Genomic DNA, 57,109 nt, shown 5'->3' with positions numbered 1-57,109 from the left:
TCGATTAGCATCGAGAATATGCCTATTTCCTACGTGGTTACTGGTGGTGGACGAGGCATCGGCAGAGCGGTGGTGGAGCGGCTGCTACGCGACGATCGGGTCACCGTGGTCGCCCTTGAACGCGACAAGGAGGCTCTGTCCTGGGCGGACGGCCACCGGGTGGTGCCGTTCGTCGGGGACGCCTCCGACGAGGGGGTCGCCGACAGGGCCGCCCGCCTGGCCGGGGAGTCGGGCCGGCTGGCGGGCTGGGTGAACAACGCGGCCGTCTTCCGTGACGCCTCCGTGCACTCCTCGCCGATCGGCGAGGTCAGGGAGCTGATCGCGGCCAACCTCGACCTCGCGCTGGTGGGCTGCGCCACCGCCGTACGTCACTTCCTGGCCGCCGGAAACCCCGGCGCCATCGTGAACGTCACCTCGCACCAGGCCGCGAGGCCCGTGCCCGGCAGCCTGCCGTACGCGACGGCCAAGGCCGCCACGGAGGGTCTGACCAGGGCGTTGGCCGTGGAGTACGGCAAGCGCGGCATCCGGGTCAACGCGGTGGCGCCCGGCTCGGTGGCGACCGAACGGTACGAGCGGTTCCTGGCCGAGCAGAGCCCCGAGGGCGCGGCGGCCGTCGAGGCCGAGCTGGCCAAGCTGCATCCCCTGGGCCGCGTGGCCACGCCGGCGGAGGTGGCGTCCGTCGTGGCGTATCTCCTCTCGGATGAGGCGTCCTTCGTCAACGGGGTCACGGTGCCGGTGGACGGGGGCCGTGCGGTGCTGGGGCTCGACCCCGAAGCGCCGGCGTAAAGGCTCCCGAAAGCTCGGGAATGAAAACCGTTGTCATCCGGTTGCAGGGGGCATGAAGAAGAACCTGCACCCCGCCTACCGTCCCGTCGTCTTCCGCGACCCGAGCGTCGGCTACGCCTTCCTCACCCGCTCCACGCTGACCAGCGACAAGACCGTCGAGTGGGAGGACGGCAAGACGTACCCGGTCATCGATGTGGACGTGTCGTCCGCGAGCCACCCGTTCTACACCGGCAAGGGCCGCATCCTCGACACGGCCGGCCGCGTCGAGCGCTTCATGGAGCGCTACGGCCGCACCGCCTCCTGACGCCCGCCGCCGGTGTCGCCCTAGGCGTCTGACGGACGCGCCGCGTGTTCCAAGGAGGCGGTACGCGTCCGGCAAGCGGTAAGCGGTGCGCGCCCGACGAGCAGTGCGCGCCCGGCAATCGGCGTGCGCCCGACGAGCGGTGCGCGTCCGGCAAGCAGTGCGCGCCCGGCAATCGGCGTGCGCCCGGCAAGCGGACGGTGCGCCCAGCACGACAACGCAGCGTCCACGCGTTCAGCGTCGCCGCCGGCCCTCCACCTCGCCAGAGGCCCGGCGGTGCCGCAGCACCAGCAGATCGACGGCGGCGACGACGGCCACCACCGCCGCGATCACCGCCTCCCAGATCCACACCTGCTCGCCGGTGTTCATGGCCTGGACGACGAAGAACACCGCCGCCGCCACGGCGAGCACCAGCGCGATGATCGACAGCACCCGCCGCACGCTGAGCGCGCTGCGGGCGGTGACCGGCTCGGTGCCCGAGCGGTCGCGCAACCACATGGAGTCCTCCTCAGGCCAGGCAGCGCAGAGCCGCCGCCAGGCGCGTATCGAGGTCGTACGAGGCGGGCAGCCGCCCCACGGTGGCCGTCACGAAGTCGGGGGCGGGCAGCGTCGCGCTGACCCCGTCCACTGAGGCGAAGATCTGCTCGCCCATCGGCTCGACCTGCACCTTCGCGCCCTGCTCGGCCAGCACGAACCGGCCGACGGCCACCCGCCACGCGGTCCTGCCCTCGGCCTCCTCGTCGGAGACCGGTGCGCCCACGTCGTCGGCATGGGTGGCGTACTCGGAGTCGTAGTGGAACGTCTGCTGCCCCACCGGGTAGGGCCCGGCCAGGGTCTGGAGCGCGGCGTCGTAGCCGAGCGCCCGCATGCGCGCCCTGGTCTCGCCGTTCTTGGTGCGCCACTCGTCGAGCACCTGGCCGATCGGCAGGTCCCTGCGCTGCCGCACGCACAGCTCGTTGAAGTCGTTGTAGTCGCTCACGCCCTCGGCGGCCAGCCGCGCCATGAGGTCGGGGACGGTCTCGTCGAGGCAGGCGTGGTTGTAGATCTCCTCGCCCGCGAGGTGCGCGAGCACGTCGCGGACCGACCAGCCCGCGCACCGGGACGGCCGCTGCCAGCCGGCCTCGTCGAGCCCGGAGAAGAACCGGTCGAGCCGCGCGGCCTCGGCGTCGAAGATGTCGAACGGGTTGAAGTCTTTGAGCAGGTCCTCGGCCATACCGGGGACGCTACCCGTCAGGTCCGACGAATCACGGCCCGGTGCGCACGGCTCCGCCGATCATCGACTTGACCCGCGCGTACTCGGCGGGGCAGGAGGGCGCCCGCTCCGGCGGCACCCAGCCGCCCTTGGCGATGCGGGCGTACTTGCCGGGGTCGGAGCCGTACAGCAGGCAGGCGAAGGAGGCCGACTCCTTCATGCCGTCCAGGTGGTCGGGGCCGTCGTGGCCGGCGAGCAGGTGGCGGGCCTCGGCGGCGGCCACGACGTGCTCGGGGTCGTCGGCGAGCAGCGTCAGGGCCGCGAACTGGTCGGCCTGCACGGGGCTGTCGGGCATGCCGTTGAGCCTGGTCAGCGCATGGCCGAGCTGGCGGTGGAAGAGCACGGCGAGCGCGCCGTCGGTGCGGGCGCCGGTGGTCTTCTCGTCGGCCTCCTCGGTCTGCGAGATGCCTTTGATCGTGCGGTGCACCTGATCGACGAGCGAGTAGCAGATCGTGATGCGCCGCTTGCCGTCGTTCCAGGTCGCCTTGGGGGAGTCGCAGTCGCGTGCGACGACCTCGACGGGCCGCGGCGTGCGGATGTCGGTCTTCAGCGCGCCGCTCTTCTTCAGCAGTTTCTCCGCCTGCTCGGCGCGCGCGGAGGAGGGCTGCTCGTAGCGTACGGACACCTCGGATGAGGGGGCCGCTCCCAACGTGCTCGTGATGCTCAGGACGAGGGCGATCACGGGGTGCGGCATCCGGAAGCTCCTTCACGGGGGTCGGTTTTCGCGATGGGGGTTCCCATGCGACGATCCCAAGATCACTAAACCTGTCCGAGCTGAAAAAGCCGGAAGCCCGGCCCCGAGGAGGGACCGGGCCGCCGGACTATGGCCTCACATGTGCGGGACCCTCACCGGGCCCTGCTCACGTGTTCAGTGACGGTGGTGCCAGGAGTAGACCCGCACGTAGTCGGTACGGCTCTTGGTGTCCTCGAGCCGCCGGTCACCGTCGAAGACGGCGCGGAAGGTGCCGCTCTTGTAGGCACGGGTCTTGGCGTAGAACACGCCGCTCCGCGACGTGCGGTCGGAGGCGACCCGCTTCCAGACGCTGGAGCCGGTGGCCCGGTAGTAGATGTCCACCCGCTCGTTGCGGACGCCCTCCCAGTGGCGGCCGTCGCGGGCCTCGAGACGACCGGTGAAGGTGATCGTCTTGCCCTTGCGGACCTTGGACGGGCCGGCGTTGAACCGCGTGATGCGGGTGTCGTCCTTGCCCTTGATCTGCTTCACGTAGAAGAACGCCGAGTCGGTGGCGAGCTTCCGGCCGTGACGGTCGAAGGCCACGGCGGTGGCCTTCCACTTGCCCGCGGGGTCGTTCTCGTTGAAAGCGACGGCGAAGCGCCAGCTCTCGAGGCCCTTGACGCTCTTGGCGGCCAGCGTGCGGACGCCTTCGGGCGCCACGCTCAGCTCGACGCGCTGCACGTTGCGGCTGGCGCCGACGTTGAAGTACGTCGTGGTCTCAGCGCCCCGCTTGACCAGGACCGGGTTCGGGCTGATGTCGCGGATGTAAAGCTTGGTGCCGGGCTTGTGAGGGGTGGTCGCGGTCGCCGCCGAAGCGACGCCCGCGCCCGACACCAGCATGGTGCCGCCGACCATGGCGGTCAGAATGCCTACTGCGATCTTTCTCATGAGGGTGCTGATTCCTCTCCCCGTATTGACTTCAGAGCTCGGCCTCGGGGTTGCCGGCTCCCTCTACTACTTTGAGGCACCGGATCGGGAAAAGGTTGTGTCAAAGTTCTGAAAAAAATTTGATCATGCTTCGACCAGGACTTATGTCGCAAAAATGCGATTTAGGACACGTGATCCACTACGCTCTGGGCCCATGACGGACGTCTACACCCTCGGCGAGCCGCTGGGCGTCGTCTCCAGCGGCAGGGTCCGCCACGAGAGCGAGGCCAGGCTGGACGTCTGCGGCCCCGAGTTCACCCTCGCCGTCGCGCTCGCCAGGCTCGGGCACCGCTGTGCGTACCTGGGCAAGGTCGGCGACGACGAGCTGGGCGCCAGAGCGCTCACCGTGCTGCGCGGTGAGGGCGTGGACGTCACCGACATCCGGGTGGTGGACGGCGTGCAGACCGGCCTGCTCCTTCGCGACACCCGGGTGGCCAGGCAGGTCCGCGTCTCGCACTACCGGACCTGCTCGGCGGGCTCGCTGCTCTCGCCGGGCAACGTGCCGATCGACCGGATCGGCGCCGCCAAGATGCTGCACGTGACCGGCATCACGGCGGGACTCAGCAGGGACGCGCGCGAAGCCGTCCGCGTCGCCGTCAACGCGGCGAGGAACGCCGACGTGATGATCTCGTTCGCCGTCGAGTACGTCCCCGAGCTGTGGTCCTCCGTACGCGAGGCCGAAGAGGTGCTGGGCGAGCTGGCCCGCGCCGCCCACCTGCTCTTCCTCCGCCAGGACGAGCTGGACCTGGTCAAGCCCGCCCTCACCCCGGAGCGCGAGGTCATCGTGGACAGGGGCGCGAAAGGCGCGAGCGTGCGCGCCGACCGGATGCGTTACGACGTCCAGGGCTGGCAGGTGCCGATCGTGGACACCTGCGGCGCGTTCGAGGCGTTCGCCGCCGGCTACATCAGCGCCGCGCTCGACGGCCTCACCCCGCAGGAACGCCTGCACCGCGGGGCGCTGCTGAGCGCCGCCGCGGTGACCAGCGTGAGCGACTGGCAGGGGCTCCCCACCAGGGCCGAGATCTAGTCGGCGGGATCTAGTTGATGGTCAGCGTGAACGTCGAGGTCGTGTTCCTGATGTCCTCGTGGTTGCCGCTGAAGCGCAGGTTGGTGAACGTGGCCGACCCGACGGCCGGTCCCTGACCGGGCTCGGGCAGCTCGTTCACCCAGATCCCGAAGCCGGACTTGGCGTCGAAGGCGTCACCGCTCTTCTCGGCCCCGCTGATCGACACGTTCGTGAAGACCGTGTCCGTGATCGGGTTCAGCGGCGTGCTCGGGTTCTGGTAGCCGGTCTGGAACATGATCCCGCTGTACGTCGGGTCCACGATGTCCAGATCGCTGATCCTGATGCCCTGGAACACCTTCGACGAGGAGAACAGCCACATCGCCGGGAACGTCTGCTGCCCCCAGAAATGCCCGCCCGCTCTGACCAGCGAGATGTCGTCGAACGTCGTGGGCGGGTCGGCGCCGAAGCCGTGCATCGGATAGCCGAAGTCCAGCGAGGAGATCGTGACTCCCGAGTACACCAGCGTGTCCGCCACGTAGATGTTGCGGAAGGTGTTGCCGTAGCCGCCGTAGACCGCAAGGCCGGCGGCCCGCCAGGTCAGCAGCGAGGTCAGGTTCTCGTAGACGTTGCCGAACTGCTGGCCGGAGTTCTTGTCGGTGGCCGAGAACAGCGCGAAGCTGTCGTCGCCCGTGGACCTGGTCTCGATGTCGGTCACGCGGTTGCCGGTGCTGCCGTTGGTGAGGTTGAGCCCGTCGGCGAACACGTTCCTGATCCGCGCGTTCCTGATGGTGGAGTCGTCCACGTTCGTGCCCCACAGCATGCAGACCTGGTGCTCGACCCACACGTCGTCGATGGTGAGGTTCGCCACGTCGGTGAGGTCGAACACCTTGCCGGGGCCGTCGATGCGTTCGACGTAGTTGCCGAAGTAGGCGAAGCCGGAGAACGACGAGCCGCCCGCGGTGCCGTCCACGCGGAAGCCGACGTCGGTGTTGCGCCGGTCGGCGGGCGCGTGGAAGCGGGTGAACCAGGGGCCCGCGCCGACCACCTTGATCGCCTTGCCGTAGACCTGGAACTTGCCGTCGGTCTGATAGTCGCCCGCCGGCAGGTAGACGCCGGTCAGCGCGGGGTCCATGCGGGCCTTATCGAGCGCGTTCTGCACGTCCTGGTGGGTGGATCCGGCCGGTACGGCGTACGCCGCCGGGTCCGGGTTCTCCTTCGGAGCGACCTGCTCGAAGTCCACGAAGTCGATCGCGTACGTCGAGGTGTTGGCCGCGTCCTTCTGCAGCCGGATCTTGCCGCCCGCCGGGACGGTCTCACCGAGCAGCACGTGCGCCTCGTCGTAGATGTGCCGGGGCGGTCCCGCGTTCGGGTCGTTGACCGGGCTCGACTCGGGGCCGTACAGCCAGGCGTAGCGCGAGGTCAGCTCGATCGCCTTGCGGAACGTGCCGTTCACGTAGACGTTGAGCGTCGCGTCGATGCCGCCGCCGCCCGGCGCGTCGGGGATCGAGAACCGGGTGACCAGGGTGTTGGTCGGCGCCTTCGCGGTGAACTCGACGTACGCGCCGGTCTGGTTCAGCGTCACCGCGCGCCGGCCCGACGCCTCGCCGGCGATCGTGCCGATCTCCCTGCTGGGGCCGACGCGGGTCGCGCCGCCGCCGATGACGGCGTCCTCGGCCTCGTACGTGTCGTACGGCATGTTCGCGCCCCTGCCGACGAACAGCGGCAGCGTGCTGGTGTTGTTCTCGCGCTTGACCGGCAGCTCGTTGTCGTCGGCGGCGAGCACGGTCCTCACTGTGTACTTGCCGTTCGCGGCCGTCCACGTGCCGAGCGTGACCGGGCTCGTGGTGGCGCCGGGGGCGATCGAGCCGCTCACCGCGCCGGTCAGCGTCCTGACCACGTCGCCCGACGCGTCGGTGACGGTGAGCGTGATGCCGTGGGAGCCGCCGGCGGAGGCCACCGTGCCCTGGTTCTTGACGGCGACGGTGAACGTCACCGTCTCGCCCGCGGCCGGGTTGCCGGGCGTCCAGGAGACGGGGGAGGCGACCAGGTCGGCCGTCTCTGCGGGCCTGACGGTCAGGGTCGCGGTCGCGGTGTTGTCGGACTCGTCCTGCTCGGGGATCTCGCCGTCCTCGTCCACCGTGGCCGAGAGCCGGTACGTCCCCGCCTCGCGCGCGCCGATGTCCGCCGACACAGTCGTGCTCGCGCCCGCGGCCAGCGCGCCGACGGCGGCGGTGCCGAGCCTGTCGTCGCCCGCGTAGAAGGTCACGGACGTCGCGGGCGCGCCTTCGCTGCCCGCGTTCTTGACCGTCGCCGACAGCGTGACCTCGTCGGTCTCGGTGGGTGAGGCAGGGGAGTAGGTCAGGTCCGTGATGGTGAGGTCGGGGTTGGGGGCTGGGGTGCCGAAGATCTGGAACTCGGCGACCTGCCCGCCGGGCGCGCCGGTGTTGGCGGTGAAGCGGAGCCGCACGTCCGCCGCCCGGCCGGTGACGGGGATCGTCACGCTGTTGCCGGTGGCGGGGTCGAAGGTGTACGTGGCCTCGGGGACGAGCGTCGTGTAGTCGCCGCCGTCCCCGCCGTCCTGGGTGCGGCCCTGCACGGCGAGCGTCTGGGTGCGGCGGCCCCAGATGGGGTCGGGGTTGAGCCTGAGCGTGATGGAACTGAGCGTGACGTCCGCGCCGAGCTCGGCGGTGAGCGTGGCGGGATATCCGGCGCTCTCCCAGTACGTGGCGACGTCGCCGTCGTTGGCGTTGGCGGCGACGTAGACGTGGGTGTGCGAGGACGCGGTGATCGGCTTGCCGAGCGCGAGGTTCTCCTCGGCGGCGGCATGGGCGGCCTGATGCGGTACGGCGAGGAGTGGGACGAGTAACGAGAGGGCGGCTAACAGAGCTCTCATGGGGGTGGCCCTTCGAGGGTGAAGCGGATGGCCGCACCATAAGATGTCGAGCAGATAGCCGCAATATTTCGACGAGATTTCGCAAACGGTGAACTGACTCCTGTTGTCGGAGTTCGCCCAACCCTGCTGGTCAGTGCGGGCGCGACGAGCCCGAACCCCCGTGAGCCCCGCGCAAGGCGCGACGTCAGGTCAGCGTAAGCCGTTGCAAGCGCTTGCGCTGAAGGCCGTATAGTTTGCGCATGACACGACGACTCGCAGAGGTGGCCAAGAAAGTCGGAGTGAGCGAGGCGACCGTGAGCCGCGTGCTCAACGGCAAGCCCGGGGTGTCCGACGCGACCCGCGAGGCGGTGCTGACGGCGCTCGACGTGCTCGGCTACGAACGCCCCACCCAGTTGCGCGGCGACCGGGCCAGGCTCGTCGGCCTGGTGCTCCCCGAGCTGCAGAATCCGATATTCCCCGCCTTCGCCGAGGTCGTCGGCGGCGCGCTGGCCCAGCAGGGCTTCACCTCGGTGCTGTGCACCCGCACCGTCGGCGGCGTCTCCGAGGCCGACTACGTCGACCTCCTGCTCCAGCAGCAGGTCAGCGGGGTGGTCTTCGCCGGCGGCCTGTACGCCCAGGCCGACGCCTCCCACGGGCACTACGAGCTGCTGCACGAGCGCAAGCTGCCCACCGTCCTGGTCAACGCCGCCGTCCAGCACCTCGACTTCCCTCAGGTGTCCTGCGACGACGCGGTGGCCGCTGAGATCGCCATCGCCCACCTGCGGGCGCTCGGCCACGAGCGCATCGGCATGGTGCTCGGACCCAAGGACCACATGCCGTCGCGGCGCAAGCTGGAGACCTTCCTGGCCTCAGGCGGCGACCCCGAGCTGGTCGAGCACACGATGTTCTCGCTCGAAGGCGGCCACGCCGCCGCCACCCGCCTGGTCAGGCGCGGCGTCACCGGCGTCGTCTGCGCCAGCGACCTGCTCGCGCTCGGCACCGTGCGGGCCGCGCGCCGCGCCGGGCTCGCCGTCCCCGCCGACGTCTCGGTCATCGGCTTCGACGACTCCGCGCTGATGAACTGCACCGAGCCCCCGCTCACCACCGTGCGCCAGCCCATCGACGCCATGGGACGCGCGGCCGTGGACCTGCTGGTGGCCCAGATCGATAAGGCCGTCGTCCCCGCCGACGAGCTGCTGTTCGAGCCCGAGCTCGTCGTCCGCGCCTCCACGGCCCGCGCCAAGGTCTGAGAGCCCGCGTGACGGAGTCTCCTCCGCCCCTCCACAAAGCGTGCCAAGCTCGGAGAGCCTGCGTGATGCAGTCGTTATCTTGCAATATGAAGTCGAAATCTTGCGCCTTTCCGTCGAGGAACCTATGGTGTGGGCACCTCGCATCAAGAAGGGTCCAACCATGCAGAGATCCACCGGACTCCTGCTCGTAACCGCGTTGAGCCTCACGGCCACCGCATGCGGCTCGGGTGACGAGCCCGCCTCGTCCGCCGGCGGCGCCTCGGCCGTGTCGATCACGGTGGCCTGCCAGCCGGCCAAGTCCGCGCCCAAGGAACGCAAGGCGTGGGACGACGACGTGGCCACGTTCATGAAGGAACACCCCGGCGTGACGGTCAAGAGCACGGACCAGCAGCCGTGCTTCGACCCCAAGACCTTCGGTCCCAAGCTCGCGGGCGGCCAGATGGAGACCGCGTTCGTCGTGCCGATGACCAACTACGACGACGTGATCTCCAAGGGCCAGGCGCTGGACATCACGCCGTACACGAACCTCATCAAGAACTGGGACGACCTGCGCGCCGACCACAAGGAGCTGCTCACCAAGGACGGCAAGGTCTACGGTGTCCCCAACGTGCACTACAGCGTCGGCCTGGTCTACAACCGCGCGCTCTTCCAGAAGGCCGGGCTCAACCCCGACGCCCCGCCGAAGACCTGGGCCGAGGTGCGCGAGGCCGCGAAGAAGATCGCCGGGCTGGGCCCCGGCTACGTCGGCTACGGCGAGTACTCCGGCGGCAACACCGGCGGCTGGCACTTCACCCAGGCGCTCTACGGCCGCGGCGGCGACGTGCTGACCCCCGACGGCAAGCAGGCCGCCTTCAACTCCCCCGAGGGCAAGGCCGTGCTCCAGACCCTGCACGACATGCGCTGGGTGGACAACAGCATGGGCACCAAGCTCCTGGTCGGCTGGGAGTCGCTGATGATGGCCATGGGCAGCGGCAAGGTCGGCATGATGCTCGGCGCGCCCGACGTGATCACCGACGTGGTCACCAAGTTCAAGGGCGACGTCGACGACTACGGCATCACCGGCTTCCCCGAGGCCAAGGCGTCGCTGAGCGGCGGCGAGGCGTTCATGATCAACCCGAAGGCGACGCCCGAGCAGGCCAAGGCCGCGCTGCAGTGGCTCGACTTCCGCTACAACACCGTCGGCAAGGGCCGCTTCGACTTCGCCCGCGGCAAGGCCATCGGCAACCCGGTCGGCGTGCCGGACAACGCGGTGTACGGCGACTCGCTCACCGGCAAGGCCATCCAGGCCGAGCGGGAGAAGAACGCGACGCTGCCGGTCGCCAACTACGCGTCCTACGTGGAGGCCGCGGGCAACGTCCCGCCCAAGGCCGAGCCGCTGCATGCCCAAGAGCTGTACGCCATCCTCGACGTGCCGATGTCCGGCGTGCTGAGCCGCAAGGACGCGAACATCGACCAGTTGCTCGCCGACGCGGAGAAGAAGGCGAACGCGCTGCTGGCCTCCAAGGGCTGACCTTTCATGCGGATTCTCCGGCGCAACCTGACGGCCTACGGGTTCCTGTGCGCGGCGCTGTTCTGCTTCACGGTGTTCGCCTGGTATCCGATGGTCAGGGAGTTCATCCTGAGCTTCCAGAAGACCGACCTGATCAACGAGCCGGTCTGGGTCGGGTTCGACAACTTCAAGACGGCGATCTCCGACCCGGCCTTCGGTGAGGCCTGGCTCAACACCCTGGAGTTCACGCTCCTCGCGCTGCTGTGCGGCTACGCCGTGCCGTTCGTCGTCGCGCTCGTGCTGAACGAGCTGCGCCACGCCCGGGCCTACCTGCGGTTCGTGGTCTACCTGCCGGTCATGTTGCCGCCGATCGTCTCGGTGCTGCTGTTCCGGTGGTTCTACGACCCGGGGCCCGGGCTGTTCAACCAGGTGCTCGACGTCTTCGGCCTGCCGCCGCTCGCCTGGCTCGACAGCTCGTCCACCGCGCTGATCAGCCTGGTCATCGTCTCGACGTGGATGAACATGGGCAGCGCGACGCTGATCTACCTCGCCGCGCTGCAGAACATCCCGCCCGAGCTGTACGAAGCGGCCGAGCTCGACGGGGCCGGCATCGTCAAGCGGATCAGGCACGTCACGATTCCGCAGACCAGGATGATCCTGCTGCTCATGCTGATGCTCCAGATCGTGGCGACCATGCAGGTGTTCATCGAGCCGTACATGCTGACCGGCGGCGGGCCAGAGAACGCCACGATCACGGTGGCGTACCTGATGTTCCAGAACGCGTTCACGCTGCAGGACTACGGCTCGGCCGGGGCGCTCGGCATGATGCTCATGATCGTGCTGCTCGTCTTCGCCGCCTTCCAGCTCAGACTCACCAGGGAGGACAAGGCGTGATCTCCATCGGAGCCCGGGCGGCCGCCCGGCGCGACCGGGGCGGGAACAAGCGCGCGCCGAAGCCGATCGAGGTGCAGTTCCGCACCATCGTCTCGCCGCACCAGCTCAACAGCAGGTGGGGCAGGCGCATCTACTGGCTCGTGCTGGTCTCGGTGCTCGTGCTGTTCACGCTGGCGTTCGTCTTCCCGCTGTACTGGATGGCGACCGGCGCGCTGAAGACACCGGAGGAGCTGGCGCAGATGCCGCCCACGCTCTTTCCCGCCGACCCGTCGCCGGAGGCGTTCTTCGAGGCGTGGGACCTGTTCGACATCGGGACGCTGCTGTTCAACACCGCCTACTACTCGCTGGGCGGCTGGGTGGTCTGCATGGCCGTGGACGTGTCGGCGGCGTACGCGCTGTCGAAGCTGCGGCCGATGTTCGGCGGCGTCATCCTCGGCATGATGCTGGCCACGCTGATGATCCCGGCGATGGTGGTGCTGATCCCGCTGTACGTCACGGTCGTCGACCTCGGCCTGCTCAACAACCCGTGGGCGCTGTGGCTGCCGGCCGCGGCCAACGGCTTCAACATCTTCCTGCTCAAGCGCTTCTTCGACTCGATCCCCAGGGAGCTGATCGAGGCGGCGCAGATCGACGGGGCGGGGGCGGTACGGACCCTGCTGTCGGTGGTCCTGCCGGTCTCCCGGCCCATCCTGGGTGTGGTCTCCATCTTCACGATCGTCACCTCGTTCAAGGACTTCGTCTGGCCGCTGCTGGTCATGACGGACAGCGAGAAGATGACGATCAGCGTGGGCCTGTCGCAGACGGCCGGGGCCGTCACCCAGAACCAGGTCATGGGCGGGCTGCTGATCACCAGCATCCCCATGATCATCGTTTTCTTCATCTTCCAACGGCACATCATGGCGGGCCTGACCGCCGGAAGCATCAAGGGATGAGCGCATGTCGCAAACGTGGTGGCGGGGGGCCGCGATCTACCAGGTCTACCTGCGGAGTTTCGCCGACGGGAACGGCGACGGCGTCGGCGATCTCGCCGGCCTGCGCTCCCGCCTGCCGTACCTGAAGGACCTCGGCATCGACGCCATATGGCTCAACCCGTGGTACCCGTCGCCGATGGCCGACGGCGGCTACGACGTGGCCGACTACCGCGACATCGAGCCGGTCTTCGGGACGCTGGCCGAGGCCGAGCAGTTCATCGACGAGGCGCACGGGCTCGGCATCAAGGTCATCATCGACGTGGTGCCGAACCACAGCTCGGTCGAGAGCGCCTGGTTCAAGGAGGCCCTGGCGAACCCGGCGGCCCGCGACCGGTTCTGGTTCGCCGACGAGCCGCTCAACGACTGGCAGTCGATCTTCGGCGGCCCGGCGTGGACGCAGGTCCCCGACGGCCAGTGGTACCTGCACCTGTTCGCCCCGGAACAGCCCGACTTCAACTGGACGAACCCCGAGGTGCACCGGGAGTTCGAGGACGTGCTGCGGTTCTGGTTCGAGCGCGGCGTGGACGGCTTCCGCATCGACTCGGCCGCCCTGCTGATCAAGTCGGACACCGCGTACGAGGATCTCGACGAGGTGCACGACGTCTACCGCAGGTGGCGCAAGATCGCCGACGAGTACGGCGGCCGCGTCCTCATCGGCGAGGTCTGGCTGCCGGACCAGGAGCGCTTCGCCCGCTACCTGCGCCCCGACGAGCTGCACACCGCGTTCAACTTCGACTTCCTGTCCTGCGCGTGGGACCCGCGCGACCTGCGCAGGTCGATCGAGCTGACGCTGGCCACGCACACCCCGATCGGCGCCCCGCCCACGTGGGTGCTGTCCAACCACGACGTGACCAGGCCGGTCACCAGGTACGGCCGCGCCGACACCTCCTTCGCCCACGGCGGCGCCCTGCACGGCAGCCCGACGGACCTGGAGATCGGCTACCGCCGCGCCCGCGCCGCCGCGCTGCTCGCGATGGCGCTGCCCGGCTCGGTCTACGTCTACCAGGGCGAGGAGCTTGGCCTGCCCGAGGTGGAGGACCTGCCGGACGAGGTGCGCCAGGACCCGATGTATCGCCGCTCGGGCGGCAAGAACCCGGGCCGCGACGGCTGCCGCATCCCGCTGCCGTGGTCGGGTGACGAGCCGCCGTTCGGCTTCGGCACCGGCACGCCGTGGCTGCCGCAGCCGGAGAGCTGGCGCAAGCTGACCGCCGAGGCGCAGCGTACGGACCTGGGTTCCATGCTCAACCTCTACCGGTCGGCGCTCGCCATCCGCAGGGAGCTGCTCGGCGACGGGACGCTGACCTGGCTGCCGATGGGGGAGGAGGTGCTGGCCTTCACCCGCGACTCGGGCCTGACCAGCGTCACGAACCTGGGCGCCGCACCGGTCGCGCTGCCGGAGGGCCGGGTGGTGCTGGCCAGCGGCCCGCTGGAGGACGGCCTGCTGTCCACCGACACCACGGCCTGGCTGACCGCCTGAGCAGCCGGCGTCGCGGTCCGGCTCGACCGCCTGAGCCGGCCGTTTCAAGCGGCTGCCTGACCGCCGCCGCGCCCATGCTCCCGTTACGATCGGCGGCATGGCACGGCTGCGTCGGACACCACCGCAGGACCTGGACCCCGAGGCCCGGGCGCTCTACGACTCGATCACCTCGGGGCCGCGCGGCCGGTTCATGGTGGACGAGCATGGCGGGCTCACCGGGCCGTTCAACGCCATGCTGCTCAGCCCGCCGGTCGGCGACCCGCTGCAGCGGCTCGGCGCGGCCATCCGCTACCGCTCCACGCTGCCCGACCGGGCCAGGGAGCTGGCGATCCTCGTGGTGGCCGGGCACCAGGACAGCGCGTTCGAGCAGGCCGCGCACGAGCCGATCGCGCGCGAGCTGGGCTTCACCGACGAGCAGCTCGCCGCCCTGCGCGCCGGCGACGCGCTCCGGCTCGACGACCCGGTGGAGGCGGCGGTGCTGCGCGTCGCCCGCGCCCTGGTCACCAAGGGCGACCTGGACGACGAGGAGTACGCGCTGCTGGGAGAGCGCGAGCTGTTCGAGCTGACCACGCTGGTCGGCTACTACACCACGCTCGCGCTCCAGCTCCGCGTCTTCCGCGTCTGACCGCGACCCGGCCCGGCGATAGCCGGGTTTCCGGCGCATGGCGGGGCAGGGGAGAAGATCCCAGCGGTCCGGCGGTGGGGCGGTCCGCGGCGGTCCGGCGGTGGGGTGGTTCGCGGCGGTCCGGCGGTGGGGCGGTCAGCGGGTTTCGCCGGTCGGGTCGCGGAGCCAGGCGTCCAGCGCCGCGCGGGCCTCACCGGCCCGCTCGGGGAACCGCAGCGCCCAGAGCAGCACCCACAGCGTGCCCTGCAGGCCGCGCGCCGCCAGGCACGCCCGCAGCAGCGGATCCTCCGGGTCGGCGCCGTACGCGCGCACGGCCGCCCGCCCGTCCAGCCGCCTGGTGCGCAGCAGGCAGGCGAGGTCCCACGCCACGGGCGCGGCCATGCACTCCTCGAAGTCGTTCCACCGCAGGCCACCCGGCGTCGCCAGCAGGTTGCCCGGGTGCGCGTCGCCGTGCACGACCTGCGCCTGCGCCGCCGCGCCGGAGAACCGCTCCGCCAGCTCGGCGTGCGCCTCGCGCAGCCGCGCCAGCGTTCCGGGGTCGAGGGTCGCCGAGAGCAGGTCGAGCAGCCGCAGCGGCTCGTCCAGCACGGGCCCGAGCAGCGGCGGCCCGCCGGGGTGGCCGCGCAGCGCGGTGTGCAGCTCGGCCAGCATGCTCCCGAACGTCGCGGGCGTCACCTCGCGCTCCGGGTCGTGCTCGGCGTACGCCCAGAAGGAGAGCGTCACCCCGTCGCGTACGTGCGGCCCAGGCGGCAGCAGGTCGCTGGGCGGGACCACCGGCGCGCCCGCCTCGGCCAGGAACGACACGACGGAGAGCTCGCGCGCCAGCGCGTCCTGCGGGCGGGCCCGGCCGAGCGCGGTGACGGTGGGCACCCGGGCCACCACGGGCGCGGGCCGCAGGTGGACGCGGACGTTGAACGAGTCGTTGAGCACCACGGGCTCCCGCACCCGCACCCCGTGCTCCTCGGCCACCGCGACCGCCGCCGCCACCGCCGCCTCGGTGGACACCGGAACGGCGGCCACGGCCGCATCGGCGGCCCCGGGCACATCGGCTTCCGGCACGGCCGCACCGCCTCCTGGCACGGCGGCACCGTTGTCCCGCACGGTCACCTCGGACATCTCGCCGTTCAGGCCGACTCCCTGATCACCAGCTCGGTCGGCAGGATGACCGGGTCGGTCGGCCCGCCCTCGAACAGGTTGAGCAGCAGGCGCACCATGGCCGCCGCCTGCTCCGCGATCGGGTGGCGGAGCGTGGTCAGCGGCGGCTCGGTGTATTTGGCCGCCTCGATGTCGTCGAACCCGACCACCGCCACGTCGTCCGGCACCCGCCGCCCGGCCTGCCGCAGCGACTGCAGCGCCCCCACCGCCATGAGGTCGTTGGCCACGAACACCGCGTCGAGCTCGGGGTCGTCGCGCAGCAGCTGCCGCATCGCGACGGCCCCCGACTCGCGGGTGAAGTCGCCGACGGCCACGATGGAGCGCCGGTCGGAATCGCGCAGCACGTTGCGGTAGCCGGCCAGGCGGTCCTGACCGGCGATCATGTCCTGCGGCCCGGCGATGGTGGCGATCCTGCGCCGCCCGCTCTCTACCAGGTGGCGTACGCCCGCCTCGGCCCCGCCGACGTTGTCGTTGTCGACGTACGGGATGTCGACCGGCACCGCGGGCCGCCCGTAGGAGACCACCGGCACCCGCAGCCGCGACAGGGCCGACGGCAGCGGGTCGGCGCCGTGCATGGACAGCAGCATCACGCCGTCGACGTGGCCGCCGGCGATGTAACGCTCCACCCTGGCGTGGCTCTTGGGCGAGGACACCAGCATGAGCACGACCTGCTTGTTGACGGCCTCCAGCTCCACCGACGCCGACCTGATCGCGGTGGAGAACATCGGGTCCTCGGAGAAGACCCGGTTGCCCGGCTCGCTGACGACCAGGGCGATCGAGTCGGTGCGCTGGGTGACGAGGCTGCGCGCGGCGGAGTTGGGGACGTAGCCCAGCTCGTCGATCGCACGCAGCACGGCGTCGCGGATGTCGGGCGCGACCGTCGTCTGCCCATTGACGACGCGGGAGGCCGTGGCACGCGAGACACCCGCCCGGGCGGCGACCGCCTCCAGGGTCGGGCGTCTCATGACTGCACCGATAGGAAGACCACGGTAAAAATCTACAGGCCGTTCCTGACGATCACGTCCCTGTACCAGAACGCGCTGTCCTTGGGCAGCCGCTCCTGGGTGGCGTAGTCGACGTGCACGATGCCGAAGCGCCGCCGGTAGCCCTCGGCCCACTCGAAGTTGTCGAGCAGCGACCAGACCAGATATCCGCGCAGGTCGACGCCCGCCTCGATGGCCCGGTGCGCCTCGCGCAGGTGCCCGTCCAGGTACGCCACCCGGTCGTCGTCGTGCACCCTGCCGTTCTCGACGACGTCGTCGAAGGCCGCGCCGTTCTCGGTGACCATGAGGCCGACCTGCGGATAGTCCTGCGAGAGCCGGATGAGCAGGCGGGACAGGCCGTCGGGGACGATCGGCCAGCCCATCGCGGTGGTGGGCGCGTCGGCCTCGGCGAACCTGACGCCCTCCGAGCCCGGCCACGCGGGGTCGGCGGGCAGCCCGGGACCGGCCTCGACCACGCACGGGTTGTAGTAGTTGATGCCGATCAGGTCGAGCGGTGCGTTGATGAGCGCGAGGTCGCCGTCCCGGATGTGCGCGGTGCCGCCGTTGCGCTCGGCCGCCGCGACGACCTCGTCCGGGTACCTGCCGTACACGGCGGGGTCGAGGAACTGCCGGGTCAGCAGCGCGTGGACGCGGTCCACCGCGGCCGCGTCCTCCTCGCTCGCCACCGCCGACGGGTCGTTGACCTGTGCGGGGGTGAGCACGGGCGCGGAGTTGACGACGAGCATCACGGCCCCCGCACCAGAATCGCGCAGCCGCCTGGCCGCGAGCCCGTGGCCGAGCAGCAGGTGATGGGCCGAGCGCAGGGCCTCGGCGGGGTCGCGGCGGCCCGGCGCGTGCACGCCGTTGCCGTAGCCGAGGAACGCCGACACCCACGGCTCGTTGAGCGTGGCCCAGTTGCGGGCACGGTCGCCGAGCCGGTCGTGCACGACCTGGGCGTAATCGGCGAACCGGTACGCGGTGTCGCGATCGGTCCACCCGCCCCGGTCCTCGAGCGCCTGGGGGAGATCCCAGTGGTAGAGGGTGATGTACGGCGTGATGCCCGCGGCCAGCAGCTCGTCCACGAGCCGGTCGTAGAAGGCCAGGCCGCGAGGGTTGATCGCTCCATGGCCGTCCGGCTGGATGCGCGGCCAGGCCACCGAGAACCGGTAGGCGCCCAGCCGCAGCTCCCGCATCAGGGCGACGTCATCGCGGAAGCGGTGATAGTGATCGCAGGCGACGTCGCCGGTGTCGCCGTCGGCCACGTTCCCGGGGGTGTGGGAGAAGGTGTCCCAGATCGACTGGCCCCGCCCGTCCTCCTTGACCGCCCCCTCGATCTGATAGGAGGCCGTGGCGGCTCCCCAGACGAAGTCCTCGGGAAAGATCATCCCTTAACAGCTCCTTGCATGATTCCGCCGATGATTTGCTTGCCGAACAGCGCGAAGACGGCCACGAGCGGCAGCGTGCCGATCGCGGTGCCCGCCAGGCCGAGCACGTAGTCGTTGACGTAGCCGCTGGCCAGCGTCGACAGCGCCACCTGCACGGTCGGGTTGTCCGGGGTGAGCACGACCAGGGGCCAGAAGTAGTCGTTCCACGCCGACATGAACGTCAGCATGCCCAGCACCGCCGCCGCGGGCCGCGCGGCGGGCAGCACGACGTGCCAGAACAACCCCCAGGTCGTGCAGCCGTCCACCCGGCCGGCCTCCAGCAGCTCGGTGGGCAGCGCGCGCTGGAGGTACTGCGTCATGAAGAACACGCCGAACGCGTTGACCAGCGCGGGCACGATGAGCGCGTAGTTGGTGCCGGTCCACTCCAGCTTCACCATGAGCATGTAGAGCGGGATGATGCCGAGCTGTGCGGGGACCATCATGGTCGCGACCGTGATCACCAGCATGATGTTCTTGCCCCTGAAGCTCAGCTTGGCGAAGGCGAACCCGGCCAGCGTCGAGAAGAACATCACCGCGATCGAGATCGAGCCGGCCACGATGACGGAGTTCAGCAGCGCCAGCCCGAACGGCACGGTGTCGAAGACGCGGGCGACGTTGGCGAAGAAGTTCCCGCCGGGCAGCAGCGGCGGCGGCACCTGGGCCAGCGCGGAGTTGTGCCTGGAGGCCACCACCACGCTGTAGTACAGCGGGAAGGCCGAGAAGAACGCCACCGCGATGAGGGTCAGGTAGCGCAGCCTCATACCAGACCGCCCTTCATGCGACGGGTGATGAGGAAGTTGATGCCGGCGACGATCACCACGGCGACGAACATCAGCCAGGAGGCCGCGGAGGCGTAGCCGAAGTCGAACGTCGAGTTCGCGAAGCCCTGCTCGTAGACGAACAGCGCCAGCGTCTGGAACTGCCGGTCGGGCCCGCCCGTCGCGATGCCGCCGCCGCTGCCGCTGCTCTGGCCGAACAGCATCGGCTCGGCGATGATCTGCATCGCGCCGATCGTCGAGACGATGACCACGAAGATGATCGTGGGCCTGATCATGGGGATGGTGATGCGGCGGAGCTGGGTGAAGCTGCTCGCGCCGTCGAGGGTGGCGGCCTCGTACAGGTCGCGCGGCACGGCCTGCATGGCCGCGAGGAAGATCAGCGCGTTGTACCCGGTCCAGCGCCACATGATCATCACTGAGAGCGCGACGTGCGAGGTGGCGGTGCCCGCCGCCCAGTCGATGTGGCCGACGCCGAACCAGGACAGGATCCAGTTGATCAGGCCGAAGTCCCGGCCGAAGAGCTGACTGAAGATCACGACCACCGCGACGACGCTGGTGACGTTCGGCAGCAGCAGCGCCACGCGGAACAGCGTCTGGAACCGCAGCCTCCTGTTGAGCAGGTGCGCCAGCCAGATGGCCAGCGCGAGCTGCGGCGCGGTGGACAGGATCCCGATGGACAGGGTGTTGAACGTGGCGTTCCAGAAGTAGGAGTCGCCCAGCAACGTCGTGTAGTTGCCGAGGCCGATGAACTCCTGCGTCTCCGACAGCAACGTCCACTCGTGCAGGCTCACCCAGGCCGTGTAGACCAGCGGGAAGAGCCCGAAGGCGCAGAACAGCAGGAAGAAAGGGGCCACGTAGGCGTACGGCGACACCCTCATGTCGAGGGTGTGCCGCACGCTGCGCCTACGCCTCTGCGTGACCGCGAGAGGAAGAGAGCTCATTTGATCTTCTTGACGTCCTGGAGCACCTGGGCCCACGCCTCGTCGGGCGTCTGCTTGCCCTGCTCGACCCGGCCGAGGCCGTTGCCGATGACGGTCCGTACGTCGGCCTCCTTCGGGCCGAGGTGCTGCGGCTTGAGCGCCTTGGCGGCGTCGGAGTAGATCTTGCCGATGGGGGCGTCACCGAAGAACGGCTTGGTGAAGTTCTGGATCGACGGGTCGTCGTACAGCGACGGGATCGACGGGAACGTGCCCTCCTCCTTGAAAACCTTGGCCTGGTTCTCCTTGGAGGTGAGGAAGTCGATCAGCTCGGCCGCCTCCTTGGGGTGCTTGCTCTGCTTGGGCACCATGAGGTGCGAACCGCCGCTGTTGCCCGAGCCGCCGGGGACGGCCGCGATGTCCCACTTGCCGGCCGAGTCCTTGGCCTGCTCCTGGATGAAGCCGGTCATCCAGGCGGGGCAGATGATCGTGGCGAACGAGCCCTTGGCGAAGCCGGTGTTCCACGGCGGGGAGAAGGCGGCCAGCTTGGCGGTCAGGCCCTCCTGGGTGAGCCGGTTGGACAGGTCCCAGGCCTTCTTCACCTCGGGGTTGGTCTCGACGATGATGTTGTCCTGCTCGTCGTACAGGCCGACCGGGGCCTGGTTGACCATGGCGCGGAAGATCTCACCGGGGGAGTCCACGAACTTCGCGCCGGGCACGTTCGCCGCGGCGAACTTCTTGCCGGTCTCGATGTAGTCCTCCCAGGTCGGCCAGAGCGCCGAGACCTTGTCGCGGTCGTCGGGCAGCCCGGCCTTCTTGAACAGGTCCTTGCGGTAGCACATGGCCAGGCCGCCGACGTCGGTGCCGAGGCCGAGCACCTGCTGCCCGTCCTTGCTGAGGCCCTGCTGCCACTTCCAGTCGAGGTACTCGGACTGGCGCTTGTCGAGGCCGTACTGCTTGAGGTCGACGAACTTGCCGGGCTGGGCGGTGAAGGTGCTGATGTAGCCGACCTCGACCGCGACGACGTCCCCCGCACCCGCGTTGGTGGCCAGTCGCTTGACCAGGTTGCTGTGGTGGTCGTTGAACTGGGTGACGTTCTCGACGATCTCGATGTTCGGATGCGTCTTCTTGTATTCCTCGTAGAGAGGCTGGAAGCCGAAGTCGCCGAACAGGTCGACGGTCAGCTTGATCTTCTCGCCGGGCTTGGCGCTCGACTCGGCCGCGGTGCCTTCGCCTCCGCCGCCGCAGGCCGTCGCCAGTGCGAGGACGGACGCGGTGAGCAGGGGCAGGCCGAGCCGCCGGATGCGAGGGGCCATCGAAACCCTCCTGGGTCTCCGTGCAAAGTGGTGACTGAGAGAGCGCTCTCTCAAGAGATTCGCGGCGCTCACATGGCTCTGTCAACGGAGGTTACATAACGATGGTGTTATTCGAGAGAGCGCGATCTCGCGAGGTCGGCGGGGTTTCGCAGCTCGCGTGCGACGGAACCGGTTCAGCCGGTGAGGGCGCGGCCGGCCATCCTGGCGTACATGCGGCCGGGGCTCGGGTCGGTGGTGAGGAAGCCGGGCAGCATGGGCAGCCCGACCGCGAACGGGTCGAGCCGCTCGTACAGCTCGTCGGCGTCGGCGGGGCGGTCGTCGGGCTTCTTCTCCAGCAGTTGCGCGAGCAGCTCGCTCAGTGGCTCGGGCAGCCCGGGAATGGTCGGAGGGCGCTCCTTGACCTGCTTTTCGAAGACCACGTAGTCGGTCGGCCCGGTGAAGAGCTGCTCGCCGGAGAGCATCTCGTGCAGCACGCAGCCCAGCGAGTACAGGTCGCTGCGCGGCTCGGTGATGCCGTGCTGGATCTGCTCGGGCGCCATGTACGCCGGCGTGCCGAGGATCTGCCCGATCCTGGTGAAGGTGGTGACGTCGGGCTCCCTGAGCATCGCCAGGCCGAAGTCCAGCACCTTCACGCTGCCGTCGGGGCAGAGCATGAGGTTGGTCGGCTTGAGGTCGCGGTGGCAGATCGACAGGGCATGCGCCGCCGACAGCACCGCGCACGCCTGCGCCGCGATCGCCGCCGCCCACGGCACCGGCAGCGGCCCGTGCTCGTGCACCACGTCGGCCACGGTGACACCCTCGATGAACTGCATCACCTGGTAGAGCCGCTGCTCGTGGGTGCCGAAGTCGTAGAGCACGGGGGCGCCGGGATGCTCCAGCCTGGCCAGGATCCTGGCCTCCCTGATGAACCGGCGCTCCAGCTCGTTGTCGGGCCCGCTGGGCAGGCGCAGCAGCTTCACCGCCACCCTGCGGTCGAGGTGGCGGTCATGGCCCGCGTAGACGGCGCCCATGCCGCCCTGACCGAGAGGAAGGTCGTCGAGCTCGTAGCGGTCACCGATGACCATAAACCCCCTCTCCCGCAGCCTTCCGGAGAAAACTACACCGTCAGGACTGCGGGTGCAGGTGGCCGTCGGCGAGGCCGTCGAGACCCAGCCGGATCAGCGTGTGCCCCAGCGTGGAGGTCTCGCGGATGGCGTCCTCCAGCACGGCCAGTTGCCGGAACGCCGCGCCGTACGCCTTCTGCTCGCGCAGCGACAGCCGGGGCAGCTTGGTGCGGCGTACGTCGAACCTGCTGGAGCCGGTCGTCACCCGCCCGCCGGCGGCCCGCAGGAACCCGGCGAGGAAGTCGGGGTCGAGCCTGCGTCCGTCCACGCGGTAGAGCGTCAGATGGGGACCTAGCACCGCGCCGCCGTCGGCCATCACGCGTACGGCGGAGTAGGAGGCCACGACGTCGCCCGGCTTGATCGGGACCAGGCCCTGCTGCATCGTCGTCGAGCCGGACGGCGCGCCGCCGTTGAGCAGGTCGTCGGAGGTCAGCACCGGGATGTCACCGCCGTCGGCGGCCATCTTGGGCGGCGCCTGCGAGGCCGTGACCAGGCCCTCCTTGATGAGGTCGCCGAGCGTGGTTGCGGGCTGGTCGAGCGGCTGGTCGAGCACCTTGAGGTCGGGCGGCGGCACCGCCGTGGCGGCGAGGAAGCGGTCGCGCGCCTCGGCGAAGGCCCGGCCCACGTCGTCGCGCCGCTGGTGGCGGGCCGGGGTCATGTCGACCTCGTCGGCCAGCAGGTCGATGATCCGCACGGTCTGGTCGCAGCGGTCCTCCATGTACGCCTGCCAGGCCGGCTCGACCGCCGACAGGTCGGCCGTGGCGTCGAGGATCAGCACCTCAGACGGCGGGCGCTCACCTGCCGCCGGGCGGCGCAGCAGCCACAGGTCGCTGCCCGGCAGCGCCACGACGGCCCGCAGCGCGCCCGCGCGCAGCAGGTTGGCGCGGATGCGGCGGCCCGCCTTGCGGCTGGCGGCGGCCGGCGGCATCAAGATGGCCACCAGGCCGCCCGGCTTGACGTGGGTGAGGCAGTGCTGGACCCAGGCCAGCTCGGGCTCGCCCCTGGGCGGCAGGCCGTACTCCCAGCGCGGGTCGCCGGTCAGCTCCTCATAACCCCAGGCCCGCTCGCCGAACGGCGGGTCGCACACCACCGCGTCGGCCCGCTCGCCGGCGAAGCCGTCGCGCCGCATGGAATCGCCCGGCACGATCGTGGCCTCGACGCCGCGCAGGCGCAGCCGGGAGGCGGCGATGGCGGCCGAGGTCTCGCTGAGCTCCTGGCCGAGGATGCGCGAGGCGCGGCTGGAGGCCAGCAGCAGCGTGCCCACGCCGCACGCGGGGTCGAGCACGGTCGCGCCCTCGGTGCCGACCAGCCGGACCATCAGCCCGGCGATGTCGTCGCGGGTGACCGAGAGCCGGCGCGAGTGCGCTTCGAGATAACGCTCACACAGGAACTCGTACGCGCGCAGCGGCCCGAGCTCCCTGCCCAGTTCGAGTATGAGGTCGGTCAGCTCGGGATCGAGCGTTACGGGGCCGTCGTGACCTGCGCTTTCACCGCCGGGACCGGCGTCGGGCGACGGGCTCTCGCCGTCGCCCGCGACCTGGGCCGCCTTGGTCAGCAGCGCTCCGGCCTGGGCCACCAGCTCGCCCAGATGCAAATCTCCCGCCGCTTTCAGGCGTTGCCAGGCACGATCTCCCAGGGAGACCTGGTAGGACTTCCCATAGCGACGTAGCCATGACTCGACCTGCCGCAGCGAGAACAGCGGCTGATTGGCGGTGCCGCCGATGGGCTGGGGGAAGTCGTCGTGGCGACGGCGCCAGTTGCTCACCGCGGCCCGCCCGACGCCGGCGAGCCGGGCGATGTCCCCGGCGTTGACGGTCGGGTCGTGGCTCATGGAGCCCACAGTAGTTCACAGGAGTCTTCAGCGCATCTGCTTGTGAAGTCTTTCAACCAATGATTTACTGCAGGGTATGAAGCACAACATCCGCTATGCCGCCGGATCAGACGTGGGCCGCCGCCGGGAGCAGAACGAGGACTCCGGCTACGCGAGCGGCCGGTTGCTCGTGGTGGCTGACGGGATGGGTGGACACGCGGCCGGCGAGCTGGCGAGCTCGGCGGTGATCGCCGTCATGCGCGAGCTGGATGCCACGCTTCCCGAGACGGGCTCCGACCTTGAGGCGGCCCTTGAGGGCGCCGTGCACGAAGCGGGGCGCAGGCTGGTCGAGCTGGCCGACATCGACCCGGCGCGCAGAGGGATGGGCACCACGGTGACCGCCATGCTCTGGGACGGCTACCGCTTCGCTCTGGCTCATCTCGGTGACTCCCGCGGATATCTGCTTCGCGACGGTGCTCTCTACCAGATGACCAAGGATCACACACTCGTGCAGTCGATGGTGGACGAAGGGCGGATCACGGAGGACCAGGCCGCCGTCCACCCCCGCCGGTCGATGGTGCTGCGCGTCCTGGGCAGCGAGGGCAGGGCGGAGCCGGACATGGCGCTGCGCGAGGCCGAGCCTGATGACCGCTACCTCCTTTGTTCCGACGGGCTCACGACGGTGCTCGGGCCCGAGGTTCTGCACGAGGTCCTGACCACGGTGGCAGAACCTGCGGCGGCCGTCCAGCGGCTCATCGATCTCGCCAACGAGGGCGGCTCGCCCGACAACGTGACCGTGATCGTGGCCGACGTGGTCGCGCCGGGCGCGGGCGATGTGAACGTCTACCGCGTGGGCGCCGGCTCCTAAAAGACGTAGTAGGCCGTCACATCCGTCCCGGGAGCAACACAACCGAAATTTCGGCTCATAGGACGACACTTTCCAGGTGACCCGCGCGCTTCCGCGATGGCGCTACTACAGTCCATCGTGATTCGCCTGTCTTCTGGGAGGAGTCACTCTGGACCCGATCGCGGACAAGCTGCTGAAGACGGTTCGGCAGGAACTCGGATACAAGGAGAAGAAGGGCCAGTACACCAAGTTCGGCCAGTGGTACGCCGATCGCGTCCAGGACAGCCAATACCGCGACGCGCCGTGGTGCGACATGTTCCTCGCCTGGGCCGCGAACAAGGCCGGCGTCTCCGAGTACGTCGGGGAGTTCGCCTGGACGCCCTCCCACGCCGCCTGGTTCATCCAGAAGGGCGCGTGGAGCAAGAAGCCGGAGCCCGGCGCGCTCGTCTTCTTCGACTGGCGCGGCGGCAAGAGCTACAAGGGCATCGACCACGTCGGCATCGTCGAACGGGTGGCCGGCAAGAAGATCCACACCATCGAGGCGAACGTCGACCGCGTCTGGCTCAAACGCAAGGTCAGAGAGACCGACAAGGTCGTCGGCTACGGCATTCCGCGCTTGGTCAAGGCCAACGCCGATCTGAACGAGATCCGCTCGACCGAGCAGCCCTTCATCTCGCCGCCCAGATCGCAGACGGGGCAGGGCTCGCCGCTCGACTTCTTAGGCACGCCGGTCGCGTTACTGGCCGCGATGGTGCTCACCACGATCGTCCTCTCCCTGCGGCTGACCCGCCGCCGCGGCGCACACCGCCGGCTCTCCTGGCCGTGGTTCGCGCGTTCCCGCTCCTCCTCCGCTCAAGACGTACGGCGCGTCCCGACTCCCAGGAATCCCTTCGCGGGCGAAAGTCCCCCCGAGCGCAGGCCCGCCGGCTCCCGGCCCAGGACCGCGGCGCCGCCCCAGACCTTCCAGACGTCCCAGATCGTCCGGCCCGCCCAGACCGCCCGTCCCAAGCCGCAGAGCGCCCCGCAGGCCGCCCGTCCCGCGCGTACGCGGGTCGCCGCCGGATCCGTGCCCGAGCCCGCCTCCAGGCGGCGCAGGCCGTACGAGCGGAGCTGAGGCCCGGTCTGAAGGCCCCGCGTCAGGCCGTCAGATCGATCACCGCCTTGACGTCCTCGGCCGGCTCGAACGCCTCCAGCGCCCGCGTCAGCGGCACCCGCCGGGTGATGAGCCGTCCCAGCCACTCCCTGTCGGCCTCCGCCAGAGCCGCCGCCGCGGCCCGGAAGTGCCGCAGGTTCGCGTTCACCGTCCCGAAGACCACGTCGTTCTCCAGCACGATCTCCCGGTTCATCACGCCCGCGTCCACCCGGTGCGCCCGCCCGCCGGGAGCCAGGCCGCACAGGCACACGATGCCGGCCGCCGCCGTGGTCGTGAGCGAGTCGATGACGAGCTGCCCGGCCCCGGTGCACTCGATGATGATGTCCGGCTTGGCCTCTCGGAAGTCCTCCAGCGTCGAGGACGAGTGGTAGATCGCGCCCAGCTCCTCTGCCAGGCTCGACTTGAGCCCGTGCGGTGAACGGTCGAGCACGTGCACCTCAAGGCCGCGCTGCCGCCCGAGCAGCGCCGCCAGCAGCCCGATCGGCCCGGCCCCCGTCACCAGCAGCGTGCGCGGCTCGAACCAGGCCCGCGAGCCGATCCGCTCGATCTGCTCCCACGCCTTGGCCACCACGGAGGCGGGCTCCACCAGCACGCCGAGCTCGCCCAGGGCGGGATCGACGCGGACGGCGTAGGCGGCCTCGATGGTCCACAGTTCGCTGCCGAAGCCGTCGAGCTCCTTGATGCCCCGCTCGGTGTAGCGGCCGTTACGGCACATGTCGAACTCGCCGCGCCGGCACGCGCCGCACGGCTCGGGGTCGGGGCGGCGTACGACGCCCACCACCAGGTCGCCGGGCGAGAACGCCGAGCCGTCCGGCGCGCGCAGCACCCGGCCGAGCGACTCGTGCCCGATGACCATCCGCTCTTCGCCGGGCGGCGGCCAGCCGTAGTCGCCCTCTGCCAGCTCCCTGTCGGTCCCGCAGATGCCCAGGGCGAGACCCTGGACGAGCAGCTCGCCCTGGCCGGGCTCGGGGTCGGGCACCTCCCGCACCTCCAGCGTGCCCTTGCTCCCCGGCACGAACGTCAGCGCGCGCATCGCGTCACCTCCTGCCAGCCCCTTACCCCGGACACTGTCGGGAAATAGTAGGACGTCCTAGTATCAAGAAAGTAGGACGTCCAATTATCTGGGGGAGAAGCCTCCACGAAGGAGTGATCAGGCGTGCACGTCCCGGTACACCCCGTCCGCTTCGTGACCGCCGCGGCCCTGTTCGACGGGCACGACGCGGCGATCAACATCATGCGGCGCATCCTCCAGGCCCAGGGGGCCGAGGTCATCCACCTCGGGCACAACCGCTCGGTCGACGAGATCGTCACGGCCGCCATCCAGGAGGACGTCCAGGGCGTGGCGATCAGCTCCTACCAGGGCGGGCACGTCGAGTTCTTCACCTACCTGGTCGAGCTGCTGCGCGAGCGCGGCGCGGGCCACATCAAGGTGTACGGCGGCGGCGGTGGCGTCATCGTCCCCGAGGAGATCGAGCTGCTGCACTCGCGCGGCGTCGCGCGTATCTTCTCGCCCGAGGACGGTCAGCGCTACGGCCTGCCCGGCATGATCAACCAGCTCATCCAGGAGTGCGACGTCGAGCTGGGCGACCCGCCGCAGGCCGAAGCCGTGATGGCGGGCGACCAGGCGGCGCTGGCCCGCGCCATCACCCTCATCGAGAGCGGCAGGGCCCCCGCAGAGCTGCTGGAGGGCATCAGGAACGCCACCGACCGCCGCGCGCCCGTCCTCGGCATCACCGGTACGGGCGGCTCCGGCAAGTCCTCGCTCACCGACGAGCTGGTCCGCCGCTTCCGCATCGACCACGACGACAAGCTGCGCATCGCGATCATCGCCATCGACCCCACCCGCAGGCGCGGCGGCGGCGCGCTGCTCGGCGACCGCATCAGGATGAACAGCCTGGGCCCGCAGACCTACTTCCGCTCGCTGGCCACCAGGGGCGCCGCCAACGAGGTGCCCGCCTGCATCGACGACGTCATCGCCGCCTGCCGGGCCGCCGGCGATGACCTGGTGATCGTCGAGACGCCCGGCATCGGCCAGGGCGACGCGGGCATCGTGCCGCACGTGGACGTGCCGATCTACGTCATGACGCCGAGTTCGGGGCGGCCTCGCAGCTCGAGAAGATCGACATGCTCGACTTCGCCGAGGCCGTGGTGATCAACAAGTTCGAGCGGCGCGGCGCCGAGGACGCCCTGCGCGACGTGCGCCGCCAGCTCGTACGCAACCGCGAGGCGTTCGGCGTCTCGCCCGAGGACATGCCGGTCTTCGGCACCATCGCCGCCCGCTACAACGACACCGGCGTCACCGCCCTCTACCACCACCTCAAGCCGCTGCTGCCGACCGGCGCCTCCGGCCCCGGGCTGCTGCCCAAGGTCGAGGGGCGCACCTCGAAGGTCGCCGAGGCCATCGTGCCGCCGTCCAGGAGCCGCTACCTGGCCGAGATCGCCGAGACCGTGCGCGCGTACCACGCGGAGACGCGGGCGCAGGCCGAGGTGGCTAGGCGCAGGCAGCAGCTCGCCGCCGTACGCGAACTGCTGGGCGAGGACGCCCCCGAGTCGGGCCGGCTCGCCGAGCTGGCCGAGCAGGCCGAGCGCGAGCTGAGCGACGAGAGCCGCGCGCTGCTCGACGCCTGGCCGGGCATCAAGGAGCGCTACTCCAACGACGAGCTGGTGGTGAAGATCCGCGACCGGGAGATCCGCACGCCGCTGTGGCGCGAGACGCTCTCCGGCAACCGCATCCCCCGGGTCGCCCTGCCGCGCTACACCGACCACGGCGAGCTGCTGCGGTTCCTGCGCGGCGAGAACCTTCCGGGCATGTTCCCGTTCACCGCCGGCGTGTTCCCGTTCAAGCGCGACGACGAGGATCCGACCAGGATGTTCGCCGGCGAGGGCGACCCGTTCCGCACCAACAGGCGCTTCAAGCTGCTCTCGGAGGGCCAGCCCGCGACCCGGCTGTCCACCGCGTTCGACTCCGTCACCCTGTACGGCCACGACCCCGACCCGCGGCCCGACATCTACGGCAAGGTCGGCACCTCCGGCGTCTCCATCGCCACCCTCGACGACATGAAGGTGCTCTACGACGGGTTCGACCTGTCCGCGCCCAACACGTCGGTGTCGATGACGATCAACGGCCCCGCGCCGACCATCCTCGCCTTCTTCCTCAACACCGCCATCGACCAGGCCAGAGACCGCTTCCGCGCCGAGCACGGCCGCGAGCCCGACGAGCGCGAGGACCGTGAGCTGCGCGCCCGCACCCTCGCCACCGTCAGGGGCACCGTGCAGGCCGACATCCTCAAGGAGGACCAGGGGCAGAACACCTGCATCTTCTCCACCGAGTTCTCGCTGCGGATGATGGCCGACATCCAGGAGTGGTTCATCCGCAACAGCGTCAGGAACTTCTACTCGGTCTCCATCTCCGGCTACCACATCGCCGAGGCGGGGGCCAACCCGATCAGCCAGCTCGCGTTCACGCTGGCCAACGGGTTCACGTACGTGGAGGCGTACCTGGCCAGGGGCATGAAGGTGGACGACTTCGCGCCCAACCTGTCGTTCTTCTTCTCCAACGGCATGGACCCCGAGTACAGCGTGCTCGGCCGGGTGGCCCGCCGCATCTGGGCCATCGCCATGCGCGAGCGGTACGGCGCGGGCGAGCGCTCGCAGAAGCTGAAGTACCACATCCAGACCTCCGGGCGGTCCCTGCACGCCCAGGAGATGAACTTCAACGACATCCGCACCACGCTGCAGGCGCTCATCGCCATCTACGACAACTGCAACAGCCTGCACACCAACGCCTACGACGAGGCCGTCACCACGCCGTCGGCCGAGTCCGTGCGCCGCGCCATGGCCATCCAGCTCATCATCAACCGCGAATGGGGCCTGGCCAAGAACGAGAACCCGCTGCAGGGCTCGTACATCATCGACGAGCTGACCGACCTGGTCGAGGAGGCGGTGCTGGCCGAGTTCGAGCGGCTGTCCGACCGCGGCGGCGTGCTCGGCGCCATGGAGACCGGCTACCAGCGCGGCCGCATCCAGGACGAGTCCATGCTGTACGAGACCCGCAAGCACGACGGCTCGCTGCCCATCATCGGCGTCAACACCTTCCGCAACCCCGCCGGCTCCGACGACTCCGATCCGCACAAGCTGGAGCTGGCGCGCGGCACCGAGGAGGAGAAGCGCTCCCAGCTCGAACGGCTGCGCGCCTTCCACGAGCGGCACCGCTCCGAGGCGCCCGCCCACCTCGCCCGGCTGCGCGAGGCCGCCATGTCGGACGGCAACGTCTTCGAGGTGCTGATGGAGGCGGTCAGGCACTGCTCGCTCGGCCAGATCACCGACGCCCTCTTCGAAGCCGGCGGCCAGTACCGCCGCAACGTCTGACCGCACCCACCCCGGCCCGGCCCGGCCCTGCCCGGCTTGCGCCGCCCGGCCTGCGCCGCCAGGTCCGCCCGACCCGGTCAGCGCCGCCCGCGCCGACCGGGGCGGTGCGCGCGGGCTCTGATCAGGGGCGTTCGCGTGGACCGGTTTGCGGCGTTGGCGCGGGCCGGAAAGGGCGGTGCGCGTAGGGTCGAATTCGCGGCGTTCGCGGTGGCCCCGCCGGGCGGCGCGAGGGGCGGCGGCGCAATCATCGGCGGGCGGTGGCGGGCTGCGGCGGGATCACCGACGACGGGCGCCGATAGGATCGCGCTGCTGGGCACGATCTCGGCACCATCGCTAACAGGAGGTTTTCATGTCCGACGTCACGTTCAAGGGCACCCCGATCACGGTCGGCGGCACCTTCCCGCAGGCCGGCGACACCGCGCCCGCGTTCCGCCTGGTGGGCAAGGACCTGTCCGAGCGCACGCTCGACGACTTCGGCCAGAAGACCAAGGTGCTCAACATCTTCCCGAGCATCGACACGGGCGTCTGCGCGGCCTCCGTGCGCCGCTTCAACGAGATCGCCGCCGAGCACCCCGACGTGGCCGTGCTGTGCATCTCGGCCGACCTGCCGTTCGCCCAGGGCCGCTTCTGCGGCGCCGAGGGGCTGGAGAACGTCACCACGCTCTCGCTGATGCGCGGCCGTGAGTTCCTCACCGACTACGGCGTGGCGCAGGAGTCCGGCCCGCTGGCCGGTCTCGCCGCCCGCGCGGTGATCGTGCTCGACGGCGACAACAAGGTCGTCTACTCCCAGCTCGTGCCGGAGATCACTCAGGAGCCTGACTACGACGGCGCCCTCGCCGCCCTCAAGTGACCCCGTCGCGGTAACCACCCGAGCCCGCCTGCCCGTTTGAGAGAAGCAGGCGGGCTTTCCACACCCCAGCCTTCCGGCCGGGCCTTCCGGCCCCTCACCGTCCGGTCCTCGCCTCTTCTACCCAGCCTCCGGTACCTTCTGCCCGGCTCCTTCCCCGGCCCTTCCGGCAGGAGAGGGCGAGCGCGGAGCTCGGCCGATGCACGGGTCGGCCGACGCAATCGTGGCGGCTGGGAGGCCGAGCGCGGCGGGTCAGCTCATGCGCGCGAGGCAGCCGGGGCGGCCGCGCGGGGTCGGCAGGGGGCGAGCGCGCGCGGGGTCAGCCGAGGCGGGCGGTGAGTTCGTCCTGGAAGGACTTGGCGAGGTCGAGCATGTGCCGGTCGTCGGTGGCGGTGTGCTGGAGGTCGATGATCAGCTCGTGCGCACCCGCCTCCACGGCCTCGGCGAGGTAGGCGCTGATCTCGGCCACCGTGCCGCTCCGGGGCGGCCTGCCGTCGTCGGTGATGATCGGGTTGGCGCGCAGGATCATGCGCAGCGCGCCGGGGTCGCGCCCGGCCTCCTCGGCGGCCTGGCACACGGTCTGCCACATCGAGGTCAGCACGGGGATGGGCAGCGTGGCGGTCAGCCAGCCGTCGCCGCGCCTGCCGATGCGGCGCAGCGCGGGCCCGGCGAAGCCCGCGAGGTAGAGCGGCGGGCGGCGGGCCGGCTTGGGCTCGATGTGGCTGGGCGGGATAGACCATAGGTCGTGGTCGAACGACACCGGGTCGGTGGTCCAGATAGCCTCGAGCGCGTCGAGGGTGGCCTCGTAGCGGCGGGCGCGGTCCTTCCACGGCACGCCGGCGGCGGCGTACTCGTCGGAGGACCAGCCGAGCCCGAGCCCCGCGTCGAGCCGGCCGCCGCTCAGGTGGTCGATGGTGGTGAGGGAGCGGGCCAGCACCGCGGGGGCGTACCAGCAGGCGTTCAGAGCGCTGGTGCCGAGGCGTACGGACGTGGTGACGGACGCGGCGACCGACAGCACCGAGAACGGGTCGAGGAAGGTCCGGTGCGCCTCGGGGATGGAGCCGTCGCCGCCGGGATAGCGGTCCTTCGGCTGGACGGGGGTGAGCAGCCGGTCGCCTGCCCACAGGCTGTGGAAGCCCATCGCCTCGGCCGCCCGCGCCACCTCCAGCACGCTGGAGAGCGAGGCGAACCTGCCGTACTGCGGGACGGCCAGCCCGACGCGCATGTTCTCAGCCCTTCCTGCCGACGCCGCACAGGATGAGCGACGAGGCGGGGTTGTCCATGAAGTCGATGACGTCGGCCTGCTCGGGCCGCCACTCGGGCAGCCACACCAGGCCGGGGTCGATGAGCGTGAACCCGGAGAACAGCTCGCGGATGCGCTCCCTGTCGCGCAGCACGAGCGGGGCGCTGGCGCTCTGGTAGACCTCGGTGCCGCGATCGACGGCCTCGGCTCTGGCCTCGCTCGTGCCGTGGGACATCACGAGGTAGCTGCCGGGCGCGAGCGCCTTGCGCAGCGTCGCCATGATCTCGTCGGGCCGCTCCTCCTCCTTGATGAAGTGCATGATCGCCACCAGCAGCAGGCCGACGGGCTTGCTGAAGTCGATGGTGGCGCGCACCTCGGGGTGGGAGAGGATGGCCGCGGGCTCGCGCAGGTCGCCCTCGATGACCGTAGTGTCGCCCTGGCCCGCGAGCAGCGCCCTGGCGTGCACGAGCACCACCGGGTCGCGATCGACGTAGACCACCTTGGCGTCGGGCACGACCTTCTTCGCCACCTCGTGGACGTTGCCCTGGGTGGGCAGGCCGGTGCCGATGTCGAGGAACTGCGTGATGCCGGCCTCGGCGAGATGGCGCACGGCGCGGCCGAGGAAAGCGCGATTGGCCCTGGCGGCGGCCCGCAGCTCGGGGGCGACCTTGAGGATGCGCTCGGCAGCCTCGCGATCGGCGGGGAAGTTGTCCTTGCCGCCGAGGTAGTAGTCATAGAGCCGGGCCACGCTTGGCGTGTTGGGGTCGAAACCGAGCGACTCGTGCTCCAACCGTCGTCCCCCCGATCATCGAGTGGAAGATCTTCAGCTTGAGTCTACGGCCCACAGCCGACAAATTGATCACGAAGCCATGGATCTAGGCTGTCAATGTGGATGACACCGGCACGGTCGTCAAGATTCCCGGCGAAGTACGGCGAATCGTCTCGCTGGTGCCGTCGCTGACCGAGTCGGTGGCGGCCACGGTGCCGCACGCTCTGGTCGGGGCCACGAAGTGGTGCACGCACCCGGCGGATCTCGACGTGGCGAGGGTGCGCGGCACCAAGAACCCCGACCTCGACGCGATCAGGCGGCTGCGGCCCGACGTGGTGCTCGCCAACGCCGAGGAGAACCGCCCGTCCGACATCGAGGCGCTGCGGGAGTCGGGCATCGCGGTCTGGGTGACGAAGATCGCGACGCTGGAGGAGGCGTTCGCGTCGCTTGAGCGGATGTTCGTGCACGCCTGCCGTACAGACCCGCCGGACTGGCTGGCTCAAGCGCGCGAGGCGTGGCGGGAGCCCTGGGACGGCCCGAGGCGTACGGCGATCGTCCCCATCTGGCGGCGGCCCTGGATGGTGGTGGGCCGCGACACGTTCACCGGCGACGTGCTCAGGCACCTCGGCGTGGACAACCTGTACGCCGGCCACTCCGAGCGCTACCCCAAGATCCCGCTCGACGAGCTGAACGCCCGCCGCCCCGACCTCGTGGTGCTGCCCGATGAGCCCTACGCCTTCAGCGAGACCGACGGCCCGGAGTCGTTCCCCGGCCTGAGGTGCGTGCCGGTGAGCGGCCGGCTGCTCACGTGGTACGGCCCGTCGCTGGTGGAGGCCGCGGGGGAGCTGCGCCGCACCCTTGCGGCCGCCTGACGCCCCGGCGGCCGCCGATCTCAAGGGCGACGCGCCTCGGCGGCTGACCGGCCTCGGTGGCTGACCGATCTCGGCGGGCCTAACCGGCCGCGGCGGCCAGCGCGGTGTCCACGGCGGCCGCCGACAGGACGTGCTCCATGACGAGCACCGCCATGCCCACGATGCCGGCCCGCTCGCCCAGCGAGCCGGTGACGATCGGCAGGTTGCGGGTCGTGTACGGCAGGCTGCGCCGGTAGACGCTCTCGCGGATGCCGGTCAGGTAGTGCTCGCCGGTGCGCGCCATGTCGCCGGACAGCACGAGCACGGCGGGGTTGAGCAGGCTGACCGCCGTGGCGAGGACGACGCCGAGCGTGCGCCCGGCCTCCTGCACGCGGGCGATGGCGGCCGGGTCGCCCGCCTGCACGAGCTTGACCACCTCGCGGCTGGAGCCCACGCCGAGGTCGGCGGCCAGGGCGCGGCCGCTGGCCAGTGAGGCCACGCAGCCGCGCGAGCCGCAGGTGCAGACCCGGTCGTCGGTCTCGCTGAGGCGCACGTGGCCGATGTTGCCCGCCGCGTCCTCGACGCCTCGGTGGATCCGGCCGTCGAGGACGATGCCGGCGCCGATGCCGGTGGAGACCTTGACCAGGACGAGCGCCGCGGTGTCGCGCCATGACGACCACCATTCGCCGAGCGCCATCGCGTTGGCGTCGTTCTCGACCAGGATGGGCACGTCGTACGACTCCTTGATGGCCTCGCGCACCGGATGGTCGTCCCAGCCGGGCATGAGGAACGACCTGATGACGTGCCCGGTGGCGTGGTCGACCGAGCCGGGCACGTCGAGCCCGATGCCGCATACGTCGCGGGCGGGCCGCCCGGCCCTGTCGAGCATGCGCTGGAACGCCTCGCGCACCCATGACAGCACCGCGTCGGGCCCCAGCTCGATGCGCATCTCGGCGTGCTCTTCCGCCATGGGGCGGGCGGCCAGGTCGGTGAGCGCCACCGTGGCGTGGGCGGCGCCCAGGTCGGCCACCAGGATCAGCCGCCTGGCGGCGTGCACCTCGAGCACCGACGGTGGCCGCCCGCCGCCGGAGGCGCCGACGCCCGACTCGTGGATGTATCCGGCGGCGATCAGCCGGTCGACCCGCTCGGTGATGGTCGAGCGTGACAGGCCGGTGTGCTCGATGAGCTCTTTGCGGGTGCGGCAGGAGCCATGGCGGATGAGCTGGAGGATCTGCCCTGCCGTCAGCATGGTCTATCCCTTCTCCGCTCCTGCGGTGAGGCCCTCCGTCAGCAGCCGCTCACTGGCGAAGAACACGATCACGATGGGCAGCGTGAGCACCACCGACCCTGCCATCAAGACCGTGGTGGGGATCTCGATGCTCCCGGCGAGCTGCGAAAGCCCCAGGGACACCGTCCAGCTCTCCCTATGGTCCACGAGGAAGAGCAGGGCGAACAGGAACTCGTTCCACGCGATCATGAACGCGTAGAGGCCGGTGGCCATCAGGGCGGGCTTGGACAGGGGCAGCACCACCCGCCAGATGGTCGACAGCCTCGAACATCCGTCGATCGCGGCCGCTTCCTCCACGCTCTGCGGCACGGTCTCGAAGTAGTTGCGGAGCATGTATACCGTGACCGGCACCGTCTGCGCGATATAGACGAGGATCAAGCCCACGAGGGATCCGCGCAGGCCGATCATGGTGAAGAACACGAACAGCGGGATGGCCAGCACGATCGCGGGAAACAGGTAGACCGCGAGGAAGAGGAAGTGCACCTGGCGGCGGCCGAAGAAGCGCAGCCGCGCCACCGCGTACGCGCCGGGTATCGAGACCAGCAGCGTGACCGCCACCGAGACGACCGCGACGATCGTGCTGTTCTTGAGGAACGTCAGGAAGCCCTGCCGGGTGAGCACGTCCACGTACGCGTCGAGGGTGAAGGCGGACGGCCAGAGCGAGCCGGGCTCCAGGATCAGCTCCTGGATGTCGCGTACCGAGAGCATCACCATGTAGAGGAACGGGAACGCGGTGATCAGGAAGAGGAACGCGATCACCAGCGGCCTGAGCGCCCGCAGCAGCGCCCGTTCGAACCTATCCCTGCTCACGCTCGCCTCCCGCGAAGAACCTGAGGTAGATCGCCAGGAAGACGACCAGGAACACGGCCAGCACGATCGCCTGCGCGGCGGCGGCGCCGATGTCGTCGCGCGAGGTGAGGAAGTTGTAGACACGCACGCTGACCACCTCGGTGCCGGCGCCGCCGCCGGTCAGCAGGTAGACGTCGTCGAACTTGGTGAAGGTGAAGACGAACCGCAGCACCGACAGCAGCGCGATGATGCGCCACAGTTGCGGCATGATCACGTAGCGGAAGCGCTGGGTGGGGGTCGCGCCGTCCACGATGGCGGCCTCGTCCAGCTCCTTCGGCAGCGCCTGCAGGCGGGCCAGGATGAACAGGAACGCGAACGGGAAGTACCGCCACGCCTCGAAGGCGATGACGGTGAGCAGCGCGACCGGCACCCGCACGCCGAGGAACTCGCCCCTGGCCTGGGTGAGGAACGCGATCGGCTCGGCCAGCCAGGTGTTGACGATGCCGTACTGCGGGTTGAGCATCGTCTCCCACAGGAACGTGACGGCCACCACCGGGGCCACGTACGGGATGAGGATCGCGGCCCTGACCAGCGTGCGGCCCCTGAACCTGTCGCGCAGCGCCAGCGCCGTGACCAGCCCGATGGCGATCGACAGCGCCGTGCCCGCGACGGTGTAGACGAGCGTGTTGACCAGCGACGACCAGAAGCCCGGCTCGGAGACCACGTACGCGAAGTTCTCCAGCGTGTAGTTCCCGAACAGGCCCGCCTGCCTGATGTTGATCAGCCGCACGTCCTGGAACGCCAGCATGATCGCCCACAGCAGCGGCAGCACCACCACGACCAGCGTGATGATCAGCGTCGGCGAGATGAGCGCGGCCCCGGCGCGGCCCTCCTGCTGCCGCAGCGTGCGCCCGCGGGGCCGGGGAGCGGGGGAGCCGGGCGGCTCCTCGACGCGGGCGGCGGTCACTCGCGGATCCCGCGCTTGATGCTCTCGACCTCGCGCTTGGCCTGCGCGGCGGCCTGCTGCGGGGTCAGCGACCCGTCGACGAGCATGCTGAGCGCCTTGGGCACGGGCAGCTCTCCCATGGTGGCGCCGACCAGCTTGCCCTGGCCCTGCGAGATGCCCCAGCGGGCGATGGTGTCGGGGCTCTTGCGCAGGGCGTCGAGCACGTCGTCGGGGTAGACGTCGGAGAGCGGCTTTTTGGTGTCGACGCCGGCGGGCAGCGCGTCCCACTTCTCCTCGAAGCCCTTGCGGGTGGGGACCTTGCCCTCGGGTGCCATGCCGATCCAGCGCTCGTAGCCCTCGTTCATCATGTACGTCACGAACGCGCTCGCCGGTTCCTTGGCGGCGTCGCGGGTGATGGCCCAGGAGACGATCTCGCCGTACTGGGCGGGGGCACTGCCGTCGGGACCCTTGAGCGCGGTGACCACGCCGGTGTTCTCGGCCAGCCACTGGGGGTTCTCACGGCACTGTGGGCAGCTCGGCAGCGCGTCCTTACGCAGGCCCGCGAGCTCGTCGAGGATGAACGACGACCAGATCGTCATGGCCGCCTTGCCGGAGAAGTACGTGGCCCTGGTGGAGTCGACGTCCTGCTTGCCCTTGACCGACAGGTTCCTCGCCAGGCCGGCGTAGAACGCGAACGCCCTGGTGCACTGCGGCGAGTCGAGCGTGACGTTGCCGGAGCCGTCCACGAGCTCGCAGCCGTTGGCCTGGGCGATGTGCTCGAAGCTCTGCGCGGTGAAGGTGTCCTTGGGCGCGATGGCGAGCGTGATGCCGGCGACCCCGCCGGTGTTGAGCTTGGTGGCGGCCTCCTGCAGCGTCTCGTAGGTGTCGGGCGGCTTCAGCCCGGCCGCCTCGAAGAGGTCCTTGCGGTAGAGGATGAGCTGCGCCCAGCCGTCGCTGGGCACCGCGAGCAGCGTCCGTCCCGAGCTGTCCAGCTCCAGTGCGCGCGGTGAGAACGCATCGCGGCCCAGCCGGTCGACGATCTTCCCCGGGGTCTCGGTGTCGAGCAGGTCGTTGGCCTCCAGCTCGCGTACGGAAGCCAAAGGCAGCGCCCCGATCACGTCCGGCAGGTCGCCCGCCGCGGCGGCGGCCGTGATGGTCTGGCTGAACTGGTCCTCGGCCACGCCGACCAGCTTCACCTTGATCCCGGTCTTCCTGGTGAACTCGGTGGCGATGGCGTTCTGCACGGGCATCCGGTCCTCGAGGTTCTCCTCGGTCCAGACCGTGATCTCGTCGCCCGCCGATCGCCCACCGTCGTCGCCGCAGGCCGCGAGCGAGACGGCGGCCAGCAGGGCGACGGAGAGGACGGCGGTCACCTTCGTCGGCATGGCACGCTCCTCTGATCGGGGATAAGCCGCACTTACCCCTGCACGAGATGACGCAACGTGCGGTAAGCGATACAGAGCCCGGCCTGCACTTTTTCCGGGCTTCCGCTCCACACCGGATCCTCGTGCTCGACGGAGACCACGCCGTCGTAGCCGCCCTCGTACAGCGCGTCGATGACGCGCGTCCAGTCCACCTGGCCGAGTCCGGGCACGCGGAAGCGGTACCAGCCCTTCGCGCCGCTGATCGGGCCGTGGTAGCCGTACCTGTCGATCGCGCCGGGCAGGATCTGGGTGTCCTTGGCCTGTACGTGCGCGATATGCGGGATGTACGGGGTCAGCGCGGCCACCGGGTCGATGCCCAGCGCCACCAGGTGGGAGGGGTCGTAGTTGAGCTTCAGCCCGAGCCCGAACATCCACTCCCACAGCTCGGGGAGTAGGCCAGATTGCCCGGATAGCCGTCTGGGTGCCAGCTCTTCATCACGCAGTTCTCGATGACCAGCTCGACACCGCGGGCGGTGGCGTATTCGACGAGCGGGCCGAAGACGTCCTCGGCGCGCTTGAGGTTGTCGCGGACCGTCAGCCCGGGGTCGCGGCCGATGAACGTGCCGACCGTGGGGCAGCCCAGCGCGGCGGCGGCGTCCACGCAGCGCCGTACATGCGCGTTCACCTCCGGCCCTCGCTCGGGGTGGAGATTGTTCTCGTAGTACGCGATCGAGGAAAGCGTCAGTCCGGTCTCCGCGAAGATCCTTCGCACGCGCTCGTTCTCGGCATCGTCAAAAGAATCTACCTTGATGTGATTGCGATCATCGGATGCCTGGCGCAACCCGCTACTTCCAGGGCTTCGTAGCCCTGCCGGGCCGCCCAGCGGGCTATGTCGGTAAGACCGCTTTCCGGAAGACACGCAGTCAGAAACCCCAATTTCATCAGTAACCCCCGATGGAAGTCGTAGACTTAAGCGTGTTTCCGGCGCAACTAGTGCTTGCAAACAATCACTAAACCTTTGTCTTTTGTTTGATCATTAAGCGTAAGTGTTGGGGAATGCGCGTCATCACCTTCGAAGAGCCAGGCCGTGTCCGCGTCAGCCTGGAGGAGCCCGCCGATCTCGTCCCGGGCACCGTGCGGGTACGCACGCTCTATTCGGGAGTCTCCGCGGGCACCGAGCTCACCGCCTACCGCGGCACCAACCCCTACCTCACTCGCAAGTGGGACACCGAGCGCCGGCTCTTCGTCGAGGGACAGACGTTCGCCTACCCGCTGGCCGGATGGGGCTACCAGGAGGTCGGCGAGGTCGTCGAGGCCGCACCCGATGTGGCCGGCCCGCCCATCGGCAGCATGGTCTGGGGCATCTGGGGCCACCGCGCCGAGGCCGTCGTCCCCGCCGCCAAGCTCGAAGGTCACCTGCTGCCGCCCGGCGCCGACCCGCTGACCGGCGTCTTCGCCCGCGTCGGCGCCATCGCGCTCAACGCCGTGCACGCCGCCGACCTGCACCTCGGCGACCAGATCGCGATCTTCGGGCAGGGTGTCATCGGGCTGCTCGCCACCCGGCTCGCCGTGCTCAGCGGCGCCCGCGTGGTCGCCGCCGACGCCATCCCCGGCCGCCTTGAGCTGGCCAGGCGGTTCGGCGCCGCCGAGACCTTCGACATCGCCTCGGGCTCGGTGGCCGAGTTCATGCGCAAGCGGGTCGAGGGCGCCGACAGCGTCATCGAGCTGAGCGGCAGCAACGCCGGCCTGCACGAGGCGATCAGGACCGTGCGCAGGGGCGGCAGGGTGGTCGCCGCCGGGTTCTACCAGGGCGACGGCGTCGGCCTGCGGCTCGGCGAGGAGTTCCACCACAACCAGGTCCAGCTCGTCTCCGCGCAGATCGGCGGCGTCGCCTCGTGGCTGGCGCACCGGTGGGACGTCGAGCGGCTGCAGCGCACGTTCATGGAGCTCGTTCACCGCGGCGAGGTGGACGCGCGGGCCCTGGTCAGCCACGTCGTGCCCGTCGACGCGGCGCCCGCGGCCTTCGACCTGCTCGACAAGCACCAGTCCGAGGTGCTTCAGCTCGTCTTCGAATTCAAGGAGTGACCGTGAAGCTCGCCGTACAGGAGCAGCTGCTGCCCGGCCGCAGCCTGCAGGAGAAGTTCGCCTTCGCCCTCGACGCCGGCTTCGACGCGATCGAACTGCGCGGCAAGGGCGATTTCCACTTCGCCGGCAGGCTCACCGAGCTCAAGCGCGCGCGGGCCGACGGCGTCGTCATGCCGACGGTCTGCGTGGACATGCCCCACTTCATCGGCGACTTCGACCCGGCCAAGCGCAAGGACGCCATCCAGCAGCTCAGATCGCAGCTCACGGTCATCGCCGAGCTGGGCGGCATCGGCGTCATGACCCCGGCCTCCTGGGGGCAGTTCTCCCGCAGGCTGCCGCCGTTCGAGCCGCCGCGCAGCCCCGATGAGGACCGCGAGGTGCTGGCCGAGGCGCTCGGCATCCTCGGCGAGCACGCGCACCGCAACGGCGTGCTGATCATGCTGGAGCCGCTCAACCGATACGAGAACCACATGGTGAACACCCTGGCCGAGGCCGTCTCGTACTGCTCGATGGACTCGATCAGGATCGTCGGCGACACGTACCACATGAACATCGAAGAGGACGACCCCTGCCGGGCCCTCATCGACGCCGCGCCCTATCTCGCGCACATGCAGATCAGCGAGTCCAACAGGAACCAGCCGGGCACCGGCCACCTCGACTGGGGCGCCCAGCTCGCGACCCTCGACGCCGTGGGCTACGACGGTTATCTCGCGCTCGAATGCCGCCTGCGCGGCGAACCCGAGATCGTCCTGCCCCAGACCGCCGCCTTCATCAGGAAATACCTATGATCCTCCGCGACGCCGTGCGCGTCCTGGTCAGCAACTGGGACGGCAGCTACACGGTCCCTTCCCGTCGCCTCTACCCCCACCAGTGGAGCTGGGACTCCGCGTTCGTGGCGATCGGCAACGCCCGCCTGTCGCCGCGCAGGGCCAGGGCGGAGCTGCTGACCCTGTTCGGTGCGCAGTGGAGCGACGGCCGGGTGCCGCACATCGTGTTCAACCCCGAGGTGCCCGAAGGCGCCTACTTCCCCGGTCCCGCCTTCTGGGCCGCGCGGGCGCCGTCCGGCGTGCGCACCTCGGGCATCGTGCAGCCTCCCGTGCACGCGCTGGCCGCGTGGAAGACGTATCTCGCCGAGCCCGACCACGCCTTCCTGCGGCGCATCTACCCGCGGCTGGTGGCCCAGCAGGAGTTTCTGCGGGCCCAGCGGCGCTCGGCTGACGGGCTGATCGCGATCGTGCACCCCTGGGAGTCGGGCATGGACAACAGCCCGGCCTGGGACGTGCCGCTGGCCGCGGTGGACGCGCCGTCCGGCGGCTTCGTGCGCAGAGACCTGGAGGCGGTCAGCGCCGACGAGCGGCCGACCGACCGCGACTACGCCCGCTACATCGCGCTGGCCGAGTCCTACCGCGAGTCCGGCTACACCGACCCCGGGGCGTTCCAGGTCGAGGATCCGCTGTTCAACGCCGCGTACGGGCTGGCCGAGTCGGCGCTCGCCGACATCGCGCGGGTGCTCGGGCTCGATCCCGGGCCGCACGAGCGCGAGGCCGCCGCCGTCACCTCCGCCATGGTCGAGCACCTGTGGGACGGCGGGCTCTTCCAGGCCCGCGACGTGCGCACCGGCAAGCGGGTCGAGTCCGCGAGCGCGGCCGGGCTGACCCCGCTCGTGCTGCCAGATCTGCCCGGCGAGGTGGCCGACGCGCTGATCACGACCGCGCTCGACCGGTTCCGGCTGAAGGACATGCCGCTGCCCAGCTACGCCCTCGACGCGACCGAGTTCGACCCCGCCCGCTACTGGCGCGGCCCGAGCTGGATCAACCTGAGCTGGCTCGTCTGGCACGGGCTCAAGGACCGCCGCCCCGACCTCGCCGCCTCGCTCGCCGACGCGATGCGGCGCACGGTGTGCCGGTCGGGCTTTCGCGAGTACTTCGACCCGTTCACCCTGCGCGGCCACGGCTCCCGCGACTTCAGCTGGTCAGCCGCCCTCATCCTCGACCTCGTCGCAGAGCACAGCCTGCACGCAGCCGAGCCGGCCGGCCGCGAGCTCTGTGAACAGGCCTGGAGCTTCGCCGAACGCGACGAGGTGGGTCACCAGGTGCCGGCGTAGCGCCGTACCGCGCCGCCTGAGCAGCTCGATCGTCTCGTGCGAGAGCCGCTCCCTGTCCCAGGCGTGCGCCAGGCCGCGCGGCACCCGCCCGATCTGGGCGCAGCGCACGCTCAGCCCGTTGTGGTGGAACTCCTCGCCGAGCCGCACCTCCTCCGCACCGCCGGTGTAGAAGGCCAGGTCGATCAGCGTGCCCTGGGGGCGCAGCAGGCGCAGGCCGAGCGCCAGCGCCCTGGCCTGGCCACGGCACTGGAAGACCACGTCGGCGCCGCGATCGTTCGGGCCGTGCCGCCAGCGGCGCTTCAGAACCACGGCCGGGTCCTCGCCCGCGTGCAGCGTCTCCGCGCCGAGCGCGGCGGCGATCTCCAGCCGCGACGGGGTCTCGTCCACCACCACGACCTCGGCCGCGCCCGCCGACATGGCGAAGCAGGCCGTCAGCAGCCCGACCACCCCCGCGCCGGCCACCGCCACGCGCCGGCCGCGCACGCCGTCGCCCAGCTCGCGCACCGCCGGGCCGTGCAGGTCGTGTGCGGCGTGCAGCAGGCCGTTGGCGCAGATCGGGCCCATGTGGGCGACGTAGATGCCGAGCAGCGGGTCGAGGTCGTCGGGCAGCTCCACGAACCTGTCGGTCATCGGGTCGGCCACGTACGCGGTGCGGTGGCCGTACGCCATCGCGAGCAGCGCGCCTTCGCGCACCGCCCGCGTACGTGTCTCGACCACCAGCCCCACCTGCATGTAGCCGATGCCGCGCACCGGGTACGTCACCGACGGCGCGCCGTCGCGGAACAGCCCGAGCGCCGGGTCCCAGCTCGCGCCGAGGTAGGGGTTGGTGCCCTTGACGTAGGTCAGCTCGGTGCCGGCCGAGACGCCGCTGTGGGTGGTCGCGACCATGAAGCCGCCCTCCGGCAGGTCGGGCAGCTTCTCCTCGACCAGGCACACCTCGCCGGGCGCCTCGATGCTGAGCGTCTCACTGGTCATCGAGCGTCACCGGCCTCTGCTCGGCTGCGGATCGGGCGAGTGCCAGCGCCAGGCGGTGGGTGCGCAGCGCCTCCTCGTACGGTACGCGCACGTCGGCCGCCTTGCCCTGCACCGCGTTGATGAACTCGCGGTCCACCCGGACCTTGGCCCGCCCGTCGTCCTCGATGGCGCGGTGGCCGTCCACCAGCAGCCTGGTCTCGCTCAGCTCCAGCGCGATGCCGTCCGCGCACACCTCGAGGCCGACCCGGTGCTTGCGGGTGAGCAGGCAGGACGTGGCGAGCAGCCCGGCCGCGCCCCCGGCGAAGCGCATGACGGCGGAGGTGGCCCGGTCGATCTCGCCGTCCTCGCGGGCGCCGCCCGGCACCGCGTGCACCATCGACACCTCGCCGACCAGCGCCCGAGCGAGGTCGAGCACGTGCACGGCCTGCTCGATGATCTGGCCGCCCGACCGGACGGGGTCGAGCCACCAGGAGACGGGCGGCACCTTGTCCAGCCAATGGCCGAGCGCCAGGTGTACGGGACGTCCGGCGAGCAGGTCATGCGCTTGCCCGACTATGTCTAGATATCTCCAATGATGTCCTACGGCGGAGGGCAGAGATCTCCGCTGTATTTCTGCTGCGATGTTTTCGGCGGTCCGCAGGTCAAGAGATAGTGGCTTTTCCACGAAAACCGGGATATTGCACGACAAAACATCGAGTTCTGGGTCGCCGTGCGCGAAAGGCGGCACGCAGACGTACACGGCGTCGAGACCGCCCGCGTCGAGCAGGTCGGCATGGCCGCCATAAGCGGGGGAGCCGTGCTTGGCGGCGAGGGCCCCGGCCCTGCGGGAATCGGTGTCGGCGATTCCGGCGATCGTGACATCGGGGAGGCCGGACAGGACATCGGCATGGCGAGCGGCGACATTTCCGGCACCGATGATGCCGATACGCGTTTTCGGGGACACGATCCGGCATATGCCACCTGTGGCCCGAATCAAACGGACATGTTCGAGGGCCTGGGGCTCGGGCAGAGGCTTGGACCTCTTTGAGATTCGGGGCTGATGCATGGAGAAGATCCGCGCGCCTTCGCCAGGGTCCGTGAATGGTACGGGCCGCATTCGAACACGGCCGCGAAATGGCCGGTCGACGGCCGGCCTGCGGCGACCGGCACGCTCGTGCCCGGGGTTTCCTCGGAGGTTTCGATGAAAGTCCTGGTGAACGCCGGACCGTGGCTGGAGGTCCCGCCCGCGGGCTACGGCGGCATCGAGAACGTCGTGGCCACGCTGGTGCCCGCGCTGCGCGAGCGCGGGGTCGGCGTCGTGCTCGCCTCCGTCGGCTCAAGCACCCTGGAGGCGGACGAGCTGATCCACGCCTACGACGAGGGTCAGTTCGGTGAGCTGCAGAAGCCGTACAACCAGGTCATGGGCATCACGCACGCCCATCTCGCCAGGGTCGTGTCCGAGCTGCGCGGGCGCGACGACATCGACCTCGTGCACGACCACGTGGAGGTGGTCGGCCCCGCGGTGCTGTCGGCGTGCGGCGGGCCGCCCGTCCTGCACACCCTGCACTGGGACCTGCGCAAGCACCCGGCCTTCTACGGCGCGTTCCCCTCCTCGATCGCTGTCAACGGCGTGTCGCGGTCGCAGCTCGCCCGCGCCCCCGAGGCCCTGCGCGCCGCCTCACTGGGCGCGATCCACCTCGCCACCCCGCTCGCCGGCCGCGACGTCCGCGTCCCGCGCGGCGAGCACCTGGTCGTGATGGGCCGCATCTGCTCCTTGAAGGGCCAGCACGTGGCCGCCAGGATCTGCCAGAAGCTGGGCCTGCCGCTGGTGCTCGCCGGCCCCGTGAGCGCCCGCGACTCGCAGGCCGAGCTGGACGACGTCGCCCAGAACCCCTACCAGCCGCTGCACGGCCACCCCGACGTCCGCTACCACCTCGACCAGGTCGCCCCCTACCTCGACGGCGAGGTCGTCCGCTGGGCCGGCGCGGTGGGCGGGCAGGAGCGCGACGAGCTGTACGGCTCCGCCCGCGCCGCGCTCTTCCCCATCCAGTGGGACGAGCCCGGCGGCACCGCCGTCGTCGAGGCCCTGGCACTCGGCGTGCCGCCGATCGGGCTGCGCCGCGGCTGCCTGCCGGAGCTCATCGACCACGGGCGTACCGGCTTCCTCGCCGGCACCGAGGAGGAGCTGGCGGAGTGGATCCTTCGGGCCGACGAGATCGACCCTGAGGAGTGCCGCCGCGAGGCCCGCCGCCGCTTCTCGCCGTCCGTCATGGCCGACCGGTACCTGGAGCTGTACGAGCAGGTGATCGGACGCCGTTAGCCGAACCCGCGCGGCAGGACGGCGACCGGGCGCGGGGAGGCGCGCAGCACCTTCATCGCCAGCTCGCCCAGGAACACCCGGTGCGGCTGGGCGTCCTCGCTCGCCGCGCATACCAGCAGCTCGCCGTCCAGCCACTCCACGCCGGCGAGCGCGGCGGCGACGTCGTGGCCCTCGGCCACCTCGGCCTCCGCCTCGATGCCGGTGCTCTCCCAGGCCAGCCGTACGGCCAGCGCGAGATCGTCGCGGAGCCTGCCCTGGTCGTCGGTACGCAGGTCGAGCGTGATCAGCCGCAGCCGCACGCCGAGCCGCAGCGCGGCCTGCGCCACCTGCTCGACCGCCGCGTCGCACTGCGGCCGATGAACGTAGGCCAGCGTGAGCCTGGCCGGCTCCTCGGGCGGCAGGTAACCCGCGGGCGCCAGCATCACCGCCTCGGGCGACATGTGCAGCAGGTGGTCGGCGGTCGAACCGATCGAGATGCGGCCGTGCTGCCCGCCGTCCGCCGACCCGACCACGATCAAGTCGGCCCTGATCCTGCTGGCCAGCACCGCGAGCCCGCGTCCCGTGCCCCGGCTCTCGAACGTGATGAACTCGGCCGGCACCGGCCCCAGCTCCTCGGCCGCGTGCGCCAGGTTGGCCTGCGCCTCGACCGCCAGGCCCGGGCTGTTCGGCGGGTAGATCGTGGCGACCGTCAGCTCGCCACCGGTGACACGGGTGATCGCGGCGGACAGGGCGAGCGCGTCCCGCCCGCCCGGGTCGTTCGCATATCCGACGATCACGTGCGCTCCGATCACGAAGGCCCTCTTACCCGCTCTCACCTGGGAATACGCGACCTTGATCCGAATGTTTCACACATTCGGAGGCGTAAAGAACGTGAAGATCACTCTTGATACCCGTTTCAACGGGTCTCTTGGCCCCGTGACCCTTCGTGAAGCGGTTCAGCAGCTCAGGGAACGGGATCTGGCCTGCACGGTCGCCGCCGACGAGGTCGACAAGAAGGCCACCGTCTTCGCCGACTGTGTCGAGCGCGGCTTCACCCCGCTGCGCAGCGAGATCATGGCCGCCTACTACGTCGCCGAGCGCGACGCCGCCACCGAGGCGTTCGACCGCGGGCTGATCACCCGCGCCGAGCTGGAGGCGAAACAGGAGGCTCTGGCGCGTCAGCTCCTCACTTGACGACATTCACCCTTATGGTGGAGGCGTCGGCGGCTTCCTGTTCGTAAGGTGCTGTCCATCGGATATTCATCGATTGGACAGGCGTGTACCAGGACATCGTCGACTTCGCTCTCAGCACCCCCGCATGGCTGCACACCGTCGCCGAGATAGGCACGGACGCGGGACTCTTCGTGTTCGCGTTGCTCTTCGTCGTGGCCGCGGTGCGGGCCTGGCGCGGGCCCGCGCGTGACCTGGCGCTCGTCGTCGCCGGGCCGGCCGGGATCGTGCTCGCGTACGTGCTGAGCGAGGTCATCAAGGTGTTCGTGAAGGAGGACCGGCCGTGCCGTGGCGGGATCGCGACGATCGCCGCCTGCCCGCCGCCGGACGACTGGTCCTTCCCCAGCAACCACTCCGTGATCGCCGCCGGCGCCGCGGCCACCCTGATGCTGTGCTGGCGCGCCCTGGCCTGGGTGGTGTTCCCGCTGGCCGCCGTCATGGCGTTCTCGCGGGTCTTCGTGGGCGTGCACTACCCGCACGACGTGGCCGCCGGCTTCCTGCTCGGCGTGACCTTGGCGCCGCTGTTCGCGCTGCTCGTGGTGGGGGCGGTCACCCCCGCCGTACGGCTGTTGCGCGCCCGGCTGCCCCGCTACTTCCCCGAGTCCGCGAACCCGTCCGTGGCGGCGATCAACCGGTCGAGGATGCCCGGCTCCGAATAGGCGTGCCCGGCCCCGGCCACCAGGTGGAACTCCGCCTCGGGCCACGCCTTGTGCAGGTCCCAGGCCGTGGCCACGGGCGTGCACATGTCCTGGCGGCCCTGGACGATCACCGCGGGGATGTGGCGGATCTTGTGCACGTCGCGGATGAGCTGCTCGGGCTCGAACCAGCCGCCGTGGGTGAAGTAGTGGTTCTCGATCCTCGCGAAGGCGACGGCCTTGCGCGCCTCGCCGAAGTCGTCCACCAGCTCAGGATCGGGCAGCAGCGTGACCGTGCCGCCCTCCCACTGTGACCACGCCCTGGCCGCGGCCAGCCGGGCCGCGTCGTCGTCGCCCTCCAGCCGCCTGCGGTAGGCGGCCATGAGGTCGCCCCGCTCGTCCTCGGGAATCGGCTCCAGGAACCGCTCCCACAGGTCGGGGAAGACGTACGAGGCGCCCTCCTGGTAGAACCAGTGCAGCTCCTGCGGGCGCAGCGTGAAGATGCCGCGCAGGATCAGCTCGGTCACCCTGCCGGGGTGCGTCTGGGCGTAGGCGAGGGCCAGCGCGCTGCCCCACGACCCGCCGAACACCTGCCACCGCTCGATGCCCAGGTGCTCGCGCAGCCGCTCCATGTCGGCCACCAGGTGCCAGGTCGTGTTCGTGCTCAGGTCGGTGGCGGGGTCGGAGGCGTGCGGCAGACTGCGTCCGCAGTTGCGCTGGTCGAACAGGACGATGCGGTAACGCTCAGGGTCCCACTGGCGCCGGTGGCTCGCGCTGCACCCGCCGCCGGGACCGCCGTGCAGCATGACCGCGGGCTTGCCTTCGGGGTTGCCGCAGACCTCGTAGTAGATCTGGTTGCCGTCGCCCACGTCGAGCAGGCCGGAGTCGTACGGGTCGATGGGCGGGTACAGAGTTCTCATACGCCCAGATCCTGCCGCATCGGTCACTGAGACCACGTGTGCCGGTTGAGGAAGCCCCGTTCGCCGGTCGCGTACTCGTGGAACGCCTGCCGCACCTCCGCCAGCTCCTCCACCGTCGTGCGCACCAGCGTCCCCTCCTTGTACTCCAGCTCGTACCCCGGTGACACCTGGATGAAGTGCCGGCCGAAGTTGACCAGCGCCACGAACGGGTTCTGCGCCGACATCGTGCCCAGCACGTCGTGCACGAGCCCGAGGTCCGGATCGTGCACGATCATGCCGTCTCCGGTGTGGAGCTGCATGCCCTCGTAGACGCCGAGCGGCGCGACGTTGTGCACCAGGTCGCGCTGCGGGTCGTAGCAGACCATGCCGTGCGCGCGGGCCACGGTGAAGACCTGCGCGGAGACCTCGTCCATCGTGTCGAGGTCCATCGTCACCAGCACGTGCCCGGGGTAGAGCGTGATCTCCCCCGGGAGCTCCTTGGCGACGTTGGGTACGGGGCCGCCGCCGGGTTCGGTCCGCTTGACCGCCAGGTACGTCGCGCGCGCCTGGTCCCTGCTGATCGGCACCGGTTCGTCCCAGACCATCAACTCAACGCTCATCGGTCCATCTTGACGGACCCGCACCCGTGCCGTGTGTCACTACCTGGGTTTTTCCTAATCCGGCACCAGGTGGGCCGTGCATTGGCGCGCCTCGGGGCAGGCACTCGGGGCCGATCGGCGGCTTTCGCGCCGTCGGGGACGGCCCACCCCGTTGACCTGGGGCCCGGCGGAGTGATCACGGGCGTGGCGTGGGAAGGAACAGGGTCGTCCGGGGGGCGGGCTTGTCGCGTGGAGCGGGGGAACGGAACATGGGGAAAGACCGCAAGGGAGCCTCGATGATCGAGATCTGGCCGGGAGACCCCTATCCGCTCGGGGCCACGTACGACGGGGCCGGCACGAACTTCTCGCTTTACACCGAGGTCGCGGACAAGGTCGAGCTGTGCCTGTTCGACGACGACAACGTCGAGTCGCGGGTGCCGCTGACCGAGGTGGACGGCTTCATCTGGCACGGCTACCTGCCGGGCATCGGGCCCGGCCAGCGTTACGGCTACCGCGTGCACGGGCCGTACGACCCGGCGCGCGGGCTGCGCTGCAACCCGGCCAAGCTGCTGCTGGACCCGTACGCGATGGCCATCGAGGGCGGCGTGCAGTGGCACGAGGCGGTCTACGGTTACCGCTTCGGCCAGCCCGACTCCAGGAACGATCTCGACTCGGCGCCGTACGTGCCGCGCTCGATCGTCATCAACCCGTTCTTCGGGTGGGGTCATGATCGGCCGCCGGCGACGCCGTACCACGACACGGTGATCTACGAGGCCCACGTGCGGGGGCTGACGATCAGCCACCCCAAGATCCCGAAGCATCTGCGCGGCACGTACGCGGCGCTCGGCCACCCGGAGATCCTCGACCACCTCACCAAGCTGGGCGTGACGGCGATCGAGCTGATGCCGGTGCACCAGTTCGTCACCGATCACATCCTGGAGCAGCGCGGCCTGTCCAACTACTGGGGCTACAACTCGATCGGGTTCTTCGCCCCGCACAACCGCTACTCCAGCCAGGGGCAGCGCGGCGGGCAGGTGCTGGAGTTCAAGGCGATGGTGCGCTCGCTGCACGAGGCGGGCATCGAGGTGATCCTCGACGTCGTCTACAACCACACCGCCGAGGGCAACCATCTCGGGCCGACGCTGAGCTTCCGCGGCATCGACAACATCAACTACTACCGGCTGGTCGAGGACGACCCGCGCTATTACGTCGACACCACGGGCACCGGCAACAGCCTGCTCATGCGCTCGCCCCACGTGCTGCAGATGATCATGGACTCGCTCCGCTACTGGGTCATCGAGATGCATGTCGACGGGTTCCGCTTCGACCTGGCCTCGACGCTGGCCAGGGAGCTGCACGAGGTGGACCGGCTGAGCGCGTTCTTCGACCTGGTGCAGCAGGACCCGGTGCTGTCGCAGGTCAAGCTCATCGCCGAGCCGTGGGACGTCGGCCCCGGCGGCTACCAGGTCGGCAACTTCCCCTCGCGCTGGACGGAGTGGAACGGCCGCTACCGCGACACCATCCGCGACCTGTGGCGCGGCCAGCCGGCCACGCTGCCGGAGTTCGGCTCCCGCTTCACCGGCTCCAGCGACCTCTACAAGGACGACAGCCGCCGCCCCGCAGCCTCGATCAACTTCGTCACCTGCCACGACGGGTTCACGCTTCAGGACCTGGTGTCGTACAACCACAAGCACAACGAGGCGAACAAGGAGGGCAACCGCGACGGCACCGACGACAACCGGTCGTGGAACTGCGGCGAGGAGGGCCCGGCGGGCATCGCCGTCGAGTCGCTGCGCGAGCAGCAGAAGCGCAACTTCCTCACCACGCTGTTCCTGTCGCAGGGCGTGCCGATGCTCTCCCACGGCGACGAGCTGGGCCGCACCCAGAAGGGCAACAACAACGGCTACTGCCAGGACAACGAGCTGACCTGGGTGGACTGGTCCGACGTCAGGGAGAACTGGCTGCTGCTGGAGTTCACCCAGAGCCTGGCGGCGCTGCGCAAGAAGCATCCGGTCTTCCGCCGCCGCCGCTTCTTCTACGGCAAGCCCGTACGCGGCCTGAGCGACATCGCCTGGCTCACCCCGGCAGGGGAGGAGATGACCGACAGCGACTGGAACGTCGGCTACGCCAAGTCGCTGGCCGTCTTCCTCAACGGCGACGCCATCACCGAGCCCGACCGGCGCGGCCGGCCGATCAGGGACGACTCGTTCCTGCTGCTGTTCAACGCGCACCACGACACGATCACGTTCACGATCCCCAAGGACTATGGCGAGATGTGGCACACCGAGATCGACACGGCCATGCCGATCAGGCTCGACGCTCGCATGGTGAAGGCGGGGGACGCCATCGACGTGCCGGGCCGCAGCGTACGGGTGCTGCGCCGTGCCTGAGCCCGCCGTGGTGAAGCCCACGTCCACGTACCGGGTGCAGCTCACCCCCGACTTCGGTTTCGCGGAGGTGGCCGAGATCGCCGGCCAGCTGCGCGACCTCGGCGTCAGCCACGTCTACCTGTCGCCGATCCTGCAGGCCACGCCCGAGTCGCGGCACGGCTACGACGTGACCGACCACTCCCGCATCAGGGAGGAGTTCGGCGGCGCGACCGGCTTCAGAGAGATGGCGCAGCAGCTCGCCGCGCACGATCTCGGCATCGTGCTGGACATCGTGCCCAACCACATGAACACGATGAACGCCGCGTTCTGGTCGGTGCTGAAGGACGGGCCGGAGTCGCCGTACGCGAACTGGTTCGACATCGACTGGGTGGACGGGAAGGTCGCGCTGCCCGTGCTCGGCGACGACGTGGAGCCCGTCGTGGACGGCGACGTGCTGCGCTACCACGAGCACGCGTTCCCGTACCCGGGCCACTACCGGCTGGTCGACTGGCGCGAGGGCCCCGGCTACCGGCGCTTCTTCGACGTGTCGTCGCTGATCGGGCTGCGCGTCGAGGACCCGGCGGTGATGTTCGCGACCCACGAGGTGATCTTCTGGCTGCTGGACGAGGGGCTGGTGGACGGGCTGCGCGTCGATCACCCCGACGGCCTCGCCGACCCGCGCGGCTACCTCGAACGCCTGCGCGCCCGCGCGGGCAACGCATGGACGGTGGTCGAGAAGATCCTCATCGGACCCGAGCGGCTGCCCGCCGACTGGGCGTGCGACGGCACCACCGGCTACGACGTGCTCAACCGGGTGGGCGGCCTGTTCGTCGATCCCGAGGGCAAGGAGCCGCTGATCGAGCTGTTCACCCGGCTGACCGGCCAGCCGGCCGACTACCGGCAGGTGATGGCGCAGGCCAAGCGCGAGGTGATCGACCTGTTCTTCGGTGCCGAGGTGGAGCGGCTGGCCAGGGTCACCTCGTGCGCGCCCGAGGCCGTGCGGGAGCTGCTCGCCGCGATGCCGGTCTACCGCGCGTACGTGGTGCCGGGCGAGCCGCCGCCGCCCGAGTCCGTCGAAATCGTCGAGCGGGCCGCCGCGACCTGCTCGCCCGCCGTCCGCCCGCTCGTCCAGGAGGTCCTGTACGGCTCCGCCGAGTCGATCGTGCGCTTCCAGCAGGCGTGCGGCCCCGTCATGGCCAAGGGGGTCGAGGACACCGCGCTCTACCGGTGGTTTCCGCTGGCCTGCCTCAACGAGGTGGGCGGCGAGCCGGACGTCTTCGGAATCCCGGTGGAGGAGTTCCACGAGTTCTGCGCGCGGATGCCGCCGTACGCGATGACCACGCTGTCCACTCACGACACCAAGCGCTCGGAGGACGTACGGGCGCGGCTCGCCGTGCTGTCGGAGATGCCGGGGGAGTGGGCGGCGGCCGTGGCCGAGTGGTCGGCGCAGGTCAGCTTCGACCCGCACCTCGACTACCTGGCCTGGCAGAACCTCATGGCGGCCTGGCCGATCTCCGTCGAGCGCTTCACCGACTACCTGCTCAAGGCGGCGCGCGAGGCCAAGACCGCGATCTCCTGGGTCAGCCCCGACCCCGCCTACGAGCGGCGGCTGCGGGCCTTCGCCGAGGCCGCCGTGCGCCTGCCGGTCGGCGGGTTCACCGAGCGCATCGACCCGTACGCGATGTCCAACTCGCTCGGGGCCAAGCTGGTGCAGCTCATGATGCCCGGCGTCCCCGACGTCTACCAGGGCAACGAGACCACCGACTTCTCGCTGGTCGATCCCGACAACCGGCGGCCGGTGACGTACCCGCGCAAGCCCGAGACCGCATGGGACTCCGCCAAGCTGCTCGTCACCACCCAGGCGCTGCGGCTGCGGCGGCGGCTCGGCGGCGAGGCCGCGTACCTGCCGCTGCGGGCCGAGGGCGAACGCGCCGGGCAGGTGATCGCCTTCGCCAGGGGCGACCGGCCGCGCGCCGTCGCGGTGGCGACGCGGCTCCCCGTACGCCTGGCCGCCGCCGGCGGATGGGGGGCCACCACGCTGACGCTGCCCTCCGGCACCTGGAGGGACCTGCTCACCGGCTGCCTGCACACCGGTCGCATCCCGCTCGCTCACCTGCTCGGTCAGTACCCGGTCGCACTCCTGGAGAGACATGATCTTTGAGGTCTGGGCACCGAAGGCGACGGCGGTGGAAGTCGAGACCCTGGGCTCCCGCCGGGCGATGGAACGCGGCGAAGGAGGGTGGTGGTCGCTGGAGGTCGCGGAGGCCGGCCACGGCACCCGGTACGCGTACCTGGTGGACGGCGACGGCCCCTTCCCCGACCCGCGCTCCCGCCGCCAGCCCGAGGGCGTCTTCGGGCCGAGCGCCGTCTACGAGCACGACCGCTTCACCTGGTCCGACCACGACTGGAAGGGCCGCGACCTGCGCGGCGGCGTGATCTACGAGCTGCACATCGGCACGTTCACTCAGGAGGGGACGTTCGCCGCCGCCATCGAGAAGCTGCCGCACCTCGTCGAGCTGGCCGTGGACTTCGTCGAGATCATGCCGGTCGCGCCCGTGCCCGGCACGCGCAACTGGGGCTACGACGGGGTCGATCTGTACGCGGTGAACGAGACCTACGGCGGGCCCGACGGGCTCAAGATGTTCGTGGACGCCTGCCACCGGGCCGGGATCGGCGTCATCCTCGACGTCGTCTACAACCACCTCGGGCCGTCCGGCAACTTCCTGCGGCCGTTCGGGCCGTACTTCGCCGGGTTCGAGGGCAGCTACTGGGGCGAGGCGGTCAACCTCGACGGGCCCGGCTCCGACGAGGTGCGCCGCTACTTCATCGGCAACGCCTTGCAGTGGCTGCGCGACTACCACATCGACGGGCTGCGCCTCGACGCCGTGCACGCGCTCCACGACCGGCGCGCCACCCATCTGCTGGCCGAGCTGTCCGCCGAGGTGGACGCGCTGGCCTGCGCCGTCGGGCGTCCCCTGGCGCTGATCGCCGAGTCCGACCTCAACGACCCCCGCATGGTCCGCTCGCTCGACGCGGGCGGCCTCGGCATGACCGCGCAGTGGAACGACGACGTCCACCACGCCCTGCACTGCGCGGTCTCCGGCGAGAGCCACGGCTACTACCAGGACTTCGCCGATCTCTCCGCGCTCGCCAAGGTGCTCACGCAGGGGGTCGTGCACGACGGTACGTACTCCAGCTTCCGCGCCCGCTCCCACGGCGCCTCCTTCGCCGGCGTCCCCGGTCATCGGCTCGTCGCCTGCCTGCAGAACCACGACCAGATCGGCAACCGCCCGCTCGGCGACCGGCTCTCGTTGACGGCGCTCAAACTCGGCGCCGGGCTGCTGCTCACCTCGCCGTTCACGCCGATGCTGTTCATGGGGGAGGAGTGGGGCGCGCGCTCGCCGTTCCTGTTCTTCTCCGACCACGTGGACCCCGAGCTGCGGGAGAGCGAGGGGACGCGGCGCGAGCGGGAGTTCGTCGGCTTCGGCTACCGGTGGGACGCGCCCGATCCGTCCGACGAGGAGACGTTCCTGCGCTCCAAGCTCGACTGGAGCGAGGTGAAGGAGGAGGCGCACTGGTCGCTGCTGTGCTGGTACCGCGACCTGATCGCGTTGCGCAAGGCCATGCCCGAGCTGTCCGACCCGCGGCTCGACCGGGTGCGGGTGGAGATCGATCCTTTGTCGCGGTGGCTGCTCATGTGGCGGGGGACGCTGGCGGTGGCGGTGAACTTCGCGGACGAGACGGTGACGGTGCCGGTGGGGAGAGGGCCGGTGGGGAGAGGGCCGGTGGGGAGGGGACCGGTGGGGAAGGGGACGGTGCTGCTCGCGTCGGACGAGCCGGTGAAGTACGACGAGAACGGCCTGCGCCTCCCCGGCCAGTCACTAGCGATCACCCGCCCCGCCTGACCCTCGTACGCACGGGCCAGAGGACTGTCCACAGACCGCGCCGCCCCGCAAGTACCTGTCCACAGAATGGGGTTCGGATCCTCGGGCCCCACCCGCCTTCGCCGATCCTGGGTGCCTCCTGATCCGGAGCTCGGCTCCCTTGGCCGGATCGTCGCAGCCCGTTCACCCACGTTTCCGCGAAGGCACGACCAATGAAGATCACTCTCCCTCTGCCTGCGACGACGACCTGCCGCTTCGTCGTCGCCATGGAGCACCTGCCGTTCGATCCCACGTCCTTCATCCCGTGGCGAATAGGCGCCCCCTACCGGCGTGCGGCGATCACCGCCGCGTCCACCGGCATGCTCACGGTGACCCACCACCCCACGCCGTGGAGACCGGCGGGCACCGGCCTCACCGATGACGACAGACGCCGCCTGCGCCGTACCAAGCAGCACCTCGTGGTCACCTCGACGGCACCACCGCACCGGCTGCCCACCGCCGCGCAGGTGGCGAGAGCGGCGGCCAGAGCCCTGGCCAAGGAGTGCGACGGCATCCTGATCGACCCGCTGACCGCTACGACCATCCTCACCTGCGGCCGCTGCTCGGGCGAGCCCACCCACTTCCGCCTCACCGACGACTGGCTGTCCTGGGACGTCCAGGTCCACGACGCCGCCACCTGCCCGCCCTGGGACCCCGCCGACCCGGGCGCCTGCGACTGCCTGCGGGTCACGTCGAGGGGCCTGCGCCGCTTCGCCCTCCCCGAGATCACGCTCGACGGCGCCTCCTGCGCCCACAGCCTCTGCGCGACCAACCTCCTGCGCACGGTCGCCAGCCGCCTGGTGACCGACCACCTGTCCTACCTCAACGCCCACCCGGGAGCCGCCGCCCGCAAGATCGACGACTTTCTCCGCATCCACCCCTCTGACCTGCCGGACGGCGGCCTGCCCTTCGGCGTTCAGCTCACGCCGTACGACGCCGACGCGGGCGAGCTGGGCCGCACTGGCAGCATCCGCCGCCTCAAGATCGGCCCGGCCCCCGGCGCCGGCCGGATCACCTGCCTCAAGGTCGGCCCGCCCTCGGGCTTCAGCGGCTCACTCAACTCCTGGCTCTGCGCCACCCAAGCTGGCCGCCACGCCCCCGTGGCTCGCTCTCAGGCCACCATCACCACCCCCGCCCCCGACCCCCGCACAGCCGCGACCGCAGAGACCTCAGGCACCCCGGCCCCTGCCGCCGCAACGGCAACCGTCGCCTCGCTCACGCCCGCCACCGGTACGGCTGCTGCCACGGGAGATTCCGGCGCTCCGGCCTCGGCCCCCTCCGTCACACCCGAAAGCCACAGCGCCGTTGCTGCCGAGGGCTCTTTCACCTCGGCCCCCGTGACAGTGCTCGCTTCCGATGCCCGCACCACCGTTCCTGCGGAGGAGGATCCTGCCGACTCGGCCACCGTCACCTCGCTCACCCCCGCTACCCGAGCTGCGCGCAGAACAACTGGTCCAGGCGAGCACGCCGCAGAGAT

The 57,109-nt window shown here is 70.2% G+C and carries 49 protein-coding genes and 2 pseudogenes (1 of these 51 only partly in view); 24 read left to right on the top strand and 27 right to left on the bottom strand.

From position 1 onward, the window contains the following. Positions 1-18 precede the first annotated feature (18 nt). Both WBK31_RS28940 and WBK31_RS28935 read left to right on the top strand, forming a co-directional pair. Positions 19-786 (top strand): SDR family oxidoreductase, encoded by a 768-nt coding sequence (locus WBK31_RS28940; RefSeq protein ID WP_364060729.1) that lies wholly within the window; start codon positions 19-21, stop codon positions 784-786. A 52-nt stretch (positions 787-838) separates the two neighbouring features. Then, positions 839-1,090: a type B 50S ribosomal protein L31 gene (locus WBK31_RS28935; protein WP_364060732.1), complete on the top strand. Its 252-nt coding sequence runs from the start codon at positions 839-841 to the stop codon at positions 1,088-1,090. A 231-nt stretch (positions 1,091-1,321) separates the two neighbouring features. Here the strand turns inward: WBK31_RS28935 and WBK31_RS28930 are convergent, their stop codons facing one another. From WBK31_RS28930 to WBK31_RS28915, 4 genes are all read right to left on the bottom strand, one after another. Beyond that, the gene (locus WBK31_RS28930; RefSeq protein ID WP_364060735.1) at positions 1,322-1,585 is read right to left on the bottom strand and encodes a DUF6343 family protein; all 264 of its coding nucleotides are present in this window, start codon (positions 1,583-1,585) and stop codon (positions 1,322-1,324) included. Positions 1,586-1,595: 10 nt separating this feature from the next. Further along, positions 1,596-2,300, bottom strand: a complete 705-nt coding sequence (locus WBK31_RS28925) for a maleylpyruvate isomerase family mycothiol-dependent enzyme (RefSeq protein ID WP_364060738.1) — start codon at positions 2,298-2,300, stop codon at positions 1,596-1,598. 31 nt (positions 2,301-2,331) lie between these two features. Then, positions 2,332-3,033 (bottom strand): DUF4344 domain-containing metallopeptidase, encoded by a 702-nt coding sequence (locus WBK31_RS28920; RefSeq protein ID WP_364060741.1) that lies wholly within the window; start codon positions 3,031-3,033, stop codon positions 2,332-2,334. A 174-nt stretch (positions 3,034-3,207) separates the two neighbouring features. Further along, complete coding sequence (locus WBK31_RS28915) at positions 3,208-3,960, bottom strand: hypothetical protein (RefSeq protein WP_364060744.1); 753 nt, start codon at positions 3,958-3,960, stop codon at positions 3,208-3,210. 193 nt (positions 3,961-4,153) lie between these two features. Here WBK31_RS28915 and WBK31_RS28910 point away from each other — a divergent pair, with 193 nt between their 5' ends. After that, on the top strand, positions 4,154-5,026 hold the full coding sequence (locus WBK31_RS28910; protein ID WP_378786722.1) for a sugar kinase: 873 nt from the start codon (positions 4,154-4,156) through the stop codon (positions 5,024-5,026). A 10-nt stretch (positions 5,027-5,036) separates the two neighbouring features. Here WBK31_RS28910 and WBK31_RS28905 read toward each other — a convergent pair whose 3' ends face one another. Further along, positions 5,037-7,898, bottom strand: a complete 2,862-nt coding sequence (locus WBK31_RS28905) for a CARDB domain-containing protein (protein ID WP_406673463.1) — start codon at positions 7,896-7,898, stop codon at positions 5,037-5,039. Between the two features lie 239 nt (positions 7,899-8,137). Between WBK31_RS28905 and WBK31_RS28900 the strand changes: the two genes are divergently transcribed. From WBK31_RS28900 to WBK31_RS28875, 6 genes are all read left to right on the top strand, one after another. Continuing rightward, positions 8,138-9,127: a LacI family DNA-binding transcriptional regulator gene (locus tag WBK31_RS28900; RefSeq protein WP_364060753.1), complete on the top strand. Its 990-nt coding sequence runs from the start codon at positions 8,138-8,140 to the stop codon at positions 9,125-9,127. Between the two features lie 160 nt (positions 9,128-9,287). Continuing rightward, positions 9,288-10,637, top strand: a complete 1,350-nt coding sequence (locus WBK31_RS28895) for an extracellular solute-binding protein (RefSeq protein WP_364060756.1) — start codon at positions 9,288-9,290, stop codon at positions 10,635-10,637. Between the two features lie 6 nt (positions 10,638-10,643). After that, complete coding sequence (locus WBK31_RS28890) at positions 10,644-11,510, top strand: sugar ABC transporter permease (RefSeq protein ID WP_364060760.1); 867 nt, start codon at positions 10,644-10,646, stop codon at positions 11,508-11,510. Continuing rightward, positions 11,507-12,442, top strand: a complete 936-nt coding sequence (locus tag WBK31_RS28885; RefSeq protein WP_364060763.1) for a carbohydrate ABC transporter permease — start codon at positions 11,507-11,509, stop codon at positions 12,440-12,442. Before WBK31_RS28890 ends, WBK31_RS28885 begins: the two co-directional genes overlap by 4 nt. A gap of 4 nt (positions 12,443-12,446) precedes the next feature. Next, the gene (locus tag WBK31_RS28880) at positions 12,447-13,958 is read left to right on the top strand and encodes a glycoside hydrolase family 13 protein (protein ID WP_378786727.1); all 1,512 of its coding nucleotides are present in this window, start codon (positions 12,447-12,449) and stop codon (positions 13,956-13,958) included. Between the two features lie 97 nt (positions 13,959-14,055). After that, complete coding sequence (locus WBK31_RS28875; protein ID WP_378786728.1) at positions 14,056-14,583, top strand: carboxymuconolactone decarboxylase family protein; 528 nt, start codon at positions 14,056-14,058, stop codon at positions 14,581-14,583. Positions 14,584-14,718: 135 nt separating this feature from the next. Here the strand turns inward: WBK31_RS28875 and WBK31_RS28870 are convergent, their stop codons facing one another. The 8 genes from WBK31_RS28870 to WBK31_RS28835 form a co-directional block, all read right to left on the bottom strand. Then, positions 14,719-15,642, bottom strand: coding sequence for a phosphotransferase (locus WBK31_RS28870; RefSeq protein ID WP_406673462.1), 924 nt, complete (start codon positions 15,640-15,642; stop codon positions 14,719-14,721). A 65-nt stretch (positions 15,643-15,707) separates the two neighbouring features. After that, a complete protein-coding gene (locus WBK31_RS28865) occupies positions 15,708-16,703 on the bottom strand; it encodes a LacI family DNA-binding transcriptional regulator (RefSeq protein WP_364060774.1) in 996 nt (331 codons plus the stop codon). A gap of 32 nt (positions 16,704-16,735) precedes the next feature. Beyond that, positions 16,736-18,106 carry a GH1 family beta-glucosidase gene (locus WBK31_RS28860; RefSeq protein WP_406673461.1) on the bottom strand — a complete coding sequence of 457 codons (1,371 nt, stop codon included), beginning with the start codon at positions 18,104-18,106 and terminating at the stop codon, positions 16,736-16,738. Next, complete coding sequence (locus WBK31_RS28855) at positions 18,103-18,906, bottom strand: carbohydrate ABC transporter permease (RefSeq protein ID WP_364060780.1); 804 nt, start codon at positions 18,904-18,906, stop codon at positions 18,103-18,105. Before WBK31_RS28855 ends, WBK31_RS28860 begins: the two co-directional genes overlap by 4 nt. Next, a complete protein-coding gene (locus WBK31_RS28850) occupies positions 18,903-19,865 on the bottom strand; it encodes a carbohydrate ABC transporter permease (RefSeq protein WP_406673460.1) in 963 nt (320 codons plus the stop codon). Before WBK31_RS28850 ends, WBK31_RS28855 begins: the two co-directional genes overlap by 4 nt. Then, positions 19,862-21,157 carry an extracellular solute-binding protein gene (locus tag WBK31_RS28845; protein WP_378786734.1) on the bottom strand — a complete coding sequence of 432 codons (1,296 nt, stop codon included), beginning with the start codon at positions 21,155-21,157 and terminating at the stop codon, positions 19,862-19,864. Before WBK31_RS28845 ends, WBK31_RS28850 begins: the two co-directional genes overlap by 4 nt. 173 nt (positions 21,158-21,330) lie before the next feature. After that, positions 21,331-22,221 (bottom strand): serine/threonine-protein kinase, encoded by an 891-nt coding sequence (locus WBK31_RS28840; RefSeq protein WP_364060789.1) that lies wholly within the window; start codon positions 22,219-22,221, stop codon positions 21,331-21,333. 40 nt (positions 22,222-22,261) lie between these two features. Next, a complete protein-coding gene (locus WBK31_RS28835) occupies positions 22,262-24,091 on the bottom strand; it encodes an N-6 DNA methylase (RefSeq protein ID WP_364060792.1) in 1,830 nt (609 codons plus the stop codon). Between the two features lie 76 nt (positions 24,092-24,167). On the opposite strand from WBK31_RS28835, the gene WBK31_RS28830 reads away from it, so the two are divergent. Beyond that, positions 24,168-24,938 carry a protein phosphatase 2C domain-containing protein gene (locus WBK31_RS28830; RefSeq protein ID WP_364060795.1) on the top strand — a complete coding sequence of 257 codons (771 nt, stop codon included), beginning with the start codon at positions 24,168-24,170 and terminating at the stop codon, positions 24,936-24,938. Between the two features lie 133 nt (positions 24,939-25,071). Continuing rightward, positions 25,072-26,031 carry a CHAP domain-containing protein gene (locus WBK31_RS28825; protein WP_406675536.1) on the top strand — a complete coding sequence of 320 codons (960 nt, stop codon included), beginning with the start codon at positions 25,072-25,074 and terminating at the stop codon, positions 26,029-26,031. A gap of 22 nt (positions 26,032-26,053) precedes the next feature. Here the strand turns inward: WBK31_RS28825 and WBK31_RS28820 are convergent, their stop codons facing one another. Continuing rightward, on the bottom strand, positions 26,054-27,103 hold the full coding sequence (locus tag WBK31_RS28820; protein ID WP_364060798.1) for a glucose 1-dehydrogenase: 1,050 nt from the start codon (positions 27,101-27,103) through the stop codon (positions 26,054-26,056). A 123-nt stretch (positions 27,104-27,226) separates the two neighbouring features. Here WBK31_RS28820 and icmF point away from each other — a divergent pair. Together icmF and tpx are read left to right on the top strand one after the other, a co-directional pair. After that, positions 27,227-30,438, top strand: a pseudogene (gene icmF, locus WBK31_RS28815) (fused isobutyryl-CoA mutase/GTPase IcmF). A gap of 349 nt (positions 30,439-30,787) precedes the next feature. Further along, the gene (tpx, locus tag WBK31_RS28810) at positions 30,788-31,288 is read left to right on the top strand and encodes a thiol peroxidase (protein WP_364060804.1); all 501 of its coding nucleotides are present in this window, start codon (positions 30,788-30,790) and stop codon (positions 31,286-31,288) included. A 316-nt stretch (positions 31,289-31,604) separates the two neighbouring features. Here tpx and WBK31_RS28805 read toward each other — a convergent pair whose 3' ends face one another. Together WBK31_RS28805 and WBK31_RS28800 are read right to left on the bottom strand one after the other, a co-directional pair. After that, the gene (locus tag WBK31_RS28805) at positions 31,605-32,510 is read right to left on the bottom strand and encodes a TIGR03619 family F420-dependent LLM class oxidoreductase (protein ID WP_364060807.1); all 906 of its coding nucleotides are present in this window, start codon (positions 32,508-32,510) and stop codon (positions 31,605-31,607) included. 4 nt (positions 32,511-32,514) lie between these two features. Next, positions 32,515-33,318, bottom strand: coding sequence for an SAM-dependent methyltransferase (locus WBK31_RS28800; protein WP_406673459.1), 804 nt, complete (start codon positions 33,316-33,318; stop codon positions 32,515-32,517). Positions 33,319-33,416: 98 nt separating this feature from the next. On the opposite strand from WBK31_RS28800, the gene WBK31_RS28795 reads away from it, so the two are divergent. Further along, entirely contained in the window at positions 33,417-34,169 is a 753-nt protein-coding gene (locus WBK31_RS28795; protein ID WP_378786744.1) for a helical backbone metal receptor, read from the top strand. A 79-nt stretch (positions 34,170-34,248) separates the two neighbouring features. Here WBK31_RS28795 and WBK31_RS28790 read toward each other — a convergent pair whose 3' ends face one another. From WBK31_RS28790 to WBK31_RS28765, 6 genes are read right to left on the bottom strand one after another with little or no spacing between them, the layout of a single operon-like run. Further along, positions 34,249-35,397: an ROK family transcriptional regulator gene (locus WBK31_RS28790; protein ID WP_364060816.1), complete on the bottom strand. Its 1,149-nt coding sequence runs from the start codon at positions 35,395-35,397 to the stop codon at positions 34,249-34,251. Positions 35,398-35,400: 3 nt separating this feature from the next. Further along, entirely contained in the window at positions 35,401-36,246 is an 846-nt protein-coding gene (locus WBK31_RS28785; protein ID WP_364060819.1) for a carbohydrate ABC transporter permease, read from the bottom strand. After that, positions 36,233-37,192: a carbohydrate ABC transporter permease gene (locus WBK31_RS28780; protein WP_378786746.1), complete on the bottom strand. Its 960-nt coding sequence runs from the start codon at positions 37,190-37,192 to the stop codon at positions 36,233-36,235. The genes WBK31_RS28785 and WBK31_RS28780 overlap by 14 nt, the downstream gene beginning before the upstream one ends. Continuing rightward, positions 37,189-38,556 (bottom strand): ABC transporter substrate-binding protein, encoded by a 1,368-nt coding sequence (locus WBK31_RS28775; RefSeq protein ID WP_406673458.1) that lies wholly within the window; start codon positions 38,554-38,556, stop codon positions 37,189-37,191. Before WBK31_RS28775 ends, WBK31_RS28780 begins: the two co-directional genes overlap by 4 nt. 32 nt (positions 38,557-38,588) lie before the next feature. Further along, the gene (locus WBK31_RS28770) at positions 38,589-38,966 is read right to left on the bottom strand and encodes a sugar phosphate isomerase/epimerase family protein (protein ID WP_406673457.1); all 378 of its coding nucleotides are present in this window, start codon (positions 38,964-38,966) and stop codon (positions 38,589-38,591) included. Further along, entirely contained in the window at positions 38,948-39,454 is a 507-nt protein-coding gene (locus WBK31_RS28765) for a sugar phosphate isomerase/epimerase family protein (RefSeq protein WP_406673456.1), read from the bottom strand. The genes WBK31_RS28770 and WBK31_RS28765 overlap by 19 nt, the downstream gene beginning before the upstream one ends. 137 nt (positions 39,455-39,591) lie before the next feature. Here WBK31_RS28765 and WBK31_RS28760 point away from each other — a divergent pair, with 137 nt between their 5' ends. The 3 genes and pseudogenes from WBK31_RS28760 to WBK31_RS28750 form a co-directional block, all read left to right on the top strand. Beyond that, positions 39,592-40,620, top strand: coding sequence for a zinc-binding alcohol dehydrogenase (locus tag WBK31_RS28760; RefSeq protein ID WP_364060831.1), 1,029 nt, complete (start codon positions 39,592-39,594; stop codon positions 40,618-40,620). A 2-nt stretch (positions 40,621-40,622) separates the two neighbouring features. Then, positions 40,623-41,408 (top strand): sugar phosphate isomerase/epimerase family protein, encoded by a 786-nt coding sequence (locus WBK31_RS28755; RefSeq protein ID WP_364060834.1) that lies wholly within the window; start codon positions 40,623-40,625, stop codon positions 41,406-41,408. Beyond that, positions 41,339-42,583 (top strand): annotated as a pseudogene (locus WBK31_RS28750) (MGH1-like glycoside hydrolase domain-containing protein); the annotation flags it as partial. The gene WBK31_RS28755 and the pseudogene WBK31_RS28750, both read left to right, overlap by 70 nt. Positions 42,584-42,592: 9 nt before the next feature. Here the strand turns inward: WBK31_RS28750 and WBK31_RS28745 are convergent. Both WBK31_RS28745 and WBK31_RS28740 read right to left on the bottom strand, forming a co-directional pair. Next, positions 42,593-43,699, bottom strand: coding sequence for a zinc-binding alcohol dehydrogenase (locus tag WBK31_RS28745; RefSeq protein ID WP_364060837.1), 1,107 nt, complete (start codon positions 43,697-43,699; stop codon positions 42,593-42,595). Continuing rightward, positions 43,689-44,744 (bottom strand): Gfo/Idh/MocA family protein, encoded by a 1,056-nt coding sequence (locus WBK31_RS28740; RefSeq protein WP_406673455.1) that lies wholly within the window; start codon positions 44,742-44,744, stop codon positions 43,689-43,691. Before WBK31_RS28740 ends, WBK31_RS28745 begins: the two co-directional genes overlap by 11 nt. A 135-nt stretch (positions 44,745-44,879) precedes the next feature. Here WBK31_RS28740 and WBK31_RS28735 point away from each other — a divergent pair, with 135 nt between their 5' ends. After that, entirely contained in the window at positions 44,880-45,998 is a 1,119-nt protein-coding gene (locus WBK31_RS28735; RefSeq protein WP_406673454.1) for a glycosyltransferase, read from the top strand. Here WBK31_RS28735 and WBK31_RS28730 read toward each other — a convergent pair. Further along, entirely contained in the window at positions 45,995-46,789 is a 795-nt protein-coding gene (locus WBK31_RS28730; RefSeq protein ID WP_364060843.1) for a universal stress protein, read from the bottom strand. The two genes, WBK31_RS28735 and WBK31_RS28730, sit on opposite strands and share 4 nt — an antisense overlap. Positions 46,790-46,913: 124 nt before the next feature. On the opposite strand from WBK31_RS28730, the gene WBK31_RS28725 reads away from it, so the two are divergent. Further along, complete coding sequence (locus tag WBK31_RS28725; RefSeq protein ID WP_364060846.1) at positions 46,914-47,171, top strand: hypothetical protein; 258 nt, start codon at positions 46,914-46,916, stop codon at positions 47,169-47,171. A gap of 83 nt (positions 47,172-47,254) precedes the next feature. Further along, positions 47,255-47,866, top strand: coding sequence for a phosphatase PAP2 family protein (locus WBK31_RS28720; RefSeq protein WP_364060849.1), 612 nt, complete (start codon positions 47,255-47,257; stop codon positions 47,864-47,866). Here the strand turns inward: WBK31_RS28720 and pip are convergent. Together pip and WBK31_RS28710 are read right to left on the bottom strand one after the other, a co-directional pair. Next, positions 47,797-48,762: a prolyl aminopeptidase gene (gene pip / locus WBK31_RS28715; RefSeq protein WP_364060852.1), complete on the bottom strand. Its 966-nt coding sequence runs from the start codon at positions 48,760-48,762 to the stop codon at positions 47,797-47,799. The genes WBK31_RS28720 and pip overlap by 70 nt on opposite strands. 23 nt (positions 48,763-48,785) lie before the next feature. Beyond that, the gene (locus WBK31_RS28710; RefSeq protein ID WP_406673453.1) at positions 48,786-49,361 is read right to left on the bottom strand and encodes a hypothetical protein; all 576 of its coding nucleotides are present in this window, start codon (positions 49,359-49,361) and stop codon (positions 48,786-48,788) included. Between the two features lie 275 nt (positions 49,362-49,636). On the opposite strand from WBK31_RS28710, the gene glgX reads away from it, so the two are divergent. The 4 genes from glgX to WBK31_RS28690 all read left to right on the top strand — a co-directional run. Beyond that, the gene (gene glgX, locus WBK31_RS28705; protein WP_364060858.1) at positions 49,637-51,730 is read left to right on the top strand and encodes a glycogen debranching protein GlgX; all 2,094 of its coding nucleotides are present in this window, start codon (positions 49,637-49,639) and stop codon (positions 51,728-51,730) included. Then, positions 51,723-53,870, top strand: coding sequence for a malto-oligosyltrehalose synthase (treY, locus tag WBK31_RS28700; RefSeq protein ID WP_406673452.1), 2,148 nt, complete (start codon positions 51,723-51,725; stop codon positions 53,868-53,870). The genes glgX and treY overlap by 8 nt, the downstream gene beginning before the upstream one ends. Beyond that, a complete protein-coding gene (treZ, locus tag WBK31_RS28695; RefSeq protein WP_406673451.1) occupies positions 53,860-55,614 on the top strand; it encodes a malto-oligosyltrehalose trehalohydrolase in 1,755 nt (584 codons plus the stop codon). Before treY ends, treZ begins: the two co-directional genes overlap by 11 nt. Before the next feature lie 191 nt (positions 55,615-55,805). Further along, a protein-coding gene (locus WBK31_RS28690; RefSeq protein WP_406673450.1) for a hypothetical protein crosses the window boundary here: on the top strand, positions 55,806-57,109 show its 5' portion. 58 nt of this gene lie beyond the right edge of the window; the window shows 1,304 of its 1,362 coding nt (coding positions 1-1,304); it begins with the start codon at positions 55,806-55,808; the stop codon falls past the right edge of the window.

Origin of the sequence: Nonomuraea sp. N2-4H, from assembly GCF_045291505.1 — a bacterium.
Classification (GTDB): Bacteria; Actinomycetota; Actinomycetes; order Streptosporangiales; family Streptosporangiaceae; genus Nonomuraea; species Nonomuraea fastidiosa.
This window is presented reverse-complemented; position numbering and strand designations above follow the sequence as displayed.

Coding starts and splice junctions, on each gene's coding strand:
- WBK31_RS28940 (WP_364060729.1), top strand. CDS start 19: ATGCCTATTTCCTACGTGGTTACTGGTGGTGGACGAGGCATCGGCAGA.
- WBK31_RS28935 (WP_364060732.1), top strand. CDS start 839: ATGAAGAAGAACCTGCACCCCGCCTACCGTCCCGTCGTCTTCCGCGAC.
- WBK31_RS28930 (WP_364060735.1), bottom strand. CDS start 1,585: ATGTGGTTGCGCGACCGCTCGGGCACCGAGCCGGTCACCGCCCGCAGC.
- WBK31_RS28925 (WP_364060738.1), bottom strand. CDS start 2,300: ATGGCCGAGGACCTGCTCAAAGACTTCAACCCGTTCGACATCTTCGAC.
- WBK31_RS28920 (WP_364060741.1), bottom strand. CDS start 3,033: ATGCCGCACCCCGTGATCGCCCTCGTCCTGAGCATCACGAGCACGTTG.
- WBK31_RS28915 (WP_364060744.1), bottom strand. CDS start 3,960: ATGAGAAAGATCGCAGTAGGCATTCTGACCGCCATGGTCGGCGGCACC.
- WBK31_RS28910 (WP_378786722.1), top strand. CDS start 4,154: ATGACGGACGTCTACACCCTCGGCGAGCCGCTGGGCGTCGTCTCCAGC.
- WBK31_RS28905 (WP_406673463.1), bottom strand. CDS start 7,898: ATGAGAGCTCTGTTAGCCGCCCTCTCGTTACTCGTCCCACTCCTCGCC.
- WBK31_RS28900 (WP_364060753.1), top strand. CDS start 8,138: ATGACACGACGACTCGCAGAGGTGGCCAAGAAAGTCGGAGTGAGCGAG.
- WBK31_RS28895 (WP_364060756.1), top strand. CDS start 9,288: ATGCAGAGATCCACCGGACTCCTGCTCGTAACCGCGTTGAGCCTCACG.
- WBK31_RS28890 (WP_364060760.1), top strand. CDS start 10,644: ATGCGGATTCTCCGGCGCAACCTGACGGCCTACGGGTTCCTGTGCGCG.
- WBK31_RS28880 (WP_378786727.1), top strand. CDS start 12,447: ATGTCGCAAACGTGGTGGCGGGGGGCCGCGATCTACCAGGTCTACCTG.
- WBK31_RS28875 (WP_378786728.1), top strand. CDS start 14,056: ATGGCACGGCTGCGTCGGACACCACCGCAGGACCTGGACCCCGAGGCC.
- WBK31_RS28865 (WP_364060774.1), bottom strand. CDS start 16,703: ATGAGACGCCCGACCCTGGAGGCGGTCGCCGCCCGGGCGGGTGTCTCG.
- WBK31_RS28860 (WP_406673461.1), bottom strand. CDS start 18,106: ATGATCTTTCCCGAGGACTTCGTCTGGGGAGCCGCCACGGCCTCCTAT.
- WBK31_RS28855 (WP_364060780.1), bottom strand. CDS start 18,906: ATGAGGCTGCGCTACCTGACCCTCATCGCGGTGGCGTTCTTCTCGGCC.
- WBK31_RS28850 (WP_406673460.1), bottom strand. CDS start 19,865: ATGAGCTCTCTTCCTCTCGCGGTCACGCAGAGGCGTAGGCGCAGCGTG.
- WBK31_RS28845 (WP_378786734.1), bottom strand. CDS start 21,157: ATGGCCCCTCGCATCCGGCGGCTCGGCCTGCCCCTGCTCACCGCGTCC.
- WBK31_RS28840 (WP_364060789.1), bottom strand. CDS start 22,221: ATGGTCATCGGTGACCGCTACGAGCTCGACGACCTTCCTCTCGGTCAG.
- WBK31_RS28835 (WP_364060792.1), bottom strand. CDS start 24,091: ATGAGCCACGACCCGACCGTCAACGCCGGGGACATCGCCCGGCTCGCC.
- WBK31_RS28830 (WP_364060795.1), top strand. CDS start 24,168: ATGAAGCACAACATCCGCTATGCCGCCGGATCAGACGTGGGCCGCCGC.
- WBK31_RS28820 (WP_364060798.1), bottom strand. CDS start 27,103: ATGCGCGCGCTGACGTTCGTGCCGGGGAGCAAGGGCACGCTGGAGGTG.
- tpx (WP_364060804.1), top strand. CDS start 30,788: ATGTCCGACGTCACGTTCAAGGGCACCCCGATCACGGTCGGCGGCACC.
- WBK31_RS28805 (WP_364060807.1), bottom strand. CDS start 32,510: ATGCGCGTCGGGCTGGCCGTCCCGCAGTACGGCAGGTTCGCCTCGCTC.
- WBK31_RS28790 (WP_364060816.1), bottom strand. CDS start 35,397: ATGCTGACGGCAGGGCAGATCCTCCAGCTCATCCGCCATGGCTCCTGC.
- WBK31_RS28775 (WP_406673458.1), bottom strand. CDS start 38,556: ATGCCGACGAAGGTGACCGCCGTCCTCTCCGTCGCCCTGCTGGCCGCC.
- WBK31_RS28770 (WP_406673457.1), bottom strand. CDS start 38,966: ATGTTCGGGCTCGGGCTGAAGCTCAACTACGACCCCTCCCACCTGGTG.
- WBK31_RS28760 (WP_364060831.1), top strand. CDS start 39,592: ATGCGCGTCATCACCTTCGAAGAGCCAGGCCGTGTCCGCGTCAGCCTG.
- WBK31_RS28745 (WP_364060837.1), bottom strand. CDS start 43,699: ATGACCAGTGAGACGCTCAGCATCGAGGCGCCCGGCGAGGTGTGCCTG.
- WBK31_RS28740 (WP_406673455.1), bottom strand. CDS start 44,744: ATGCATCAGCCCCGAATCTCAAAGAGGTCCAAGCCTCTGCCCGAGCCC.
- WBK31_RS28735 (WP_406673454.1), top strand. CDS start 44,880: ATGAAAGTCCTGGTGAACGCCGGACCGTGGCTGGAGGTCCCGCCCGCG.
- pip (WP_364060852.1), bottom strand. CDS start 48,762: ATGAGAACTCTGTACCCGCCCATCGACCCGTACGACTCCGGCCTGCTC.
- WBK31_RS28710 (WP_406673453.1), bottom strand. CDS start 49,361: ATGAGCGTTGAGTTGATGGTCTGGGACGAACCGGTGCCGATCAGCAGG.
- glgX (WP_364060858.1), top strand. CDS start 49,637: ATGATCGAGATCTGGCCGGGAGACCCCTATCCGCTCGGGGCCACGTAC.
- treZ (WP_406673451.1), top strand. CDS start 53,860: ATGATCTTTGAGGTCTGGGCACCGAAGGCGACGGCGGTGGAAGTCGAG.